General features: G+C 71.0%; 43 protein-coding genes and 1 pseudogene. 23 read left to right on the forward strand and 21 right to left on the reverse strand.

What is annotated here, in order from left to right:
- A pseudogene (locus MKK69_RS12630) lies at positions 1 to 233 on the forward strand (methyl-accepting chemotaxis protein); the annotation flags it as partial.
- Positions 234 to 259: 26 nt separating this feature from the next.
- On the opposite strand, the gene MKK69_RS12635 reads toward MKK69_RS12630, so the two are convergent.
- The 4 genes from MKK69_RS12635 to MKK69_RS12650 all read right to left on the reverse strand — a co-directional run bounded on the left by MKK69_RS12635 (position 260) and on the right by MKK69_RS12650 (position 4,069).
- Positions 260 to 589, reverse strand: a complete 330-nt coding sequence (locus MKK69_RS12635; protein ID WP_243968231.1) for a hypothetical protein — start codon at positions 587 to 589, stop codon at positions 260 to 262.
- Positions 590 to 780: 191 nt separating this feature from the next.
- Positions 781 to 1,677: a nucleoside triphosphate pyrophosphohydrolase gene (mazG, locus tag MKK69_RS12640; protein WP_243968232.1), complete on the reverse strand. Its 897-nt coding sequence runs from the start codon at positions 1,675 to 1,677 to the stop codon at positions 781 to 783.
- 112 nt (positions 1,678 to 1,789) lie between these two features.
- Positions 1,790 to 2,023 (reverse strand): hypothetical protein, encoded by a 234-nt coding sequence (locus MKK69_RS12645; protein ID WP_243968234.1) that lies wholly within the window; start codon positions 2,021 to 2,023, stop codon positions 1,790 to 1,792.
- 123 nt (positions 2,024 to 2,146) lie between these two features.
- Positions 2,147 to 4,069, reverse strand: a complete 1,923-nt coding sequence (locus MKK69_RS12650) for a glycosyltransferase family 2 protein (RefSeq protein WP_243968235.1) — start codon at positions 4,067 to 4,069, stop codon at positions 2,147 to 2,149.
- 143 nt (positions 4,070 to 4,212) lie between these two features.
- Here MKK69_RS12650 and MKK69_RS12655 point away from each other — a divergent pair, with 143 nt between their 5' ends.
- The 5 genes from MKK69_RS12655 to MKK69_RS12670 all read left to right on the forward strand — a co-directional run bounded on the left by MKK69_RS12655 (position 4,213) and on the right by MKK69_RS12670 (position 8,015).
- A complete protein-coding gene (locus MKK69_RS12655) occupies positions 4,213 to 5,064 on the forward strand; it encodes a transporter substrate-binding domain-containing protein (RefSeq protein ID WP_409564803.1) in 852 nt (283 codons plus the stop codon).
- A 63-nt stretch (positions 5,065 to 5,127) separates the two neighbouring features.
- Positions 5,128 to 5,355 carry a hypothetical protein gene (locus tag MKK69_RS12660; RefSeq protein WP_243968237.1) on the forward strand — a complete coding sequence of 76 codons (228 nt, stop codon included), beginning with the start codon at positions 5,128 to 5,130 and terminating at the stop codon, positions 5,353 to 5,355.
- Positions 5,352 to 5,483: a hypothetical protein gene (locus MKK69_RS30985; protein ID WP_279598349.1), complete on the forward strand. Its 132-nt coding sequence runs from the start codon at positions 5,352 to 5,354 to the stop codon at positions 5,481 to 5,483. Before MKK69_RS12660 ends, MKK69_RS30985 begins: the two co-directional genes overlap by 4 nt.
- Positions 5,484 to 5,697: 214 nt before the next feature.
- Positions 5,698 to 7,398 carry a lysine--tRNA ligase gene (locus MKK69_RS12665; RefSeq protein WP_243968238.1) on the forward strand — a complete coding sequence of 567 codons (1,701 nt, stop codon included), beginning with the start codon at positions 5,698 to 5,700 and terminating at the stop codon, positions 7,396 to 7,398.
- Between the two features lie 5 nt (positions 7,399 to 7,403).
- Entirely contained in the window at positions 7,404 to 8,015 is a 612-nt protein-coding gene (locus MKK69_RS12670; RefSeq protein WP_243968273.1) for a pyridoxamine 5'-phosphate oxidase family protein, read from the forward strand.
- 25 nt (positions 8,016 to 8,040) lie between these two features.
- Here MKK69_RS12670 and MKK69_RS12675 read toward each other — a convergent pair whose 3' ends face one another.
- From MKK69_RS12675 to MKK69_RS12695, 5 genes are all read right to left on the reverse strand, one after another.
- A complete protein-coding gene (locus MKK69_RS12675; protein ID WP_243968239.1) occupies positions 8,041 to 8,364 on the reverse strand; it encodes a type II toxin-antitoxin system PemK/MazF family toxin in 324 nt (107 codons plus the stop codon).
- Positions 8,361 to 8,585 carry an antitoxin MazE family protein gene (locus tag MKK69_RS12680; protein WP_243968240.1) on the reverse strand — a complete coding sequence of 75 codons (225 nt, stop codon included), beginning with the start codon at positions 8,583 to 8,585 and terminating at the stop codon, positions 8,361 to 8,363. The genes MKK69_RS12675 and MKK69_RS12680 overlap by 4 nt, the downstream gene beginning before the upstream one ends.
- Positions 8,586 to 8,694: 109 nt before the next feature.
- Positions 8,695 to 9,594, reverse strand: a complete 900-nt coding sequence (locus MKK69_RS12685; RefSeq protein ID WP_243968241.1) for a transglutaminase family protein — start codon at positions 9,592 to 9,594, stop codon at positions 8,695 to 8,697.
- Positions 9,595 to 9,664: 70 nt separating this feature from the next.
- Complete coding sequence (locus MKK69_RS12690) at positions 9,665 to 12,202, reverse strand: circularly permuted type 2 ATP-grasp protein (RefSeq protein WP_243968274.1); 2,538 nt, start codon at positions 12,200 to 12,202, stop codon at positions 9,665 to 9,667.
- A gap of 364 nt (positions 12,203 to 12,566) precedes the next feature.
- Positions 12,567 to 15,845, reverse strand: a complete 3,279-nt coding sequence (locus tag MKK69_RS12695) for a DUF2126 domain-containing protein (protein WP_243968242.1) — start codon at positions 15,843 to 15,845, stop codon at positions 12,567 to 12,569.
- 215 nt (positions 15,846 to 16,060) lie between these two features.
- Here MKK69_RS12695 and MKK69_RS12700 point away from each other — a divergent pair, with 215 nt between their 5' ends.
- Entirely contained in the window at positions 16,061 to 17,245 is a 1,185-nt protein-coding gene (locus MKK69_RS12700; RefSeq protein WP_243968243.1) for a putative zinc-binding metallopeptidase, read from the forward strand.
- 16 nt (positions 17,246 to 17,261) lie between these two features.
- Here MKK69_RS12700 and MKK69_RS12705 read toward each other — a convergent pair whose 3' ends face one another.
- Genes MKK69_RS12705 through mntR form a run of 3 tightly spaced genes read right to left on the reverse strand, consistent with a single transcriptional unit; the run spans position 17,262 to position 18,397 of the window.
- A complete protein-coding gene (locus MKK69_RS12705) occupies positions 17,262 to 17,624 on the reverse strand; it encodes a DUF6883 domain-containing protein (RefSeq protein ID WP_243968244.1) in 363 nt (120 codons plus the stop codon).
- Positions 17,621 to 17,911 (reverse strand): DUF4926 domain-containing protein, encoded by a 291-nt coding sequence (locus tag MKK69_RS12710; protein WP_243968245.1) that lies wholly within the window; start codon positions 17,909 to 17,911, stop codon positions 17,621 to 17,623. Before MKK69_RS12710 ends, MKK69_RS12705 begins: the two co-directional genes overlap by 4 nt.
- A 24-nt stretch (positions 17,912 to 17,935) precedes the next feature.
- On the reverse strand, positions 17,936 to 18,397 hold the full coding sequence (gene mntR, locus MKK69_RS12715; RefSeq protein ID WP_243968246.1) for a manganese-binding transcriptional regulator MntR: 462 nt from the start codon (positions 18,395 to 18,397) through the stop codon (positions 17,936 to 17,938).
- 155 nt (positions 18,398 to 18,552) lie between these two features.
- Between mntR and MKK69_RS12720 the strand changes: the two genes are divergently transcribed.
- Complete coding sequence (locus MKK69_RS12720; RefSeq protein ID WP_243968247.1) at positions 18,553 to 19,881, forward strand: Nramp family divalent metal transporter; 1,329 nt, start codon at positions 18,553 to 18,555, stop codon at positions 19,879 to 19,881.
- Positions 19,882 to 19,888: 7 nt separating this feature from the next.
- Here the strand turns inward: MKK69_RS12720 and MKK69_RS12725 are convergent, their stop codons facing one another.
- Positions 19,889 to 21,577 carry a thiamine pyrophosphate-binding protein gene (locus tag MKK69_RS12725; protein WP_243968249.1) on the reverse strand — a complete coding sequence of 563 codons (1,689 nt, stop codon included), beginning with the start codon at positions 21,575 to 21,577 and terminating at the stop codon, positions 19,889 to 19,891.
- Between the two features lie 345 nt (positions 21,578 to 21,922).
- On the opposite strand from MKK69_RS12725, the gene MKK69_RS12730 reads away from it, so the two are divergent.
- From MKK69_RS12730 to MKK69_RS12745, 4 genes are all read left to right on the forward strand, one after another.
- Complete coding sequence (locus MKK69_RS12730; protein ID WP_243968251.1) at positions 21,923 to 23,071, forward strand: acyl-CoA dehydrogenase family protein; 1,149 nt, start codon at positions 21,923 to 21,925, stop codon at positions 23,069 to 23,071.
- Entirely contained in the window at positions 23,068 to 23,643 is a 576-nt protein-coding gene (locus tag MKK69_RS12735) for a cytochrome b (RefSeq protein ID WP_243968252.1), read from the forward strand. The genes MKK69_RS12730 and MKK69_RS12735 overlap by 4 nt, the downstream gene beginning before the upstream one ends.
- Positions 23,644 to 23,660: 17 nt before the next feature.
- Positions 23,661 to 24,083 (forward strand): RNA polymerase sigma factor region1.1 domain-containing protein, encoded by a 423-nt coding sequence (locus MKK69_RS12740; protein ID WP_243968253.1) that lies wholly within the window; start codon positions 23,661 to 23,663, stop codon positions 24,081 to 24,083.
- Between the two features lie 133 nt (positions 24,084 to 24,216).
- On the forward strand, positions 24,217 to 24,606 hold the full coding sequence (locus MKK69_RS12745) for a phage holin family protein (protein ID WP_243968254.1): 390 nt from the start codon (positions 24,217 to 24,219) through the stop codon (positions 24,604 to 24,606).
- Between the two features lie 15 nt (positions 24,607 to 24,621).
- Here the strand turns inward: MKK69_RS12745 and MKK69_RS12750 are convergent, their stop codons facing one another.
- Positions 24,622 to 24,840 carry a hypothetical protein gene (locus MKK69_RS12750; RefSeq protein ID WP_243968255.1) on the reverse strand — a complete coding sequence of 73 codons (219 nt, stop codon included), beginning with the start codon at positions 24,838 to 24,840 and terminating at the stop codon, positions 24,622 to 24,624.
- 264 nt (positions 24,841 to 25,104) lie between these two features.
- Here MKK69_RS12750 and MKK69_RS12755 point away from each other — a divergent pair, with 264 nt between their 5' ends.
- Genes MKK69_RS12755 through MKK69_RS12765 form a run of 3 tightly spaced genes read left to right on the forward strand, consistent with a single transcriptional unit; the run spans position 25,105 to position 28,816 of the window.
- Positions 25,105 to 26,352 carry an MFS transporter gene (locus MKK69_RS12755; protein ID WP_243968256.1) on the forward strand — a complete coding sequence of 416 codons (1,248 nt, stop codon included), beginning with the start codon at positions 25,105 to 25,107 and terminating at the stop codon, positions 26,350 to 26,352.
- Positions 26,349 to 27,092, forward strand: a complete 744-nt coding sequence (fhuF, locus tag MKK69_RS12760) for a siderophore-iron reductase FhuF (RefSeq protein ID WP_243968257.1) — start codon at positions 26,349 to 26,351, stop codon at positions 27,090 to 27,092. The genes MKK69_RS12755 and fhuF overlap by 4 nt, the downstream gene beginning before the upstream one ends.
- Positions 27,086 to 28,816 carry an ABC transporter ATP-binding protein gene (locus tag MKK69_RS12765; RefSeq protein WP_243968259.1) on the forward strand — a complete coding sequence of 577 codons (1,731 nt, stop codon included), beginning with the start codon at positions 27,086 to 27,088 and terminating at the stop codon, positions 28,814 to 28,816. Before fhuF ends, MKK69_RS12765 begins: the two co-directional genes overlap by 7 nt.
- A gap of 192 nt (positions 28,817 to 29,008) precedes the next feature.
- Here MKK69_RS12765 and MKK69_RS12770 read toward each other — a convergent pair whose 3' ends face one another.
- Positions 29,009 to 29,872 (reverse strand): SMP-30/gluconolactonase/LRE family protein, encoded by an 864-nt coding sequence (locus MKK69_RS12770; RefSeq protein WP_243968260.1) that lies wholly within the window; start codon positions 29,870 to 29,872, stop codon positions 29,009 to 29,011.
- Between the two features lie 16 nt (positions 29,873 to 29,888).
- On the reverse strand, positions 29,889 to 31,193 hold the full coding sequence (locus MKK69_RS12775; protein ID WP_243968261.1) for a sugar MFS transporter: 1,305 nt from the start codon (positions 31,191 to 31,193) through the stop codon (positions 29,889 to 29,891).
- A gap of 724 nt (positions 31,194 to 31,917) precedes the next feature.
- Between MKK69_RS12775 and MKK69_RS12780 the strand changes: the two genes are divergently transcribed.
- On the forward strand, positions 31,918 to 33,069 hold the full coding sequence (locus tag MKK69_RS12780) for an aldose epimerase family protein (protein ID WP_243968262.1): 1,152 nt from the start codon (positions 31,918 to 31,920) through the stop codon (positions 33,067 to 33,069).
- Entirely contained in the window at positions 33,066 to 34,865 is a 1,800-nt protein-coding gene (locus tag MKK69_RS12785; protein ID WP_243968263.1) for an IlvD/Edd family dehydratase, read from the forward strand. The genes MKK69_RS12780 and MKK69_RS12785 overlap by 4 nt, the downstream gene beginning before the upstream one ends.
- A 141-nt stretch (positions 34,866 to 35,006) precedes the next feature.
- On the opposite strand, the gene MKK69_RS12790 is transcribed toward MKK69_RS12785, so the two are convergent.
- On the reverse strand, positions 35,007 to 35,747 hold the full coding sequence (locus MKK69_RS12790) for a FadR/GntR family transcriptional regulator (protein ID WP_243968264.1): 741 nt from the start codon (positions 35,745 to 35,747) through the stop codon (positions 35,007 to 35,009).
- Between the two features lie 143 nt (positions 35,748 to 35,890).
- Here MKK69_RS12790 and MKK69_RS12795 point away from each other — a divergent pair, with 143 nt between their 5' ends.
- Both MKK69_RS12795 and MKK69_RS12800 read left to right on the forward strand, forming a co-directional pair.
- Positions 35,891 to 37,498, forward strand: a complete 1,608-nt coding sequence (locus MKK69_RS12795) for an aldehyde dehydrogenase (NADP(+)) (protein WP_243968265.1) — start codon at positions 35,891 to 35,893, stop codon at positions 37,496 to 37,498.
- Between the two features lie 216 nt (positions 37,499 to 37,714).
- Positions 37,715 to 38,641 (forward strand): Gfo/Idh/MocA family protein, encoded by a 927-nt coding sequence (locus tag MKK69_RS12800; protein WP_243968266.1) that lies wholly within the window; start codon positions 37,715 to 37,717, stop codon positions 38,639 to 38,641.
- 153 nt (positions 38,642 to 38,794) lie between these two features.
- Here MKK69_RS12800 and MKK69_RS12805 read toward each other — a convergent pair whose 3' ends face one another.
- The gene (locus tag MKK69_RS12805) at positions 38,795 to 40,003 is read right to left on the reverse strand and encodes an integrase (protein ID WP_243968267.1); all 1,209 of its coding nucleotides are present in this window, start codon (positions 40,001 to 40,003) and stop codon (positions 38,795 to 38,797) included.
- Positions 40,004 to 40,624: 621 nt separating this feature from the next.
- On the opposite strand from MKK69_RS12805, the gene MKK69_RS12810 reads away from it, so the two are divergent.
- Both MKK69_RS12810 and MKK69_RS31335 read left to right on the forward strand, forming a co-directional pair.
- Complete coding sequence (locus tag MKK69_RS12810; protein WP_243968269.1) at positions 40,625 to 40,885, forward strand: hypothetical protein; 261 nt, start codon at positions 40,625 to 40,627, stop codon at positions 40,883 to 40,885.
- Between the two features lie 156 nt (positions 40,886 to 41,041).
- Entirely contained in the window at positions 41,042 to 41,239 is a 198-nt protein-coding gene (locus tag MKK69_RS31335) for a helix-turn-helix domain-containing protein (protein ID WP_409564804.1), read from the forward strand.
- Between the two features lie 475 nt (positions 41,240 to 41,714).
- On the opposite strand, the gene MKK69_RS12815 is transcribed toward MKK69_RS31335, so the two are convergent.
- The gene (locus tag MKK69_RS12815) at positions 41,715 to 44,315 is read right to left on the reverse strand and encodes a TonB-dependent receptor (RefSeq protein WP_243968270.1); all 2,601 of its coding nucleotides are present in this window, start codon (positions 44,313 to 44,315) and stop codon (positions 41,715 to 41,717) included.
- A gap of 304 nt (positions 44,316 to 44,619) precedes the next feature.
- Between MKK69_RS12815 and MKK69_RS12820 the strand changes: the two genes are divergently transcribed.
- Positions 44,620 to 44,922, forward strand: a complete 303-nt coding sequence (locus MKK69_RS12820) for a hypothetical protein (protein ID WP_243968271.1) — start codon at positions 44,620 to 44,622, stop codon at positions 44,920 to 44,922.
- Between the two features lie 64 nt (positions 44,923 to 44,986).
- On the opposite strand, the gene MKK69_RS12825 is transcribed toward MKK69_RS12820, so the two are convergent.
- The gene (locus MKK69_RS12825) at positions 44,987 to 45,277 is read right to left on the reverse strand and encodes a MucR family transcriptional regulator (RefSeq protein WP_313900850.1); all 291 of its coding nucleotides are present in this window, start codon (positions 45,275 to 45,277) and stop codon (positions 44,987 to 44,989) included.
- 611 nt (positions 45,278 to 45,888) lie between these two features.
- On the opposite strand from MKK69_RS12825, the gene MKK69_RS31340 reads away from it, so the two are divergent.
- Positions 45,889 to 46,083, forward strand: coding sequence for a NepR family anti-sigma factor (locus MKK69_RS31340; protein ID WP_409564805.1), 195 nt, complete (start codon positions 45,889 to 45,891; stop codon positions 46,081 to 46,083).
- Here MKK69_RS31340 and MKK69_RS12830 read toward each other — a convergent pair.
- Positions 46,080 to 48,476: a PAS domain S-box protein gene (locus MKK69_RS12830; protein WP_243968272.1), complete on the reverse strand. Its 2,397-nt coding sequence runs from the start codon at positions 48,474 to 48,476 to the stop codon at positions 46,080 to 46,082. The genes MKK69_RS31340 and MKK69_RS12830 overlap by 4 nt on opposite strands.
- Positions 48,477 to 48,534: the final 58 nt, after the last annotated feature.

A 48,534-nucleotide genomic window follows, 5' to 3' on the forward strand; every position in this document is an offset into this window, starting at 1 on the left:
CGGCGGCGGTGGAGCAGCAGGGCGCGGCCACCCAGGAGATCGTGCGCAATGTCGGCCAGGCGACGGCCGGAACGCAGCAGGTCACCGGCAACATCGCCGGCGTCGCCCAGGCCTCGGAGCAGACCGGCCGGGCGGCCGACCACGTTCTCACGGCGGCCACGGACCTGTCGCGCCACGCCGAGCAGCTCTCGGCCGAGGTCGAAAGGTTCCTCAGCACCGTGCGGGCGGCCTGAGGGACCGGGTTCCGGCCCCGGCGATCTCAGTTCGGCGTCGCGATCGCGCTCAGCGGCGTCCAGTAGCAGCGGTCCTGCGCGCCCTCCGGGGCGAGGCAGCCGTAGCTCATCGTCCGGGATTCCAGCCGGACCGCCTCTCCGGGCTTCCAGGACCGGCACTCGCCGCTGGCGAGACTGCCCCGCAGGAGTTGCCCGAAGCCCGACTCGTCGCCCGCCATGACCAGCTTGAACAGGCGGTCCGTGACCTCCTGGCTGTGGCAGCCGAACCGCCCCTGGACGATCGTCTCGGCTGCGGCGGGCCGGGACAGGGACGCGGCGAGCGCGAGGGCGGCGAAGGCGGGGAGGGCGAGACGCATGGGCGGAACATATCCGCCGGTCGGGGCCTGTCGAGCCCTCGGGGATCGCCGCGCCCCGCGCAGGATCGTCGCGCCGGCCCGGCCCATCGTCCCTTCCGGAAGCCGGCCACCACCTTTCGGGACGATGCGCTCGCTTTCCGATCCGCATCGTCTCGTTCCGAAAGCCGGTCTCCACCTTTCGGGACGATGCGCTACCCGGTCCGATGATCCCCCTCGTCGCGCTTCGCCGCCTGCCAGGCGGCCTCCATGGCGGGCAGGTCCGACCGGCCGAGGTCCCCGCCGGCCGCCCGCAGATGCGCGGCCATGGCGGCGAAGCGGCGCTCGAACTTGGCGGTGCCGTCGCGCAGGGCCGCCTCCGGATCGATCCCGGCATGGCGGGCGAGATTGGCCACCGCAAACAGGAGGTCGCCGATCTCTTCGGCGACGGCCGTCCGGTCGGCCGCCGCCAGGGCCTCGGCGACCTCGTCGGTCTCCTCCCGGACCTTGCCGACCACCTGGGCGGCGTCGTCCCAGTCGAAGCCGTAGGCGGCCGCCCGCCGGGAGATCTTTTCCGCCCGGGCCAGAGCCGGGAGCGCGCGGGCGACCCCGTCCAGCGGGTCCGGCGCGGAGTCCGCCGCCGCCCGGGCCGCCCGCTCCTGCGCCTTGATCGCCGCCCATTGCGCCTCGACCTGCGCCGGATCGCGCAGCGGCGACCCCGCCGGAAGCAGCGTCCCGTCCGGCGCGAACACGTGCGGATGGCGGCGCACCAGCTTGTCGCCGATCGCCCGGGCCACGTCGTCGAACGCGAAGGCGCCCTGCTCCTCGGCCATGCGGGCGTGGAACACCACCTGCAGGAGCAGGTCGCCGAGTTCGTCGCGCAGGTCGTCCCGGTCGCCGCGCGCCACCGCGTCGGCGACCTCGTAGGCCTCCTCGATCGTGTAGGGCACGATGCTGGCCGGGGTCTGCGCCACGTCCCAGGCGCAGCCGCGGACGGGGTCGCGCAGCACCGCCATCAGGCCCAGGAGCCTGCCCAGGGGGGGCTCCGCCGGCGCCCCCCCGGTGGGCGCCCCGGCGCCACCGGATCGGCCCGTCTCGCGTGTCTCGCTCATGCCGGTGGCGTTAGCGCATCGCCCCGGAAACCGGAACCGGAACGATGGGCGGATGTCGCGACGGGCATCGCGTCCGTCGAACGCCAACGACCGCCGGATACCCGCGCACGCGTCAGGTCCGGACGGCGCGCTCGCGCACCTGCTCGGCCTGCAGGGCGTTGAGATAGCCGGTGAGGCGTCCGCTGACCGCCGGGTCGGCGCATTGCACCCAGAGCGGGGCCGGCAGCGCCCGGACGGGCAGGCGCAGCAGGAACGCCTCGGCCGACAGGGCCGCCTCCCGCTCGGAGGCGGCGGCCAGCAGCCGGGCCCCTGCCTGCGTGCCGATCAGGATCGCGATCGTGGCCATTGGTGATCATCCGCTTTCGGACGACAACGGCACGAGAGCCGCAAGTGTTGCGCGGCAAGTGTTACGCGGCAAGTGTTGTGCTGGAAGTGTCGCGCCGGATTCAGCGCGCCGGGCGGATGCAGATCATGAGAACGCGCGATCCCGCGCCGGGGGCTGCCCGCGGGTGTGACCCGGGGCCTCGTCCCGAAGGGCGGTTGCCGGGACGGCGCGCACGGGTCGCAGCCGGCCGCTCCGGGACGTGCGCGCCAGGCCGTGCGGGGTCTTGTTCCAGCGTTCGGGGGCGCGGACCAGCTCGATCAGCGCCAGCCACGCCGCCACGCTGACCAGGAGGAAATAGGCGGGCATCAACGGGACCGATTGGGCGAGGTCGCCCCAGCCGCGCCGGGCGCAGCCGAGCAGGGCCGGGAGGATCAGGGCGACGAGCCCGGTCCCAAACAGGGTGATCGCGAGCCCCGTGGCGAGATTGTCGAGGAAGACGGGGGCGGCCGGGATCTCGCGGACCAGGAAGGCCCAGGCCGCCGCGGCGAGGCACACCGGATAGGCCAGCGCCGAGGCCACGGTGCCCGGAACCAGGGCCACGGCGCAGAGCATGTCCAACGCCCCGAGGCGGCGCGCATTGGCCAGCGGATGGCGCCCGTGGGTGAGGCTGGTCTGGACCAGGCCCTTCAGCCAGCGGGTGCGCTGGGCGAGCCACGGCCCGAACCGGGCGGGCGCCTCCTCGATGGTCGCGCTCGGCAGGTCGCCGACCGTGTAGCCCGCGAGCGCCAGCCGGATCCCGAGATCGGCGTCCTCGGTCACGTTCGCGGGGTCCCAGCCGCGCAGGGCCCGCAGCACCCGGGTGCGCAGGTGCATCGAGGTGCCGCCGAGGGGGACCGGCAGGCCGCACCGCGCGAGCGCCGGGTTCAGCACGTCGAACAGGCCGGCATATTCCAGGGCGAAGGCGCGGCTGAGCCAGGAATCGCCGGCATTGTCGATCACGAGCCGGCCCTGGAGGCAGGCGGTCCGCTCGGGCAGGCGCGCGAACAGCGCGGCGGCCAGCCGCAACTGCCCGGGATCGGGGGCGTCCTCGGCGTCGTAGACGGTGAGCAGGTCCCCGCGGGCGAGCGGCAGGGCGGCGTTGAGCGCCCGCGGCTTGGTGCGCGGGCCGCCCGGCGGCACCGTGATCACCTCGAACCGGGCGGGCAGGGGCACGCGGGCGAGCGCCGCCCGGGTCTCCCGGTCGCCGGCCTCCAGCAGCAGCTTGATGTCGAGCTTGGCCGGGGGATAGTCGAGGGCCGCCAGCGCCCGGAGCAGGGCCGGCACCACCGCCGCCTCCCGGTGGAGGGGGACGAGGATCGTGTAGACCGGGAGGTCGGCATCGGCGAGGGGCGGCACCTCGGCCGTCACCGGGGCCGCGATCACCAGGGCGGCGATGCGGAAGGTCGTCATGGCCAGGAACAGGCTCTGCCCGGCCAGCAGCACCGCGCGGGCGAGGGGCGCCGGGAGCGCCGCGCACAGGCAGAGCCCCGCGGCGAGGGCGAGGGCGAGGACCAGCAGCCCCCAGTAGGCCGGCTCCCGCGCGGTCGCGCGCTCGGGCGCGTGCCGCGCCAGGTCGTTGGCCGCGTGATTCGCCACCTGCGCGGGGATCGCGGCGAACACGGCCTCGCGCAGGTGGGTCGGGCTGGTCAGGGCCGGCAGGCCGGTCCGGCGCGGGCGGTCGAGCAGGTCGGCGATCACCCGGCCGCGGGGCGCCAGCACGCAGGGGACAACCGACGGGACAACCGACCCGAGCGCCAGGGGCGCGAGACCGGCGACCAGGCTCTCGGGGAAGCGCAGGCCCGGGCCGAACGGGATCGGCCCGTCGAGGTAGGGGGTGCCGAGCGCCCGGGCCAGGGCCCGGTAATACGCCGCCTCGTCCATCAGGCCGGCATTCAGGAGCGCGGTCGCCGCGTCGGTGCCGGCCGCGGCCGCGTCGGCGGCCGCCCGGTCCAGCAACCGCCCGTCCACGCCCTCGGCGCGCAGGAACGCGATCTCCGGCGGCAACGCGTGGGGAGACTGGAACGGCACGCCGGCGCTCCCCCGGTGGCTCCAGGTCGTGATAGAGGAGGGGGGTGAGCCAGTCCCCAGCCCCGCGCTCCGAGAGGAGCATCGCCCCCGCCCCGCCGTCAAGAGGCGGGCGGACAGGATTCCCATGGCGGGTCGCGGCGGTCGTGGTCGCCGCCGCCCTCTGCACCGGACCGCGCCCCGCCGCCGCCGCGCCGCCGGAGCCGCAGAGTGCCACCCCTGGCACCCCCGCCGTCACGGTCCCGGATTTCTGGAACCCGCGCAGCCGCGGCGAGCGGGTGGAGGCGCCCCAGACCGGCCGGGCGGTCCGCTTCCTCACCGACGACGAGTTCCCGCCGCTGCACTTCGCCGGCCCCGACGGCAACCCGACGGGTTTCGTGGTCGAGCTCGCCCGGGCCGTCTGCGAGAAGCTGACGATCCCCTGCACGGTGCAGGCGCGCCGCTTCGACACCCTGCTCGACGCGCTGGACGGCAAGCAGGGCGACGTGGTCGCGGCGGCGATCCCCCTGACGGCGAAGCTGCGGGAGAAATTCCTGACGACCCGGCCGTATTTCCGGTGGCCGGCCCGCTTCGCCGCCCGGGCCGACAGGGGCCTGCCGCTCCCCTCGGCGGCGGCGCTCGCCGGCCGGAGCGTCGGCGTGATCGACAACAGCGCCCACGCGGCCTACCTCAAGGCGTTCTTCCCGAAGGCCGTCCCGAAGGACTTCACCGATCTTGCGGCGGCCGAGGGCGCGCTCAAGCGCGGCGAGATCGACTACCTCTTCGCCGACGGCCTCAACCTCGCCCTCTATGTCGGCGGCCAGGAGGCGGACGCGTGCTGCGCGCTCACCGGCGGCGACTACCTGGAGAACCGCTATTTCGGCGAGGGGATCGGCCTGATCACCCGCCAGGAGGACGCGGCCCTGTCCCGGGCGCTGGACGACGCGCTGCAGCGGGTCTGGGACGACGGGAAGTACACCGAACTGTACCTGCGGTTCTTCCCGGTGAGCCCGTTCTGAGGGCTTTCATCGCGGCGGGGAATCGGGAACCCTGCCCGCCGGGCTTCGGCTGTCGGAGGCACCATGACGGATCTTCTCGAACAGGCCGTGGCGAAGGCGCGCGACCTGTCTCCGGACCTGGAGGACGCGATCGCGCGCCTGATGCTGGCCTTCGTGGGGGATGAGGACTCGGTCTACCAGTTCACCCCGGAGGAGGCGGCGGAGCAGGACGAAGCCGACGCCGAGGAGGCCCGCGGCGAATATGCCACCGATGCGGAAGTCCGCGCCATCTGGGCGAAGTATGGCCTGTGAGGCTGCGGCTGACCCGCACCGCCGCGCGCCAGCTCGATCACGTGCTGGCCGATATCACGCGCCATCATCCGGCGGGTGCCGACGCCGCCAGACGACTGACCGGCGTGGCATTCGGCGCATCGTCGTGACACCTTACCCCTACATCAGACCTATCGCGTCGGTTCCGATGAAGTCATCGTGCGCAGCATCCGGCACACGGCGCGGCGGCCGATAGCTTGAGCGACACGCCCGCAACAGGGCGCCTGCGGGTGAGCGGGTCTTCGCATTGCACCGCCGGGCGTTCCGCTCCGGTGCGAACCGCTCTAGGGTGCGCGCGTCCACATCGCGTTCATCCCAAAAGACATGCAAGCCGCGCCCCCAGCCCTGACCCTCGACCCCGACACCATCGAGGCCGCCGCCAACGCCGCCGCCTGGCCCTTCGAGGAGGCGCGCAAGCTCGTGGCGCGGCTGGAGAAATCGGGCAAGACCGAGGTGCTGTTCGAGACCGGCTACGGCCCCTCGGGGCTGCCGCATATCGGCACCTTCGGGGAGGTCGCCCGCACCTCCATGGTGCGGCACGCCTTCCGGGTTCTGACCCGCGACGCGGTGCCGACCCGGCTGCTCGCCTTCTCGGACGACATGGACGGGCTGCGTAAGGTCCCCGACAACGTCCCGAACCGGGCGATGCTCACCGCCCATCTCAACCAGCCGCTGACCCGGGTGCCGGACCCGTTTTCCACCCATGACAGCTTCGGGGCGCACAACAACGCCGAGCTGCGCCGCTTCCTCGACGCCTTCGGCTTCGCCTACGAATTCGCCTCGGCCACCGACTACTACAGGGCGGGCCGGTTCGACGCGGTGCTACTGCGGGTGCTGGAGCGCTACGATTCCGTGATGGAGATCATGCTGCCGTCCCTGCGCGCCGAGCGCTCGGCGAGCTACTCCCCGTTCCTGCCGCTCCACCCGGTCACCGGCCACGTGATGCAGGTGCCGATCGACGCGGTGAAGGCGCAGAGCGGCACCATCGTGTGGCGTGATCCCGCCACGGGCGAGCGCTACGAGACCCCGGTGACCGGCGGCCACGCCAAGCTGCAATGGAAGCCCGACTGGGCGATGCGCTGGGTGGCGCTGGGCGTCGATTACGAAATGGCCGGCAAGGACCTGATCGATTCGGTCAAGCTCTCCGGCAGGATCGCCCGGGCGCTCGGCGGCGAGCCCCCGGAGGGCTTCAACTACGAACTCTTCCTCGACGAGAAGGGCCAGAAGATCTCGAAGTCGAAGGGCAACGGCCTGACCATCGACGACTGGCTGAAATACGGCACGCCGGACTCGCTCGCCCTGTTCATGTACAACAAGCCCCGCGAGGCCAAGCGGCTGTTCTTCGACGTGATCCCGCGTCACGTGGACGAGTATATCGGCTTCCTCGACCGCTATGCCGGCCAGGACGCCAAGCTCCGGCTCGGCAACCCGGTCTGGCACCTGCACGCCGGCAAACCGCCCGAGCCCGAGCGGGTCGAGGGCGCGAGCCTGACCTTCGCGATGCTGCTCAACCTCGCCGCGGTGGCCAACACCGAGGATCCGGCCGTGCTGTGGGGCTTCATCCGCCGCTACGCGCCGCAGACCGGGCCGGAGACCCATCCGGGCCTCGACCGGCTGGTGGTCCACGCGCTGAAGTACTTTTCGGATTTCGTGCGGCCCGCCAAGACCTACCGGGAACCGACGCCCGAGGAGCGGGCGGCCCTGGCGGATCTCTCGGAGACGCTCGAGGGCCATGCCGGCTCCACCGATCCGGAGGCCCTGCAGGCGGCGGTCTACGAGGTCGGGCGGCGCCACTTCCCCGACACGTCCGGCAAGGCCAAGAGCCCGGACGGGCGGCCCGGCGTGTCGCAGGCGTGGTTCACGAGCCTGTACAACGTGCTGTTCGGCGAGGCCCGGGGCCCGCGCTTCGGCTCCTTCGTGGCGCTCTACGGGGTGGCGGAAACCCGCGCGCTGATCGACGCCGCCCTGTCCGGCGCCCTGGTGGCCGAGCACGAAGCCTTCGCGGCCGGCGGGACGGTCGCGTGAGCGGGGTGATCATCGACAGCCTCGCGGCGCTGGAGGCGATCTACCACACGCCCCCGGCGCCCGCCTCCACCGCCAAGGTGGCGGCCACGGTCACACCGGATTACGCGGCGCTGATCGCCGCCTCGCCCTTCGCGGTGCTGGCGACGAGCGGTCCCGAGGGACTTGATTGCAGCCCGCGCGGGGACGGCCCGGGCTTCGTGCGGGTCGCCGATCCGCGCACGCTGATCCTGCCCGACCGGCGCGGCAACAACCGGATCGATTCCCTGCGCAACATCGTGCGCGATCCCCGGGTGGCGCTGCTGTTCCTGATCCCCGGCTCGGGCACGACCCTGCGGGTGAACGGCACGGCCCTGATCTCGGCCGATCCGGATCTGCTGGCGTCCTTCAGCGTCGACGGCCACGCGCCGCGCACGGCCCTCGTGATCACGGTGAACGAGATCTACTTCCAGTGCGCAAGGGCAATCATCCGGGCGCGACTCTGGGATCCGGACGCCCACGTCGATCCGGCACGCCTGCCGAGCCCGGGGGCGATCCTTGCGGCGCTCACCGCCGGAGAGATCGGCGGCCAGCGCTACGACGCGGAATGGCCGGAGCGGGCGGCGAAGACGATGTGGTGAGGACTGGGTTCGGCAGCCGCCGACGCTATGCGACGCCGAGAAATAGCGCGAGTAACCGCGTCACGGCCAACAGGGTCACGTCATCGAGCCGCCCGATCGGCGGCCCGACTTTCGCCCGCCTGACCGTCATGACCTTGTCGATCTGGACCTGAGACGGCCTTTTCAAGCCGTTTTGGGGTGTTGGCTGCACGGACAGCCGGATCAGCGGGGCATCCACTTGCGTCGACGAGAGCAGCAGGACCGTCACCGAGTTGGTCTGCACGAAGGTGTCAGCCTGGATCACGAGTGCCGGACGCGGCTTTCCGAAATCCCCCGCCATGGCGACGGTGACGAGATCGCCGCGTTTCACGGCTCGGCCGGATCGTCGAGATCGGCGAGCGCGGCGTCGAGGAAGGCGTTCAGTTCGTCATCGGCCGCATCGGCCTCCGCCACCAGCAACGACTGGCGCCGGCATTCCTCGGCGAAACCTGGCTGGCTCGAGTCCGGAACCCAGATCTGCACCGGCCGAAGCCCGGCCGCGCGCAATGCCTCTCGACGCTTCCGAACTCTCTCGACGACCGGCGTGCCCATCCGAGTCTCGCATCCAGTTACATGTAACATGTAAGAACGCGGGTCGAACTCCGTCAAGGCGAGGAGGGCGAAGACGCGGCCCGTCGCGTTTTCGTAGCCGGACGCCGTCTCACCCCACCAGCGCGAGATCCTGCGTCTCGGTATCCGGGATCACGTCGACCTCGACCTTGAGGCGCTGCTTGCCCGAGCCGCTGACGATGCCGTCGACGGGGGCGACGTCGCCGTAATCGCGGCCCCGCGCCACCACGATGTGGTCGTCGCGCACGGCCACGCCGTTGGTCGGGTCGAGGCCGAGCCAGCCCGCGCCGCACCAGACCGCCACCCAGGCGTGGCTCGCATCCGCCCCGCGCAGGCGCGGGCGGCCCGGCGGCGGCACGGTGCGCAGGTAGCCGCTGACATAGGCGGCCGGCAGGCCCATGCCCCGCAGGGCGGCGATCATCACGTGGGCGAAGTCCTGGCAGACCCCGGCCCGTAGGGCGAAGGATTCGGCGAGCGGCGTGTAGACGGTGGTGGCCTTGGAATCGAAGCGGAAATCGGCGCCGATCCGCAGCATCAGGTCGTGGGCCGCCCCGTAGGCGCTGCGGCCGGGCGCGAAACTCGGCCTGGCATAGTCGGTCACCGCAGGCAGCAGCGGCACCCGGCCGGTCGGGAACAGGAAGTGCACCGGCGCCCGGCCGCCGAGCTCGCGCCCGGCCACCACGGCGTCGCGGACCCGCTCCCAGGCCATCCCGGATTCCGGCGGCGGCGGGGTCGGGCGCTCGACCCGCACGGTGGAGAGCGCCTCGACGCTGAAGGTGGTGTGGGGCACCTCCAGGGTGATCGCCATCGCGTCGATCCCGAAATAGTCCCGGCGCATCACCGCCGTGGTCGGGCTCGGGTCGATGGTGACGGCGCTCGCCAGCACGCTCTGCCCCTCGCCGTCCTGCGGCTTGAGCCGCAGGGCGCAGCGGGCGAAGCGCACCGCCCTGCCGTAGCGGTAGGTGGTGCGGTGGCGCAGCGTGTAGATCATCCCGGCGGCCGCGCGGCGCGGCAGGGGCTGCAGACCGTCCCCGAGGCGAGGGCGTTGCCGGCGCAGGTCATCAAGCCAGTCCCGTCAGCTTCTCGGGGCGCAGGGCATTCGGCCCGGTGGGGAAGTAGCGCGCCGCGATGCCGTCGGCGAGGCGCTCCAGGTCGGTCTCCAGGGCGGTGAGGCGCACGGCGTCGAAATCGGCGGCCTCGCCGCTGCGCAGCTCCGCCAGGATCCGGGAGGCGAGGCGGCGATGCGGCTCGGGGATGCCGTCGGCCGAGAGCGCCGGCAGGTCGTCGAGGTGCCGGGCGATCGCCTCCGCCTGGAAGGCGATCGAGCGCGGGTTGTAGGGGTCGAGCACCACCATGTCGCGCACCGGGTCGAGGGCCGCCCCCTGCAGGTAGCGCCGCCCGTAGCTGATCTGCGAATCGCAGAGCGACAGCATCACCCCGAGGCAGCCCGGGGTCGCCTCGTCGTTGGCGAAGGCCAGCGCGAAGGTGCAGGTGTTGATCGCCCGCTCGATCCGCCGGCCGAGTTCGACGAAGTGCCAGCCCTCCGCCCGGCTCATGTTCTCGTGGGTGAGGCCGGAGAGCGCCGCGAGGTGGCTCAGCGCCCGCTCGGCGCGGCCGGCGAGCTGCGATTCGGTCAGCGCCCGATCGGGATCGAGGGACAGGAGCTCGTTCAGGTCGGCGAGCACCCGCCAGGCCTCGCCGGAGAGCCGGGCGCGCAGGGCGGCGACGTTGCGGCGGGCCGAGACGATGTGGGCGCGGGCCGAGCCCGCGCGCTCGCGCCCGGCCAGGGCCTCCTGGGCGAGGCGGGCGGTGGGCAGGTCGGCCGCGCCGGTGGCGCCCCATTCGTGCAGGAGGGCGCGCAGCGCCAGGGCCGCCGGGGTGTCGAGGGCGCCGGAGATGTCGGCCCCGACCGCGTCGCCGACGCTGCGCAGATGGGCCAGCACCAGCCGCATCACCGCCTCGGCGCGCTCCAGGTAGCGGCCGAGCCAGAACAGGCCGTCGGCGGCCCGGGCGGGCAGGTGGCCGCCGACCCGCCGCACCCGCGGGGCCGCGTGCGATCCGATCAGGGGCGCGGCGACCGGCTTCTCCGACAGCACCCAGACATCGGCGGAGCGGATGCCGAGCCGCATCTCGATCGGGTCGACATCCGCCCCCTCCGAGACCCGGCAGAAGCCCCCCGGCATCACCTGCCAGCCGAGCGGCGTCCGGGTGGCGAAGACGCGGACCACGAAGGGGCGGGGCACGAGGGTGAGGCCGTCCGCCCCGCGCTCCCAGCCCGGCATGGTCGAGAGCGGCGCCGCCTCCTGGGCGACGTAGTCGAAGGGCCGGTCGCGCAGGGCCGCCACGACCTGCGCGCGCTCCGCCGCCAGGGCCGGGCCCGCCAGGATCGCGTCGCGCCCCGCCCCCCGCTGGGGCGTGGCGGCCGGGCGCAGGATCAGGCTGTCGAGATTGGCCTGCGCGTGGGCGAGGCCCTCCAGGTCGCCGCACCACCACGCCCGGGGGTGGCCGAGCCGCAGGGGCTCGCCCCGCAGCCGGCGGGCGATGCCGTCGAGATACGGGGCGAGCGCCGCCGACTCGACCAGCCCCGAGCCCGGCATGTTGGCCATCACCAGGGAGCCGTTGCGCAGGGCGTCAAGGATGCCCGGCACGCCGAGCCGCGAGGCCGGGTTCAGCTCCAGGGGATCGAGGAAGTCGGAGTCGATCCGCCGCCACAGGGCGTCGGCCCGCTTCAGGCCCGAGACGGTGCGCACGTGCAGGCGGCCGTCCTGCATGACGAGGTCGTCCCCCTCCACCAGCATCAGGCCGAGATAGCGGGCGAGCGCCGCCTGCTCGACATAGGTGCTGCTGTAGGGGCCCGAGGTCAGCAGGCAGATCCGCGGGTCCGCGCGCTCGGCCCCGAGCGCCAGCCCGTCGCGGAACGCCTGGAAGAAGGCCGGCAGGCGCTCGACATGGAGGTCCTGGAAGAAGTCCGGGAAGGTCCGGGCCAGGACCATGCGGTTCTCCAGCGCCCAGCCGAGGCCCGAGGGCGCCTGGGTCCGGTCGGCCAGCACCTGCCAGCGCCCGTCCGGACCCCGGCCGAGATCGGCGGCGTAGAGCTTCAGGTAATGGCCCCCGGGGGGGACGACGCCGTGGAGCGGGTGCAGGAACTCGGGGGTGCCGGCCACGATCGCGGCGGGCAGGAGCCCCTCCTCGACCAGCCGGCCCGGGCCGTAGACGTCGGCGAGGATCGCCTCCATCAGCTCCGCGCGCTGGACGATGCCGGCGCTCAGCGCCTCCCACTCCGCCCCCTCGATCACCAGGGGCAGGCAGCCGAGCGGCCAGGGGTGCTCGCGCTGGTCCCCGGCGATGCGGAAGGAGATGCCCGCGTCCCGGATGTGCCGCTCCGCCGCGACGAAGCGGGCCGTGATCTCCGGCTCCGTGAGGCCGCCGAGCTGGTCGAGCAGGCGCGGCCACGCCCCGCGGGGCTGGCCGTCCGGGCCCAAAAACTCGTCCGGCCGGCCCGGGGCGGGGCGGTAATCCGCCGTCCAGCGGGCGACGCGCGCCCGCGGGTCCTCCGCCGGCTCGGCCCGGGCGAGGCTTGCCGCGAGCGCCGCCTCCATCACGGCCCCCCGGTCATTGCGGCTTGCGGATCCACACACCGGGTTCGGGAGCGCAGTCCGCTCATCGTTGAGGCGGTCCGGAGCCCCCACGCGCCCTCCCTCCCCCCTGTGCGGGGGAGGGAGGCCCCCGAAGGGAGTCGGGTCGGGACGAAGTCCCGCAAGGGGGGAGCGACGCTGCAGAACGAGGCACCGGCCTGCATGAAGGTTGCGCCCTCTTCGGAAGCCGGGTTGCCCTCTCCCGACCCGGCCTGACGGCCGGGCCATCCTCCCCCGCACAGGGGGGAGGGAGGGCGCGTAGGAGGTCTGGTCTGCCCCCTCCATCGACCGGACCACGATCCCGACCCGGATGCCTGAACATCGGGGATCATTGCGGGACCGGTGTCCGCAGGTCGAGGGTCAGCGGGAACTCGGCGCTGGCCTCGGCACGCGGCATCTCGACCCGTCCCGGCGTGTGGCCGAGGGGCTCGAAGCGGGCGAGGCGCCTTCCCTCCGCCTCGTAGGCGTTGACCGGGTGGGTCTCGTAGTTGCGGCCGCCCGGATGGGCGACGTGGTAGCGGCAGCCGCCGAGGGACCGCCCGCTCCAGGCATCCAGGATGTCGAAGGTCAGGGGCGAATGGGCCGGGATCGTGGGGTGCAGGGAGGAGGCCGGCTGCCACGCCTTGAAGCGCAGGCCCGCCACGGCCTCGCCGCCGCGGCCGGTGCCGGCCATGGGCAGGCGGCGGCCGTTGCAGGCGATGACGTGCCGCCCGGGCACGAAGCCCTCGACCTTGACCTGCAGTCGCTCGACCGAGCTGTCGACGAAGCGCACGGTGCCCCCGCTGGTCCCTTCCTCGCCCATCACGTGCCAGGGCTCCAGCGCCTGGCGCAGCTCCATCCGGACCCCGCCCTGCTCGACCGTGCCGAAGACGGGGAAGCGGAACAGGGCCTGCGCCTCGAAGGCGACCGGATCGAAAGCGTAGCCCGCCACCCGCAGATCCTCCAGCACCGAGAGGAAGTCGGACCAGAGGAAATGCGGGAGCATGAAGCGATCGTGGAGGTTCGTGCCCCAGCGGACACAACCCCCGGTCTGCGGCTCGCGCCACAGCCACGCCACCAGCGCCCGCAGCAGCAGCTGCTGGGCGAGGCTCATGCGGGCGTCCGGGGGCATCTCGAAGGCCCGGAACTCCAGCAGGCCGAGGCGGCCGGTGGGCCCGTCCGGGGAGTAGAGCTTGTCGATGCAGATCTCGGACCGGTGGGTGTTGCCGGTGACGTCGACCAGGATGTTGCGAAACACCCGGTCGACCAGCCAGCGCGGGATGTTGGGCGTGTCGGGGGCCGGGATCTGGGCCAGCGCGATCTCGAGCTCGTAGAGCCCGTCGTGGCGGGCCTCGTCCATGCGCGGGGCCTGGCTGGTCGGGCCGATATAGAGGCCCGAGAACAGGTACGAGAGCGCCGGGTGGCGCTGCCAGTAGAGCACGAGGCTCTTCAGCAGGTCGGGCCGGCGCAGGAACGGCGAATCGTCCGGGGTGACGCCGCCCATGACCACGTGGTTGCCGCCGCCGGTGCCGGTATGGCGCCCGTCGACCATGAATTTTTCCGCGCCGAGCCGGGTCTGCCGGGCCTCGGCGTAGAGGTCGGTGGTGATCGCCACCGCTTCGCGCCAGGAGGCGGCCGGGTGGACGTTGACCTCGATCACGCCCGGATCGGGGGTGACCTTGATCAGGCCGATGCGCGGGTCGTAGGGCGGCTCGTAGCCCTCGATGTGGATCGGCAGCTTCAATCCGGCGGCAGCCGCCTCGAGATGGGCGGCGAGTTCGAGATACTCGTCGGCCCGCTGGGTCGGCGGCATGAACACCCGCACGATCCCGTCCCGGGGCTCGATCGCCAGCGCGGTGCGCACCGCGACGCCGGTGATGCCGGACCCGTTGACGACGGTCTTGGCCATCGGGTCGCCGGCGAGCGGCCCGCGGGGCTCCAGGGGGTCCTGTGGCTGGTAATAGGGATAGTGCTCGGGCGGCACGTAGGGCAGGGACGACAGGGGCAGCCGGAAGCCGAGGGGCGAATCGCCCGGCACCAGGAAGGCCTGGCCCCGGCGGAAGTCCCACATCTCCGAGATCCAGACCCGGTCGGCATCGCCGTCCTTGCCGGTGGGCAGGCTCGCCAGCGGCAGGACGTAGCCCGCCGGCTCCCCGAGGCCGCGGGCATAGACCCGCTGGATCCGCGCGTCGAACTCCACCGAGCCGGACCGGGCCGCGGCCGGCGTGACGTTGACCGGCAGTTCGGCGGTCTTCTTCTCCCAGAGGTCGCCGTCCTCGAAGGCCGGGATCACGTAGTCCGACAGGCCGAGGCGGCGGGCCAGCGCGTCGGCGAGCGCCCGGGCCTGCGCGATGGTGGCGGTGCCCGCCTCCCCCGCGGCCATCTCGGGGGCGATCAGGGCCGGGTCCGTCCAGATCGGCTTGCCGTCCTTGCGCCAGTACAGGGCGAAGGCCCAGCGGGGCAGGCTCTCGCCGGGATACCACTTGCCCTGGCCGTAATGGAGCAGGCCGCCCGGGCCGAACCGGTCGCGCAGGCGCCGGATCAGCTGGTCGGCGCGGCCGCGCTTGGTCGGGCCGACGGCGGCGATGGTCCATTCGGGCGATTCGAAATCGTCCACCGACACGAAGGTCGGCTCGCCGCCCATGGTCAGGCGCACGTCCTGCGCCGCGAGGTCGGCATCGACCCGTTCGCCGAGCGCGTCCATGGACGCCCAGACCGCCTCCGAGAACGGCTTGGTGATCCGCGGCGTCTCGGCGACCCGGGTGATGCGCATCGCGAAATCGAAGGTGGTCTCGGCCGGCTCCATCGCCCCCGAGATCGGCGCCGCCGAGCGGTAATGCGGCGTGGCGGCCAGCGGGATGTGGCCCTCGCCGGTGAGCAGCCCCGAGGTGGCGTCCAGGCCGACCCAGCCGGCGCCCGGCAGGTAGACCTCCGCCCAGGCGTGCAGGTCGGTGAAGTCCGCCGACGCGCCGGTCGGGCCGTCGACCGCGGTGGTGTCGGGGACGAGCTGGAGCAGGTAGCCGGAGACGAACCGGGCGGCGAGGCCGATCCGGCGCAGCACCTGCACGAGCAGCCAGGCCGAGTCCCGGCAGGAGCCGCTCTTGAGGCGCAGGGTCTCGGCCGGCGTCTGGACGCCCGGCTCCATGCGGACGCCGTAGGCGATCTCGCCGGCGATCAGGCCGTTGAGCGCCACCAGGAACAGGACGGTGTTGGGCTCCTCCGGGAGCCGGGCGAGGAGCGCCTCCATCTCGGGGCCGTCCGCGTCGACCAGGGCGCGGTAGGGCGCCAGTTCCTCCGCGAGGTCGGGATCGTAGGCGAAGGGGTGGGTCTGGGCGTAATCCTCGACGAAGAAGTCGAACGGGTTGATCACCGCCATGTCGGCGGTGAGATCGACCTCGATCTTGAGCTCGTCGGCCTTCTCCGGGAAGACGAGGCGGGCGAGCCAGTTGCCGCTCGGGTCCTGCTGCCAGTTCAGGAAGTGGTTGGCGGGGGTCACCTTGAGCGCGTAGGCCGGGACCTTGGTGCGCGCGTGCGGGGCCGGGCGCAGGCGGATCACCTGGGGACCGAGGCTGATCGGCCGGTCGTAGCGGTAATGGGTGACGTGGTGCAGGGCAGCTTTGATCGACACGATGGCTCCATCGGAAGGATCGAACGCGGTCTCGTCGCCGGTCCCGGGCGCCGCGGCGGGCCGAACGCCGGCCCCCGCCGGGCGGTTATGCGACACAGACCGCGTGACAAGCAATTTCCATGCGGCGCCCTTCCGCCGCCGCGCCCCGGCCGGAACTTTGCCGCCCGGCCCCGCTTGACCGCCCAGTGGGCCCGCTGCCGGCCCGGGACCGCACGATGAAGATCTTCCAGTGCCAGGCTTGCGACCAGCCGGTCACCTTCGAGGCGACCGCCTGCGAGAGCTGCGCCCGGCGTCTGGGCTATGTCTGCGCGGTCCACGAAGTCTCGGCCCTGGAGCCGCAGGGCCACTCGGCCCATCCGCTCATGGGCGGCGCCCCGGTGTTCCACGCCTACGCGGATCCCGGCCGGCGCTACCGGTTGTGCAACAACGCCCTCTCGGGGGCCTGCAACTGGCTGGTGCCGGAGGACGACCCCGACATCTACTGCACCGCCTGCCGCCACAACCGGGTGGTGCCGGACCTGGCGCAGCCCTGGAACCTCGCCCGCTGGCGCCCGGTCGAGGCCGCCAAGCACCGGCTGTTCTACTCGCTGCTGCGCCTAAACCTGCCGCTGGCCACCCGCGCCCAGTACACGGACGGGCTGGCCTTCGATTTCCTGGTCGACCCGTCCGAGAGCTTTTCCGGCGGGCCGCCGGTGCTGACGGGCCACATCAACGGCCTGATCACCATGAACATCGCCGAGGCCGACGACGTCGAGCGGGAGCGCCGCCGGATCCTGTTCGGCGAGCATTACCGCACCCTGCTCGGCCATTTCCGCCACGAGATCGGGCATTATTTTTGGTATTTGCTGGTCATGAACGGCCCCACGATGGGGGCCTTCCGGGCTTTGTTCGGCGACGAGAGCCGGAACTACGTCCTGGCCCTGCAGGACCACTACGCGAAGGGTGCGCCGGCCGACTGGGACGAATCCTACGTCTCGGCCTACGCCACCGCCCATCCCTGGGAGGATTTCGCCGAGACCTTCGCGCATTACCTGCACATCGTCGACACGGTGGAGACCGCTTCGACCTTCGAGCTGCACGTGCGCCCGCGTCTGCGCCACGGGCGGCAGGCGCCGACCGTGATCGACTTCGACCCCTACAACAACGCCGATCTCGACCGGCTGATCGCCGCGTGGCTGCCGCTGACCTACGCGATCAACTCGCTCTCCCACAGCATGGGCCAGCCGGCGCTCTACCCGTTCAAGCTGACTCCGACGGTGATCGCCAAGCTCGCCTTCGTGCACGAGCGGATCTACGCCTCCCGCACCGGGATCCTGCCGGATGACGGCGAGTCCGGGGCCGAGATGCTGCGCGCGGTGATTTTGGGTTTGCGCCAGAAGGTGGCGGCGGCGACGGGGTGAAGCTCGCGGAGCACCGTTACGGGCGGGGACGCGGAAGGGGCTTCAGCGTGATGAACCGGGCCGTTCTGGACGGGTCGCCATCGTCGATCTGCCAGACGGTCCTGACCTGCGGGCTCACGCCGATCAACGCTGCGAGCGGCCCCTCGAAATAGAGCTTGATCGCCTGATAGCCCGGGAGGATGCCCCGGAAATACGCCCGGCGGCAATGCCCGAGCAGCGCCTGCCTGAGGTCGTCCGGGTTGTGTGCCGTGAACCCGAACGCGGCGAGGAAGCGGCATTTTGCAGCGCCGTCCTTGTGATTCGCGTTGAGTAAATAAGCCGTGATCTTGGCGGGGGCGACGTGAAAGCGGTTCGGCCAATTCTCTTGGTCCGCGGTCACCTGAGTGCGCGCTCGACGAGGCACACTGTGGCGGCATCGACCGTCGCCAGCGTGTCGACGGGTTCCGTGAACTCGACCTCGAACGCCGCACCGTCAGCATAGATCCCCACGACGGTGCCGGTCGCGCCCGCTGGAACCGTCAGATCATCGTCGCCGATCACGGACCGCAGAACCCGGACACGATCGAGTTCACGGACCGGCTCATCCGCGTCAGCCCCGGTCGGCGACGGCACGCCCGATTTCGGAAGTTGGGCTCGCATGGCACACACGATAATCTCCTCTTCCACGATCACAACGCGGCCCGTCGCCCGTCACGCCCCCCCGTGCCCCTCCACGAAGGCGCGGAAGGCCGCGAGCGTCTCGGCGCTGACATGGTGCTCGATGCCCTCCGCGTCCCGCCGGGCCGTCTCGGGGCTCACCCCCAGCGCCCGCAGGAAGCGCTCGACGATGCGGTGGCGCTCCCGCGCCTGGGCGGCGAGCCGGCGGCCGGCCTCGGTCAGGAACACGCCGCGATAGGGCCGCTGCTGGACGAACCCGTCCTCGCACAGGCGCTTGAGCATCTTGGCGACGGTCGGCTGCGCCACGCCGAGGCGGGCCGCGATGTCCACCTGCCGCGCCTCGCCGCCATCGCCGATCAGGTCGTCGATCAGCTCGACGTAATCCTCGACGAGTTCCGAGCGCCGCGCCTCGCGGGCCTGGCGAAAACTCTCCACGTGCTGCTCGGGATCGACCAGAACGGTCTCGGGCGCGCCCTGCTCGGACGGTTCCTGCATCGGCTCTCCCCCCTCGGCACGCGCGCCGCCCCGCCCCTGTCTAGCAAGAACCGGCCATGGGAGGGGAGTCCCACGGGCTCGGCAAATGCCCCCTTGAATCCAGCCCAGCCAACCCTGATTATAGCTCGGGCTATATCTTTGACGAGAGGGTGAGCATGGAGGCGCCGAACGCCGCGACGGTCCCGGGGGGCGCCGCCCCGGGGACGATGAGCGGGCGGGCGGAGGGCGCGATCCGCGACGTCCTCGACGGACGGCCGGGGGGAAGGGGCCGGTTCCTGCTGTTCGCGGGCCCCGCCGTGACGGCCTCGATCGCCTACATGGACCCCGGCAACTTCGCCACCAACATCCAGGCCGGCGCGCGCTACGGCTACGGCCTGCTCTGGGTGGTGCTGCTCGCCAATCTCACGGCGATGCTGTTCCAGGCGCTCTCGGCCAAGCTCGGGATCGTCACCGGAAAAAACCTCGCGGAGCATTGCCGGGACGCGACGACCCGCCCGGTGCGCCTCGGCCTGTGGGCCATCAGCGAGGTCGCCGCCATGGCCACCGACCTCGCGGAGTTCCTAGGCGGCGCCATCGGCCTGTCGCTGCTCACCGGCCTGCCGCTGATGGCCGGGATGGCGGTCACCGCGGTGATCACCTACGCGATCCTGCTCCTGGAGACCGGCGGCTTCCGGCCCCTCGAGATCGCCATCGGCGCGATGGTCGGCACGATCGGCCTTTGCTACGCGGTCGAGCTGCTGGTGGCGCCGGTGGCCTGGGGCGAGGCCGCCCGGGGCCTCGTCACCCCAAGGATTCCGGACGCGGAGGCGCTGACCATCGCGGTCGGGATCATCGGCGCCACCGTGATGCCGCACGCTCTGTTCCTGCATTCGGGCCTGACCCAGGGGCGGGGCAGCCCCCGCAACGATTCCGACCGGCGCCTGCTGGTGCGCTACTCGAACCGCGAGGTGGTGGTGGCGCTGCTGCTGGCCGGCCTCGTCAACATCGCCATGGTGATCATGGCGGCGGCGGCGTTCCATCTCGGCCACAGCGCGGTCGCCGAGATCGGCGAGGCCTACCGGACCCTGACGCCGCTGCTCGGCCCCGCCGCCGGGGCGGCCTTTCTGGTGTCGCTCCTGGCCTCGGGGATCTCGTCCTCGGTGGTGGGCACGCTCGCCGGCCAGATGGTGATGCAGGGTTTCACCGGCTGGCACATACCGCTCCTCGTCCGCCGGCTCGCGACCATGCTGCCGGCCTTCGTGGTGGTGGCGATCGGGGTCGATCCGACCCGGGCGCTGGTCCTGTCGCAGGTGGTGCTGTCGCTGGCCCTGCCGGTGCCGATGGTGGCCCTGGTGGTGTTCACCCGCCGCCGCAGCGTGATGGGGGCCTTCGCCAACGGTCCGCTCACCCAGGCGGCCGCCGTGGCGGGGGCGGTTCTGGTGCTCGGGCTCAACGCGGTGCTGCTGGCGGCGGCGTTCGGGGTGCCGGTGCCGGGGTTGGACTAGCCGCCCCTCACGTCGCCCGCACCACCACCTCCACCAGATTGGCGCCCCCCGACCGGATCCCGGCCTCGATCGCCGGGGCGATGTCGGCGGCCCGGGTCACCCGGCGCGCCGGCACCCCCATCGAGGCCGCCAGCGCCGGAAAGTCGATCCGCGGGTCGGTGAGGTCCATGGCGATGAAGCGGTTGGCGCGCACCGAGGCGTAGTGCGCCTGGCCCTTCATGAAGGTCTTGAGGATGTTGTACTCGGCGTTGTTGATCACCACGAAGGTGACCGGCAGTTTTTCGTGCGCGGCGGTCCAGAGGGCCTGGGGCGAGTACAGCGCGGCCCCGTCGCCGACCACGCAGACGACCGGTGCGCGGTCGAGGCCTAAGGAAAATCCCACCGCGGCCGGCATGCCCCAGCCGAGCACGCCGCCGCGCATCGCCGCGTATTGATGCGCCGAGGGGCTGTCGAGGAAGGTGCGCAGGTGGGTCAGCGTCGCGGGCGCCTCGTCCACGATGGTGGTCTGCGCCCCCACCGCCCGGGCGACCTCCCGGGCGGCGACCAGCGGCGCGATCACCGGATCCGCGAAGGCCGCGTCCGCGGCGGCGGCGAGCGTCGCCCGGCGCTCGGCCCGGGCGGTCACGGCTTTGGCCCGCAGGTCCGCGAACGTCGCGGCCCGGTCGGCGAGGCGGGGGCCGAGCAGCGGCAGCAGGGCGTCGAGCGAGGCGCGGATGTCGCCCACCGTCGACAGGCCGGTGGCGTAGGTCCGCCCGAGGTCGCGCACATCCGCGGAGAGCTGGAACACCCGCACCCCCGGCGGCACCGCCGAGACCTCCGAGTAGAGCACGGTGATCAGCGACTTGCCGCCCAGCGCGAACACCGCGTCGTAGCGCCCGAGGATCTCGGCGATGGAATCGGCCCGGGTCGGCAGGTTGCCGGCCCAGAGCGGGTGCGCGGTCGGGAAGGGGATGTGGGCCGGCCAGGACGAGCCGTAGACCGGCGCCGCCAATAGGTCGGCCAGCGCCACCATCTGGGCCGAGGCGTCCGAGGCGTCGATCTCGTCGCCGGCGATCAGGGCGAGGCGGCCCGGCGCGATCGCGGCGAGTTTTTCGGCCAGCCGGTCGAGGGAGCCCGCCACCGCCCGCTGGTCGATGGTCGAGGTCTCCCCCGCCGGCACCGCGGTCAGGGCGTCCATCACGTCCATGGGCAGCGACAGGAAGACCGGGCCGGAGGGGGCGGCGGCGCAATCGTGGAAGGCCCGGCGCAGCAGGATCGGGATCTGGTCCGGGCTCGTCACCTCCCGGGCCCATTTCATCACCGGGTCGGCGATGGCCACGAGGTCGCCCATCAGCAGCGGGTCGGTGAGCGCGTGGCGCAGGTCCTGCTGCCCGGCGGTGACCACCAGCGGCGTGCCCGAGACCTGCGAGTTCACCAGCCCGCCCATGGCGTGGCCGAGGCCGCCCGCCGTGTGCAGGTTGAGGAAGGCGGGCCGGCGCGCGCCCTGCGCGTAGCCGTCCGCCATGGCCACCGCGGTCGCCTCCTGCAGGGCGAGGATGTAGGCGATGTCCGGCGCCTCGGTGAGGGCGTCGATGAGCGGCAATTCGGTGGTGCCGGGATTGCCAAAAATGTAGCGCACGCCCTCCGAGCGCAGCACCTCCACCAGGAGGTCGGCGCCCCGGCGTCGGCCGGCGGCCTCCACGGTCTCGATCGCCATGCCCGGCCCCCGATGGAATCGGCCCGCAGGCTAGCCCATGGGCGCCCCGGGGCAAGGCCCGGCGACCCGCGCGTCGGGCGGCTGCGGGAGCGGGGCCCCGTCTTGGCTTTCGTCCCCCGGACCGCGCCGATCCCGACCCCGGGACGGGATCGGTCAGACTTGGTATAAGTCCTTGATGTGATGCGCGCGTTCACGCCGGACCGGTCTCCCCGTCGGCGGCGTGCGCTCTGGCCGCAGAGCACGAGGGACCCGACCCCCTGGGATGCGCGTATACCCCGAGCAGCAGGCGCTGGTGGTCGACCGCACGGTCGGGATGCACCCTGCCGCGGCCGTCGGAAGGACACCATGGACCAGCGGACGCCGCCCGATCTGATCCGCGACGCCGAGGCCGCGGCGCGCGCGGTCTCCCTGTCGGCGGCGTTGCGCGCCGGCGCCGAGGATTGCGACGACGGGTTCCCGCGCGCGGACGTCGCCGACCTCGCCCGCCTGGGCCTGCTCGCCGCGCCGGTCCCGGCCGCGATGGGCGGGGCGGGCCTCGGCGCGGAGCCGGGCGCCGGGACGCTGTCCGAGGTGCTGCGCCTGATCGGCTACGGCAGCCTCGCCCTCGGACGGCTCTACGAGGGTCACGTCAACGCGCTCCAGCTCATCGCCCAGCACGGCGCGGCCGGCCAGCGCGCGCGCCTGTTCGCCGACGCCCGGGCGGGCCACCTGTTCGGCGTCTGGAACACCGAACCGGCCGGGGCCGGCCTCGCCCTCGAGGCGGACGCGGAGAGCCTGCACCTGAGCGGCGCGAAGTCCTTCGCCTCGGGCGCGGGCTTCGTGACCCGCGCCCTTGTCACGGCGCGGTGTCCGCAGGGAAGCGGCACGCTCATGCTGGTGGTGCCGCTGGAGCCGGGCACCCGGGCCGACCTCTCGGCGTGGCGGGCCCACGGCATGCGGGCCTCGGCCACCGGGACCCTCAATTTCGGCGGGATCACCCTCGGGCCCGAGGCCGTCCTCGGCGATCCGGACGCGTATTTCGGCCAGCCGGCCTTCTCGGGGGGCGCGTGGCGGTTCACGGCGGTGCAGCTCGGCGGTATCGAGGCCGTGTTCGACGTGTGGCGGGCGCATCTCGTCCGGACCGGGCGCGGGACCGACCCGCATCAGCTCGCGCGTCTCGGCGAGGGCGCCATCGCGGTCGAAGGCGCCAGGCACTGGGTGACGCGGGCGGCCGCAGTGGCCGCGGGGGGAACAGTGCCGCCCGCGCGCGTCGTCGCCTTCGTCAACCTCGCCCGGCTCGCCGTGGAGAAGGCCGGGCTCGACGTGCTGCAGCTCGCCCAGCGCTCCGTCGGCCTGCAGGGCTTCCTGCGCGGGCATCCCCTGGAGCAGCGCGCCCGCGACCTCGCCACCTACCTGCGGCAGCCCGGGCCGGATCGGGCGCTCACCAGCGCGGCGGAGGAAATCCTGGCGGCCGGGGACCGGGTCTCCGACCTCTGGGACGGAGGCGCCCCGTGAGCCGGAGCCCGGCCGACCGCGCCGGACCGGTCCGGGCCGTCTGGCGCGACACGCCGCAGGGCTACGGCCGCGTCAGCCGCGGATTCCACTGGCTGATGGCGGCGCTGTTCGCCTGGCAGTTCGCGGGGGCGCTGCTCTATGTCGGCCTTGGCGACACGGCGCTCACGCGCTTTGTCGGCGGCAGCCACTTCACCCTGGGCTTCACGCTGTTCGCCCTCGTGCTGCTGCGCGGGGCCTGGGGCCTCGCCAACCTTACCCGGCGCCCGCCGCATGCGGGGCGCCTGGGCCGTGCCGCGGTGGCAGGCCATGCCGTGATCTACGCCCTGATGATCGTCGTGCCCGGCCTCGCCCTGCTGCGCCAATACGGGTCGGGGAAGCCGTTTTCGCCCTACGGCCTCCCGGTCATGGCGGCGCGGGACGGCAAGATCGACTGGATGGTGGCGCCCGGCGACCTGCTCCACCATTGGCTGGCCTTCCTCCTGCTGGCGGTGCTGCTCGGCCACATCGCCATGGCCGTGCTGCACCGCGTACTCTGGAACGACGCGGTCCTGACGCGGATGGTCCGGGGCTGAGCGGGGCGGATCAGGGCATGTCCCAGACCATCGATCGCGGCACCCTCGACCGGCTCGTCGCCCTCGGCCGGGCCCGGGGGGAACTCTCGGCGGACGACCTGCGGGCCGCGCTGCCGGTGGCGCACATGGAGGTCGACGCCCTCGTCCTAGTGATGCTGGAACTCGAGGCCGCGGGAATCAGCGTCGAGCCGGACGCCTTCGGCCCCCCCGCCGACCGGCCGATCCCGGCCCCGGCGATCCCCCCGGCGCGGGATCCCGGGCTCGCCCCGCCGGTCCGGCCGGCCGAGCGCGCGGACGCGGCGGTCTCCGGGGCGGAATCCGGATCGCGGCCGGCGGCGCCGGGGGCGGAGCCGGACGACCGGGCGGGGGTCAACCGGGCCGTCGCCCTGGCGGGCCTCGCGACGCTGCTCGTGCTCGCGGCCGTGCTGCTGCTGTGGTGAGGGCCGGGGGCGGGGAACGCTTCCCCCGGCGGCTCCGTTGGCCCGGCGCCGCGTCGGGACCCAGCCCTCCGACAGGCCCGGTCCGACCCGATCCGCCGCCTCGCGGACGCGCCCCAGAGGAAGATCCCGCCCCATGCGCCAAAGCCCCGACGGAACCCTGGCCCTGCTGGTCGCGGCCCTGCGCGAAGGCGCGGCCCATGTCGAGGCGGTGCTGACGCTCGCGCGGATCGAGGTCGACGGCAACATCCGGACCCTGGCGTCGCTGATCGCGATCGTGGGAACGATCCCGGTGCTCCTGATCGTGACCTTCTTCCTCGGCCTCGACGGCGTGGTGAAGCTGCTGGCGCTGCCGCTGGGCTCCGAGGCGCCGGCGGCGCTGATCGTCGCCGCGCCCTTCCTGGCCATGGCGCTGTGGCTCGGCTGGCTCGGGGCGCGCCGGATGGCGCTCTCGAACCTGGAACCCTGGCGGACCTGGCGGCAGGTGAAGCGGGACGCCCGGGCCGTGGCGCGGACCGAAGCCTGACGCCGGAGCCGGTCCTCAGCGTCCCCGGGCGGCCCGCGCCTCCGGGCGCAGGTGCAGGAAGCTGCGCTCGCCCGTGGCCGCCTCGGCGACGTGCTGGATCGTATCGAGCAGCTCGGCCACCGCCTGCGGCGCGACCGGCCGGAATTCGGCCTTCGGCGCGACCCAGCGCTTCCGCGTGCGTCCCGTGGCGATCTGCGCCTCGCTCAGCGCGTCGAAATCCCGGCGTCGGGTCATGGATCTTCCCTCCAAGCTGGGCCTGCGATGGGAAAATCTGCCCGGAACATGGTTGATGGATGGTTAACAGTTGGCCCGGTTCCCCCGTTCGGTCCCCGATCCGATACGGCGCGCGCACCGTCGCGGCGCCGTCCGGAAGGCGACTCGATGCTGTCGGCTTGATCCCCGGACGGGATCCCTCTAAGCAGTAAAAACCTTGGTATATCAATATATTGGTGTGATTATAAACTGCAGCCTCCGGGCCGCCGCCGGATCCCCGCCGCGGTGACCGGACCCGCCGGACTCGCGCTCGGCACCCGGGTCGCCGGCTCCCTGGCCGGCCTGCGGCCGCTGGCGCCGTTCGTCTGCCTGTACGTGACCTTCGGGGCCACGCTCGGCTTCCTGTCGGGCGGGGCGCCCCTGATCCTGCGGGCGCGGGGGGTGGAACTGGCCGAGGTCGGCCTGCTCCAGCTGATCAACCTTCCGGTCGGGCTCACATTCCTGTGGGCTCCCCTCCTCGACCGCCTGCGCCTGCCGGTCCTGACGCACCGCATCGGCTGGATCGCGGCCGCGCAGGGGGCGACGATCCTCCTGCTCGCCGTCCTCAGCCTCGGCGAGCACTGGCCGCTCCCGCTGCTCCTCGCCCTGGCGGTGGCGGCCTGCACCGGCGTGGCCACCATGGACATCGCCCTCGAAGCCCTGGTGGTCGAGACCGTGCCGGCGGACCGGCGCGCCGCGGTGGCCTCCGCCAAGCTGGCCGGGGCCTCCCTGGGCGGCATCCTGGGGGTCGGCGTGCTGGTCGGCTCCTACGACCGGATCGGCTGGCACGGGGCGGTCCTGGCCTGCGCGGCCCTCGACGCCCTCTGCCTCCTGCCGATCCTGGGCTACCCGGAGGCGCGCCTCCGCGGGATCGGGAACCGGCCGGAGCGATGGTCGGGCTCCCTGTCCCGCCTGCGCGTCCTCGGGGGGCGGGTGCTGGTGCTCGGGGCCTACTTCGCCGCCGCCTACCTGCTCTCCGGGCCCAACGCCCTGGCCCTGCTCGATCTCGGCGTCCCGCTCGGGCCGGTGGGCTTCCTGACCGGCACCGTCCTGCCGGCGGTCAATCTGGTCATGGCGCTGGCGGCGGGCGGCCTCGCCGCCCGGTTCGGCACGGTCCGGCTGATCGCCCTGGGCGCCGCCGGAATCCTCGCCTCCGGGGGGCTGATGGCCGTCGCCTGCGCGGGCGGGATGGCGGACCTCGCGGTCGCCGCCACGGTCCTGAACTTCGTCGCCGGCGGGTTCCTCGGCGTCCCGGTGTTCAACATGATCTACCGCTGGGCCCAGGGGCCGAAGCCCGCCACCGACTACGCGCTGCTGTTCGGGGCGGCCTTCTTCGCCGCGATGCCCCTGCGGGTCGCCGCCCCGGCGCTGGCCGGCTGGATCGGCTGGCCGGGCTACTTCGCCGCCGCCCTGGCGCCCTACGCGGTCGCGGTGGCCTGGCTCGCCGTCGCGGTGAACCGGACCCTGCGGGCCGACCGGGCGGGGCTGCGATGACCGCCCGACTGATCGCCGAACTGGCCGCCCGGGTCCCCGACGCCCTCGCGGCCTACCGGGACGGCGTCGCGGCCGGCCCCGGCGGCCCGGCGGCGACGCCGCTCCGCGCCCTGCGCGATCCCGGCGTGTTCGACGCGACCCTCGCGGCCTTCGCGGCGGGGCTCGGCCCGGATGCGGGCCGCGACCGGCGCGTCCTGGTCTCGTACTGGAGCCAGTTCTACCTCGCGGCCCTCGCGACCCCGGCGCTGACCGCCCTGGTGCGCCTCGGCCGGCCGCTACCGCTCGCCTTCGACGCCGTGAGCCTCGAATGCGACGGGGCCGGCCGGCCCTGCCGCTTCCGCCTCCCCGCGGACGCGCCCGGCCGCACAGCCTGCCCGGCCCCCGGCCTCGCCGGGCTGGTGGAGGCGCACCTGCGCCCCTTCGTGGACCTGTGCCACACCCGGTGCGGGATCGCCCCGCGGATCCTGTGGGGCAACGCCGCAGTGATCCTCGACCACGTCGCCCGGGAACTCGGCGCCCCGGAGGCCTCGTCCTGTGACGACGTCGCGTCCGGCCTCGGATGGCGCGGCGGGCCGGGCTGCTCTATGAGCCCCCTGGCCCAGGCGCTCTGCCCGGGGGATTCGGGCTGCCGGCGCCGGCGTGTCTGCTGCCTGCGCCACCGCCTGCCGGGGGTGCCGTCCTGCGGCGCGCTCTGCCCCGTCGACTGCGCCGCGAAACGCCGATCCGAGCCGCGATGCTGAAGGCCTTCCTCGCCTATTACCGGCCGCACCGGACCCTGTTCCTGGTCGATTTCGGCTGCGCCGTGCTGTCCGGCCTGCTGGAGCTCGGCTTCCCCATCGCCGTGAAGGGCTTCATCGATTCCCTGCTGCCCCGGCAGGATTGGGGGCTGATCGTGCTCGCGGCCGCCGGGCTCGCGCTGATCTACGTGGCCAATGCCGGGCTGATGGTGGTGGTCACCTACTGGGGCCACGTGCTCGGCATCAACATCGAGACGACGATGCGGGAACGGGCCTTCGACCACCTGCAGAAGCTGTCCTTCCGCTTCTATGACGCCCAGAAGACCGGCCACCTCGTCGCCCGGGTGACCAAGGACCTGGAGGAGATCGGCGAGGTCGCCCATCACGGGCCCGAGGACCTGTTCATCGCGGTGATGACCCTGGCCGGCGCCTTCGCGCTGATGCTCATGGTCCACGCCCCGCTGGCCCTGATCACCGGGGCGATCCTGCCGGTGATCGCCTTCGTGTCGATCCGCTACGGCGGCCGCATGACCCGCAACTGGCAGGCGCAGTACGGCCGGGTCGGCGCCTTCAACGCCCGGATCGAGGAGAATGTCGGCGGGATGCGGGTCGTCCAGGCCTTCGCCAACGAGGCCCACGAGCGCGCCCTGTTCGCCCGCGACAACGCCCGCTACCGGGACACCAAGCTCGAGGCCTACCGGCTCATGGCGGCGGGCCTGTCGATCAACTATCTCGGCCTGCGCCTCGTGCAGATCGCGGTGCTGCTCGGCGGCGCCGCCTTCGTGGTCCGGGGCGACCTGACGCCCGGCGGCTTCGTCGGCTTCCTGCTGCTCGTCGGGGTGTTCTACCGGCCGCTGGAGAAGATCGGCGCGGTGGTCGAGACTTATCCGAAGGGCGTCGCGGGCTTCCGCCGCTACCAGGCGCTGCTGGCCACCGAACCCGACATCACCGACCGGCCGGGCGCCCGCGCGGTGGAGGCCTTGCGCGGCGACATCCGCTTCGCGGGGGTCGGCTTCGGCTACGGCCCCGGCCGGCCGGTCTTCACCGGCCTCGACCTCGCGGTGGCGGCCGGGGAGACGGTGGCGTTCGTCGGGCCCTCGGGCGTCGGCAAGACCACGCTCTGCGCCCTGCTGCCGCGCTTCTACGAGGTCGAGTCCGGCCGGATCACGATCGACGGGATCGACATCCGCGATCTGACGCTGGCTTCCCTGCGCCGCCAGATCGGCATCGTGCAGCAGGACGTGTTCCTGTTCGCCGGGACGATCCGGGAGAACATCGCCTACGGCCGCCTCGACGCCACGGAGGCGGAGATCGACGCCGCCGCCCGGCGCGCCCGGCTCGGATCGATGATCGACGCCCTGCCCGAGGGGCTCGGCACGGTGGTGGGCGAGCGCGGGGTGCGGCTGTCGGGCGGCCAGAAGCAGCGCATCGCCATCGCCCGGGTGTTCCTGAAGAACCCGCCGATCCTGATCCTCGACGAGGCGACCTCGGCGCTGGACACGCAGACCGAGCGGGAGATCCAGCGGGCGCTGGCCGATCTGGCCAGCGGGCGCACGACCCTGGTGATCGCCCACCGCCTCGCCACGATCCGGGACGCCGACCGGATCGTGGTGCTGGGGGCGGGGGGCGTCGTCGAACAGGGCCGGCACGCGGCGCTGCTGGCCGCGGACGGCCCCTATGGCCGCCTGCATGCGGCCCAGTTCGGGGGCGTCCGCGCGGCGGAGTGAGGCCGCCGGCCGCCGCGGCGGCCCACCCGCCCCGACAAAAAAGCCCGCCGCGGCACGGGCCGGGCGGGCTTTGAGGTGATCTCGTCTCGGAGACCTTCTTCGTAGAGACCGAACCGGGGCGATGCATCCTCTATCCGGGTGAGGCCGGCACACGATCCTGCGACCGCACGCGCGATCCGGGCCGCGGCGCTCTCAGCCCCCGAAGGCGCGGGGCGGCAGGCCCCGGACGCCGACGTCGAGTTCGAACAGGGCCCCGGCCTCCGGCACGGACTCGGCGCCCCGGGACGCCGAGGTGACGAACAGGCGGTCGAGCCCGTCGCCCGCGAAGGCGCAGCTTGTGATGTTGGGGGCGGGGAGGGGGATCGCACGGATCAGGCGCCCGTCCGGATCCACCCGGCTCAGCCGGCCGCCGCCCCAATGGGCGATCCAGAGGCAGCCCTCCTCATCCGTGGTCATCCCGTCGGGCCAGCCCCAATCCTCCGGGAAGCGCAGGAAGGCCCGCTTGCCCGAGAGCGTCCCGTCCGCGGCGAGGTCGAAGGCGTAGACCGTCCGGGCGGCGCTGTCGCTGTGGAAGATGATCCGGCCGTCGAGGCTGAAGGTCGGCCCGTTGGCGACGCCGTAATCGCCGTCCATCCGCTGCCAGGTCAGGTCGGGGTCGAGCCGGTGCAGGGACCCCGAGACCGCGGTCTCGGCCTGGTGCATGCTCCCGGCCCAGATCCGGCCGGCGAAATCGACCTTGGCGTCGTTCAGGCGGTTGTCCGGATGGTCCGGCTCGGGGTCGCCGATCGACGTGAGCCGGCCGGATTCCAGGTCGAAGGTCGCGAAGCCGCTCTTCAACCCGACGATGAAGTCCCGCCGTCCGGCCTGGGGGATGATCCAGCCCAGCGGCTCCGGGAACGGGCGCGTGCCGGTCCCGCCGCCGGCGAGGTCGAGCCAGTTCAGGGCCGGCGCCTCGATGTCGACCCAGAACAGCCGCGCCCGCTCCGGCACCCAGATGGGCCCCTCGCCCAGCCGGTCGCGCCCGGCGCGGGGGACGATGCGGATGTTCGGATCCATGGATTCCCCCTTCCGGTCAGGCCGACGGGGCGGGGCCGGGCCGGCAGCCCCACAGGGCGTAGGCCAGGACGTAGAGTTCGCAGGCGGCCGTGATCAGGAAGGAGCGCTGCAGCCCGAACCGGTCCGCCGCCCAGCCCTGCACCACCACCAGGGCTCCGCCCGCGATCGCCATGATCAGCAGCCCGGCCCCCGCCTCGGTGAGCGGCGCTAGGCCGCGGATGCCCAGGGTGAAGATCGTCGGGAACATGATCGCGTGGAACAGCCCGACCGAGATCAGCGCCCACAGCGCCACCGGGCCGGTGGCGAAGGCCGCCACCAGCATCACCGCGCAGGCGCCGACCGCCGCCGCGGCCAGCACGGTCTCGGCCGGCCGGCTCTGCATCAGGTAGCTGCCGGCGAAGCGGCCGACCATCATCCCGCCCCAGAGCAGGAACAGGTAGCGCGACGCCTGGGCGTGGGTCAGGTCGCCGATCTCCGGCTGCGACGCGAAGCTGATGAACAGGTTCGACACCCCGATCTCGGCGATCAGGTAGATGAAGATCGCCGGCACGCCGAGCACGAGGTTGCGGTGGCGCCAGAGCGATCGGCCGGCGCGCGCGGCCCCGGCGGCCCGGCGGGCGGTGCCGCCGTCCCCCATGGCGGGGAGCGGGAAGCGGGCGATCACCACGGCGAGCCCGATCAGGATCGCCGCCACGATCAGGTAGGGGAGCTGCACCGACTGCGCGTCCGCCAGGCGCTCGGCGGGGGTCAGGACGGTGCCCGCCGCGGCGTTGCCCGAGGTCGAGCGGCCGAGGATCAGGTAGCCGCCGAACAGCGGCGCCAGGGTGGTGCCGAGGGAATTGAAGGCCTGGACGAGGTTCAGCCGCGCCGGGGCGCTCTCCGGAGGGCCGACCACCGCCACGTAGGGGTTGGCGGCGACCTGGAGCAGGGTGATGCCGCTCGCGATCACGAACAGAGCCGTGAGCGTGATCGCGAAGGAGACCCGGTGGGACGCCAGCACCATGCCGAGGGTGCCGGCCGCCATGATGCCGAGGCCGATCACCAGGGCGCGCTGATAGCCGACGCGGGCGATCAGCGCCGCCGCGGGCATCGAGGCGACGAAATAGGCGATGAACCAGACCGACTCGATCAGCGTGGTCTGGGTGTAGTCGAGGTCGAACACGCTGCGCAGGTGTGGCAGCAGGGTGTTGTTGATGACCGTGATGAAGCCCCACATGAAGAACAGGCTGGCCAGCAGCGACAGGGCCGGGCGGGCGCTCACCTGCTCCTGCGCGCCGGTCCCGGCTGCAGCCGGCCCGGCGCTCGCGATGGGTGCTGCCATCGAGCGGTTCCTCTCTCGGCGGGCCGCCTTACCCCGGGCCCGCTTGCCCAGAGCCAGCTTGGCTCCGCTCATTTGTCCGAGTATCGCTCGGTGTCGCGGGCGTCAACCGGGACAGCGCCGACGCGCCCGACCATCGCAGCGGCGGGCGAGACCTGGACGGGGCGATGCGGCATCCTCAGCCTGCCCCGGCAGCGACACCCCGCAAGTCTCGGGCTGGATTGCCCCGCATCGTATCGGTCGCAGGCCCATCGAGGCTCGTCACCGGAGGCCTCGGCATGCGCGGCCCCACCACCCGTGCGGTCACCGATGGTCCTCTCGTCGGCGCGGCCGGCTACGATACCTCCGGCCTCAGGGTTGTACGATGGCCGGTACGAGGCCCGAGATCCGGATGCCATGAAGCAGATCTCTTCCGCGGTCTTGCAGGAACCGGGCAATCGCTCCAGCGACGCCCGCACCGATCGGATCCTGGCCTTCAGCAAGACCGACTGAGAGAGGGCCCGGCGGCTCGGGACGCGCAGCGGGGCGCGACCGCCATATTGAGAAAAGCCCTGACCGGCCCGTCGCGGCGGAGAGCGCCAACGGCGACGTTGCGGTCAGTCGGGCGCCGTGTTGTCCATTTGATTTGTAGTAGTATATGATCGGATTCGCGGAGATCAACCGCGGCCCCCGTCGCGAACCGGCGCATGATCGCCGGGACGGGGGATCCACAACAGGGGAGGAAGCGATGCGTGGAGTCGGACTCGTGGCCGTGTGCGCCGGTGTAGCCATCCCGGCCCTGGCTCAGGCCGGGGCGCCGTCCAGGACCGTGTTCGGCACGCTCCCGGACGGGCGGACGGTGGAGGAAGTGACGCTGACCAACGGGAAGGGGGTCACCGCCCGGATCCTCTCCTGGGGGGCGCTCCTGCGGTGTCTCGACGTGCCGGATCGCGCGGGCAAACCGGCGGACGTGGTGCTCGGCTACAACGACCTCGCCGGCTACCTGGCCAAGCCCAACTATTTCGGCGTGAGCGTCGGGCGCTACGCCAACCGCATCCGGGCGGGCCGCTTCACCCTGGACGGGCAGGCCTACACGCTGGCCACCAACGACGGCCCGAACGCCCTGCACGGCGGCGCGGCCGGCTTCGACAAGCGGCTCTGGACCATCACCGGCGTGACCGGCGGCGCGGCCCCGTCGGTCACCCTGCGCTACGTCAGCCCGGACGGCGAGGAGGGCTATCCCGGCACGCTGACGGCGACCGCCACCTACAGGCTGGACGACACGAACACCCTCACGGTCACCTACGAGGCCACCACCGACAAGCCGACGATCGTCAACCTGACCAACCACAGCTTCTTCAACCTCGCGGGGGAGGGCTCGGGCCGGTCGATCCTGGACCAGACGCTGACCATCCCGGCGGAGCGCTACACGCCGGTCGACGCCACCCTGATCCCCACCGGGGAGCACCTGCCGGTGGCGGGCACGCCCTTCGACTTCCGCACCCCCACGGTGATCGGCGCGCGCATCCGCGACGGCCGGGACGTCCAGATCGCCCGCGGGCGCGGCTACGACCACAACTGGGTGGTGACCGGCGCCCCCACCGCCGAGCCGCACCTCGTGGCGCGGGTGGAGGAACCGGGATCCGGCCGGGTGCTGGAGATTGCCAGCACCCAGCCGGGGGTGCAGTTTTACGCCGGAAACTTCCTCGATGCGACCGCGGTGGGCAAATCCGGCCTCGCCTACCGGCAGTCGGACGCCCTCGCCCTTGAGCCGGAACTCTTCCCCGACACGCCGAACCAGCCGGCCTTCGGGTCCGCCCGGCTCGACCCCGGCCAGACCTACCGGAACGTGATCACCTACCGCTTCTCGACCAGCCCCGCTCACCGGACCCGCCAATGACCGACCGACCGATTGCACGCCCCCTGCGCTCGCGCGCCTGGTTCGACAACCCCGACAACATCGACATGACGGCGCTCTACCTGGAGCGCTACCTGAACTTCGGCCTCAGCCTGGAGGAGCTGCGCTCGGGCAAGCCGATCATCGGCATCGCCCAGACCGGGTCCGACCTGTCGCCGTGCAATCGGCACCACCTCGTCCTCGCGGAGCGGATCCGCGAGGGCATCCGCGAGGCCGGCGGCATCGTGCTGGAATTCCCGGTCCACCCGATCCAGGAGACCGGCAAGCGGCCGACCGCGGGCCTCGACCGCAACCTCGCCTATCTCGGCCTCGTGGAGCTGCTCTACGGCTATCCGCTGGACGGGGTGGTGCTGACCACGGGCTGCGACAAGACCACCCCGGCCTGCCTGATGGCGGCCGCCACCGTGAACATCCCGGCCATCGCGCTCTCGGTGGGGCCGATGCTGAACGGCTGGTTCAAGGGCCAGCGCACCGGCTCCGGCACCATCGTGTGGCGGGCGCGCGAGATGCTGGCGGCGGGCGAGATCGACCACGAGGGCTTCATCAAGCTGGTCACCTCGTCGGCGCCCTCCACCGGCTTCTGCAACACGATGGGCACGGCCACGACCATGAACACCCTCGCCGAGGCCCTGGGCATGATGCTGCCCGGCTCGGCGGCGATCCCCGCCCCCTACCGCGACCGGCAGGAGGTCGCCTACCTGACCGGCAAGCGCATCGTCGCGATGGTGGCCGAGGACCTGAAGCCCTCCGAGATCCTGACCCGCGACGCCTTCCTCAACGCCATCGTGGTCAATTCGGCGATCGGCGGCTCGACCAACGCGCCGATCCACCTGGCGGCGATCGCCCGGCACATGGGGGTCGAACTCGACATCGCCGACTGGCAGACCTACGGGCTCGACGTGCCGCTGCTCGTGAACCTGCAGCCGGCCGGCGCCTATCTCGGCGAGGATTACTACCGCGCCGGCAGCCTTCCGGCGGTGGTGGCGCAGCTCATGAGCCGCGGCCTGATCCGCGAGGGCGCCCTGACGGTGAACGGGCGCACCCTCGGCGAGAATTGCCGCGGCGCGACGATCGAGGACGCGGACGTGATCCGGCCGATCGACACCCCCCTGATGGAATCGGCCGGCTTCCTGGTGCTGCGCGGCAACCTGTTCGAGGCCGCGGTGATGAAGACCAGCGTGATCGGGGAGGAGTTCCGCAACCGCTACCTGTCGAACCCGGAGGATCCGGACGCCTTCGAGGGTCCGGTCGTGGTGTTCGACGGGCCCGAGGATTACCACCACCGGATCGACGATCCGAGCCTCGGCATCACCGCGGAGACCCTGCTGGTGATGCGGGGCGCCGGGCCGGTGGGCTATCCCGGGGCCGCCGAGGTGGTGAACATGCGCCCGCCCGCGGATCTGATCCGGGCCGGAATCCACGCGCTGCCCTGCCTCGGCGACGGGCGCCAGTCCGGCACCTCGGCCTCGCCGTCGATCCTCAACGCCTCCCCGGAGGCGGCGGCCGGCGGCGGCCTCGCGCTGCTGCGGACCGGCGACCGGGTGCGGGTGGACCTGCGCCGCGGCACCGCCGACATGCTGGTCGACGCGGACGAACTCGCCCGCCGCCGCCGCGCCCTGGAGGAGGCCGGCGGCTACGCCTACCCGGCCTCGCAGACCCCCTGGCAGGCGATGCAGCGCGCCGCGGTGGGGCAGATGCATACGGGCGCGATCCTGGAGGGTGCCGAGCGCTTCCAGCGGATCGCGCAGACCAGCGGCCTGCCGCGCGACAACCACTGATCGGATTCGAAAGGTCCGGGACCTTTCGCGGGTGCAGGGCGGAGCCCGCTGAGTTCGGGCGAAGCTCGATATCGGGGCCAAAGGACTCGGGTTTCTGCCCGATGCCCCGCCCAAGGGCTCGCCCTTTGGGATCCCGGACTCTTAAGGCCGCAGCGCCGTCTCGGTGTCGGCGAGGGCGAGGCGGACCAGATCGGTCATCGTCCCGCGGGCGGCCTCCGGGTCGCCCGCCACGATCGCCTCGTAGAGGACCCGGTGGTCGGGCATCGGATCCCGGGGCAGGCCCTGGCGGCGATGCTTGAAGATCGTCGTCCACGTCACGGCCGCCGCGATGGAACTCGACAGGGCGATCAGCGGGCCGTTGCGGGCGGCCTCCAGGATCGCGGTGTGGAAGGCCTGGTCGGCGGCCCGGCCGGCCTCCGTCGTGAGGCCGTGGCGGCCCATCTCCTCGAGGGCATGGCCCATCCGGGCGATGTCGAGGCCCGAACGCCGGGCCGCGGCGAGCGCCGCCGCGGCCGGCTCGACGATCATCCGCAGCTCGAACAGGTCGCGGATGAAGGTCTCGCTCGGTTCCGACTCGAAGGCCCAGGCCAGGATATCGGGATCGAGCAGGTTCCAGCGGCTGCGCTGGCTCACCCGCGTCCCGGTGCGCGGGCGGCTCTCCACCAGCCCCTTGGCGCTCAGGATCCGGATCGCCTCGCGATAGGCGGTGCGCGAAACCTTGAGCTGCTCCGAGAACTCGATCTCCCCGGGCAGCACGTCGCCCGGCGCGTAGCGCCCCGCCAGGATCGCCGCACCGAGGTCGCGCGCCACCGAGCCGTGGATGCGCCGCGAATCCGACGCGAGCGGGAGCCTGACATCCTCGTATCCGCGATCCTGTCTCACCCACGGCCTCCGGTCCGAGCCACCGGGACGGGCCAGGAACGCCGGGATCGTATCTGGAAGTTGTACGAGTGCAAGCGTCGACACCTATAAGCAAAGGGACTGGAACTCTTGCGGCCCAGAGGAATCTGATCTAGCCTATTTGTATGAGTAAAGAACCCGCCAGCGACGCGACGATCCGGGGCAGCGTCCTGGTCGGCGCAACGGATGTGACGACGGCCGAGACGTTCCGGGCCGCCGATCCCGCGACCGGCGCGGCCCTGGAACCGGCCTTCGCGTCGGCGGGCGCCGAGGAGGTCGCGGCGGCCTGCGCCCTGGCGGAGGCCGCGTTCCCGAGTTTCTCGGAGACCGATCCCGAGGCGCGGGCCGGCTTCCTCGAAGCGGTGGCCGCTCGCATCGCCGACCTCGGCGAAACCCTGATCGCGCGGGCGACGGCGGAGACCGGGCTGCCCCGCGCACGGCTGGAGGGCGAGCGGGCCCGTACGGTCGGGCAGCTCCGGATGTTCGCCGCGCTGGTCCGGTCGGGCAGCTGGGTCCAGGCCACGATCGATCCGGCGCAGCACAAGCGCCAGCCGCTGCCCCGGCCGGACCTGCGCCGCCGCCACGTCGCCCTGGGTCCGGTGGCGGTGTTCGGGGCGAGCAACTTCCCGCTGGCCTTCTCGGTGGCTGGCGGCGACACCGCCTCGGCCCTGGCGGCGGGCTGCCCGGTGGTGGTCAAGGGCCACCCGGCCCATCCCGGGACCGGGGAACTGGTCGCCCGGGCCGTGCGCGGCGCGGCGGCGGACTGCGCCCTGCACCCGGGCGTGTTCTCCTATCTGCCGGGGCCGTCGAACGCCCTCGGCGCGGCCCTGGTGGCGGATCCCCGGATCAAGGCCGTGGGCTTCACCGGGTCCCGCGGGGGCGGGCTGGCGCTGATGCGGGTGGCGGCCGGCCGAGCGGAGCCGATCCCGGTCTATGCCGAGATGAGCGCGGTCAATCCCGTCCTGCTCCTCCCCGCCGCCCTGCGGGACCGGGGCGCGGCCCTGGCGGCGGGCTTCGTCCAGTCCCTGACCCTGGGGGCGGGGCAGTTCTGCACCAATCCGGGCCTGCTGATCGGGATCGCGGGGCCGGAGCTCGACGCCTTCGCGGCGGCCGCCGGGGCGGCGATCCGGGCGAGCGCGCCGCACACCATGCTCACGGCCGACATCCGGGCGCGGTTCGAGGACGCCGTCGCCGCGATGGCGGAGCGCCCGGGGGTGACGGTGGCGGCCCGCGGGGCGGCGGCCGGACCGGGGGGCGCCCCCGCCGCCCTGCTGCGCACGCAGGCCAGCCGGGTCCTGGCGGATCCGACCCTGGCCGAGGAGATGTTCGGACCCGCGGCGATCCTGGTGGCGGCCGCCGACATCGCGGAGGTCGCCCGGGTGGTCGAATCCCTCGGGGGGCAGCTCACCGCGACCCTGCAGCTCGACCCCGCGGACGAGCCCCTCGCGGCCGGGCTCGTGCCGCTGCTGGCCCGCAAGGCCGGCCGGATCCTCGCCAACGGCTGGCCGACCGGCGTGGAGGTGGCCCCCGCGATGGTGCATGGCGGTCCCTTCCCGGCCACGTCGGACGGGCGCAGCACCTCGGTCGGCACCCTGGCGATCGAGCGGTTCCTGCGCCCGGTCTGCTACCAGGACCTGCCCGCGGCGCTCCTGCCGCCGCCCCTGCGCCCGGACAATCCCTGGCATCTCGTGCGCCGGATCGACGGCGCCCTCGAACCACAGCCCGGCGGCTGAAGGACAGGCGCAGGTCACGCACAGGCGCGCGGCCGGCCTCGGCCGCGCATCGGGGCGGCCCGCAGAGGCCGCCCTCGGAGGACATCGGGATGGGTCGATCACGCCTTCAGGTTCGGAAGCCGGACGGGCCGCAAAGCGGCGCTCCGGGCGCCGAAGGCTTGGCGCGGCGGGTGCGCGGCGTCCCGGCGACCGCACCCTGCGTGCGGGAGCTCTGAGATGGCGCAGCCGATCCGCATCGGGCTGGTGGGCGTCGGCAAGATCGCCCGCGACCAGCATCTTCCGGTCATCGCCGCCTCCCCGGACTACGCCCTGGCGGCGGTGGCGAGCCGCCAGGGCGGCCTCGACGGGGTGCCGAGCTACCGGACGCTGGACGCGATGCTGGCCGCGCGGCACGACCTCGACGCCCTCGTCCTGTGCCAGCCGACCCAGGCGCGGTTCGAGGCCGCCCGGGCGGGGATCGCGGCGGGGCTTCACGTCTTTCTGGAGAAGCCCCCCGGAGCGACCCTGGCGGAGGTCGGGATCCTGGTCGCGGCCGCGCGGGCGCAGGGCGTCAGCCTGTTCGCGAGCTGGCACTCCCGCTACGCCCCCGGGGTCGAGCCCGCCCGCCAGTGGCTGTCGGGCCGCCGGATCCGGTCGGTGTCGATCGCCTGGCTGGAGGATGTCCGGCACTGGCATCCGAACCAGGACTGGATCTGGGAGGCGGGCGGCATGGGCGTGTTCGATCCGGGGATCAACGCCCTGTCGATCGCCACCCACATCCTGCCGCCCTTCGTCCTCACCGGCGCGACCCTGTCGGTCCCGGAGAACCGGCAGGCGCCGATCGCCGCCGATCTGCGCTTCACGGATTCCGACGGCACCCCGATCCAGGCCGCGTTCGACTGGCGCCAGACCGGCCCCCAGACCTGGGACATCCGGGTCGAGACCGAGGACGGGGAACTCGTGCTGTCGAAGGGCGGCGCGGTTCTGGCCGTAAACGGCCGCGACCAGCCCCTGCCGCCCGAGGCCGAGTATCGCGGCCTCTACGACCGGTTCGCCGCCCTGGTCCGCTCCGGCGCCAGCGACGTCGACCTCAATCCACTGATCCACGCCGCCGACGCCTTCCTGCGTGGCGAGCGCCGCAACGTGGAGGCCTTCACGGACTGACCGGGAGGGCCCCCCCTGCGGGACACGAACGCGACAGAGCCCAGAAGGCCGCGCGGTTAAGGGGGAGTTAGCTGCGAGCCAATAGTATTGCTGCGAAATCAACGACTTGCGCCATCCATTCCCGGGACGTTCCTCGTGACGTTCCTGGAGCGTTCAACTCTCGGCTTTCGGGGTCCTACGATCGAGGCGGGCGGCGGCGAACCGCCGGTGCGCCTCCAGGCGCTCTCGGTCGTAGACGTCGGCCGTGGTGCGCGGCTTCGAGTGTCCCGCCACCTTGGCGGCATCGTCCGTCATGGCGCCGCCGCCGCGTCCCTCCGTTATCGCCGAGGCGCGCAGATCGCGGCTCCAGAGCTCACGCGGGAGCTTGGCTGCCGAACGCACCCGCCTCCAGCCCGCGGCGAACTGTGGATCCGTGAAGGGCAGCCCGGTCGCGCCATTGATGATCAGAGGCCCGTAGCGCTCCTCGACCGGCACACGCGCGATCTCCTCCAGGACTATGGGGCAGAGGCGGAGGTCGATCACCACCTCGGCGCCGCTGCTCGTGCGCGTCTTCGACGGCGTGTAGCGCAGCACCAGGTCCTCGCCGATGTGGCGCCATTCGAGCCCGGCCCACTTGTGCTGGCCGTGGACCACCGCGCAGATCGTCGGATCCTTGAGCGGGTACCACTGGCCGGTCACGTCCCACTGGCGGAGCGCCGTCTCGAACTGGACGGCGTAGGCGAGGGCCAGCGATGGGCGTTTAAGCGCGTGGGCCGCCGCGATCGCGCGCAGCACCTGGTCGGCCGTGGCGTACAAGCTGCGTGGGCGCGGGCCCGGCAGGCGCAGCTCGCGGATGTCGTCGCGCAGCGTCCGGCAGGAGCGGTGTCCGGCGACGATGCAGAAGGTAAGGGCGGCCTTCAGGACCGCGATGCGCATCTGCCCGGCCGCGGGCTTGGCGCCCGCCTCGGACCATTCCGCGTGCCAGCGCTTCACGTGCAGGCCGATCACCCCATCGACCCGCACGTCGCCGATCTCCCGCTCCAGGCGCCGTAGGTAAGTCACATACGGGCGGAGCGACCCGGGCTTGAGCCGATGGAACGGCGACTCCTCGTGCGTCTGGTAGATGCGCAGGACGCTTCCGATGGAACCGTCGAACGCGAGCGGATTGCGTCGCAGGCCATCGAGCCAGACGAGCATATCGTTCTGCAGGCGCTGGCACTGATCGGCCAGCAGCTCGGGCGTGCCGATGTAACGCGTGAGCGGCACCGTGCTGCTCGGGTAGCCCCGGCTCACAGCCTCGGGGGAGGGGATCCAGTACGCCGCCCAGCCTCCGCTGCGCGGCCGGAACTTCAGGCCCGGCGCCTTGATCTTGGGCTTGTCCATCCCGATGGCTCTTGCTGCGCAGGTGAGTCGGCCGGCGCGCGGCCTACGGGACCATACTCGCGATCGTAAAATGCCCGAACGGCCGGGACATAGCGCTTACCGTAGAGACGGGCTTGGCGCGGGAACCCGCATACCTCCAAGCTCGCTACGCTGGCGCACCAAGCACGCTTGTCGGCTTCATCCGACCCGACAACGGCCTCAGCAATTTCTCGGTCTGACGCGAACAACGGGAGCTTGTCGAGGGTAATGACATCGCGACGCGGCATCAGTCCCTCCACTCAACTCTGACCGGCTTGGCTGCAGAATGCAGCTGCTCTGTCAGCATCTTGGTCAATCACCATCAGAGCCTCCGCTTGGCGCGCGATATCGTTCATGAGCGGTGACGCGATCGCTATTCTCTTCCGAAATTGCAGACCCGCGAACTGAGCGCCGGGCGCCGAACGGCATCTGTGCTTGCTTTGGTGATGCGGGGGTAAGAGCTGACTCATACAGGAGGCGAGCGACCCCGCCCCATATGTGAGGATGCAGATCGGCTCCTGATTTGCAGGTGTCACAGTCTCGAGCACAGCTTCGCTTCGCTACCTGCGGCCCAACACCGTATCATCGGCGCCGAGCATCTAGATGGCGAATTTGCACAAGCAAGCAAAGTCATCAAGTAAAATCGATACCAATTACCCGATAAGAAGCGCACTCTCAGGTCAAATCAAGATGTTTATCCAAGCAACTTGGATAAAATCATCGCTCGGAGATACACCTAGATCAGAAGAAATTGCGATGGTTATCCAACTCACTTGGATAAGATTATTTTCACGCATTCGCCTACGCCGCCAGGGGCTTGGCCCAGAGCGTTTGTTAGATCGAATGCTGGGAAACAGGCGGTGAAGCGTGACGGCGGCAATCTGCGCAGTATCAAGGTATTCGGGAAGGCAACAAGGGAGCTGAGAGATGACTACAATCCCATTTCAAGTCATGCATCAGCAGGCGATGGACGAAGATCCAGGTTATCGCGCTGCTTGGGAGGCGAGTGAACCACCTATGATGATCGCCTTCGCGCTCTGTGACGCCCGGCGCCGGGCAAACCTGAGGCGTGCAGAAGTAACGAGTCAAATTGGGGTATCCGAGACGATGGTCGGGCGTTGGGAGCGGGGTGTGAGCGTGCCTAGCCTCGTATCCCTACGCCGGTATGCGGAGGTGACTGGCTCGCGGCTGCAGATCGATCTGGTGACCAAGGCCTGACCGATCGCTCCTTCCGCTTCCGACCCTTCTCTGAAGTTCGGAAGGTCCGCTTTCGGGCAACCTGATCCAATCTGGGTTCGATCCCGATCAAAGGCACTTCACGGCAGCGTTCCACACGGATCTTTAATGTCGGCCCTCTTGGCGTTCCAAACTTCGCAGACACCTTTTGGAACGGCTCGGCTGGAATTTTAGACCGTTCCACTAGAGCAGGCTGTATTGGACCGAGCCTACCATCGCATCCACTGCATGAGCTGCCGGCAACCGAGCCGAAGGTGTGTGCGACGGCCGCTATGAGTGGATTTCTGCCTGTCTGCTTTGGAGAGAAACTTGGCGAAAGCAGAAATTACCGCCGTGCTTGCCTAATAGTAAATACAGCGTCAATCTTTAATATCGGTTATCAACTGAACAAATTGACAAGGCAACGTGTAGGGCCGCGACGAGTGCGGCCCTACAAGCAATTCGGGATAGTCTAGTCTCAATATTTTCTGATAATCGGTTCCGGCGACATCGGCACTGGATCTGCGCCGAAGCGGTAGGTCAGGCCCGCGTAGACCGAGAGTGGTTGAGCCAAAGTCGTGGTCCGCGGATCGTTGATCGACAGGTTGCCGGCCACCGCACCCGTCTCGGCAAAAGTGCCGAAGGTGGCGTAGCGTTGGTTTGTCAGGTTGGTAATCAACCCGAAGATCTCCAGGTTCTTGGTGACCTGATACTTCGTCGTCAGGTTCATCACGTAGTAGGCTGGTAGCTTCCGGTTCAGGTTCGACTCATCGCCGCGATAGTATGACGACGAGAACGCAGCCACGTTCAGGCCGAACCGCCAGTTCGGGGTGATGTTGTATTCGAACCCGGCCTTGATCTGGTGATCCGGGATGAGCGGGATCTTGTCGCCCCGCCGCACGTTGATGCCGCCGTTCGGGACCACATCACCACCGGTCGCGCCGCCAGCCGCGCCGGTACCAGCGAGCGGGTTGTTGGGTGACGAGAGCGTCTGATTGAACTGGAAGGTCGCGTCGATCAGGGCGTAGTTGGCGTAGACGAGCAGGTCGGGGGTGATGACGTACTCGGCGCTGACCTCGATGCCCTGCCGCTGAGTCGCCGGCACGTTGATGTAGTAGGCGCGCGCCGCGTTGCCGGCGACCGCGACCTGATAGAGGTCGTTCTGTAGGTCGGTGCGGAACACGCCGGCCTTGTAAGTCAGATTGCCGCCCGACAGGAAGCTCGGGATCACGCCGCGGAAGCCGGCCTCGTAGGTCCGCCCGGTGACCTGCTTGAGCGGCGGATCGGCCACCAGCGAGTTCGGCAGGAGGCAGGGCTGGGTCGGGCTGGAGCAGGACAGCTCCAGCGGCGTCGGCGCCCGGTTCGACTCCGAGTAGCTGCCATAGAGATTGAATGCCGGATCGAACTGGTAGGTCAGGCCTGCCAGTGGGTTGACCTTGAAGTACTCGTTCGTGCCCGTCACGTCCGGCGAGAAGCCGGTCTGGTCGCGGGTCTGAATGCGAGCGTAGTTGAGGCGGAAGCCGGCGGTGAGCGAGAGCCGGTCGGTCACGTCGAGCGTGTCGGTGGCGTAGAGGCCGAGATACAGCGTCGACCCGCTGACGTTGCTCGGCGCGATGCCGAGGGCGCCGAGGGTCCGTATATCTGGCGTGCCAAGGCCAGGGATATTGCCGTAATACGGGCTATTGGGGTCGATCGAAACGGAGAGGTTTGGGTTGATCACACCCAGCGTGCTCGACGACTTGAACGAGAAGTTCGAGGCGTCGACGCTGCCGCCAACCACGAAGGTGTTAGGCAGGCCGAAGATCCGGTCGCGGTTGGCCGCCTGCAGCGAGCCGCCATAAGCCTCGGACTGGGTCAGGGTCGTGTCGATCGTTCCGTAGGGGGCATTCTTGTTGAACGGGATCGGCTGGCCGTTCAGGCCGATGATCGTGAACTGATCAGCGTAGGCCCGGCGCGCCGCCACCTGGCTGGTCGGAGGCGCGTTTACGTTGAATGCATCGTCCTGATAGCAGAGAAAACCCTTGAAGTCGCCGCGCTTGCTGCAGTTCTCGAAGTTGCCCTGGTTGCCATCGACGTAGTTCTCGCCGAAGCGCCGGTAATAGGCGTTTCCGGCTAGATCCCAGGTCGGCGAGATATCGACCCGGCCGGTGAGCTGGATCGTGCCGACCTGCGTCGTCTGGGTCTGCGGGTAAGTGAAGATCGCCCGCGGATCGATATGGGTGAAATCGACCGGGGTCGCGGCGGCCGCGCCGTAGAAACTGCGTGCGGCCAACCCGATCAGGTGGAACTCCGAGTCCTGCGAGCGATAGCCGAGATCGGCGTAGAGCCGGCCGATCGTGCTCGGGTTCTCGTAGCGCCAGCCCCGGTCGTTCAGCCCATCGCCGGTGAAGTAGAAGCTCCAATTGTCGACGATCTTACCGTACTGGAGATTGCCGGCCACCCGCCCATCAGAGCCGCCGAATGCGGTGATCTCGGTGCCCTGCCAGGTGAAGCCGTTCTTCATCTGGATGTTGACCGCACCGCCGATGGCGTTGAGGCCGAAGACTGGGTTGCCGGTGACCACGTCGATCCGCTGAACGGCTTGCGGCGGGATCAGGTCGAAGTTGACGACGTCGCCGAAGGCCTCGTTGATGCGGATGCCGTTCTGGTAGACGGCCAGCCCCTGCGGTACGCCCTGTACGGAGGAGGCGGTGAAGCCGCGGTAGTTCAGGTCGACGCGGTTGCCGTTGCCCTGCGAGTCGTTGAGGTTCACTCCCGGGGTCGATCGGGCGAAGGTGGCGATGATGTTGTCGGTGCCGCGATCGACGTCAATTTGGCGCGCCGTGACGGTCTCGACCGTGCTGGGGATCTTGTTCAACGGCTGCTCAGAGCCGCGCAGGCGGACCGGACCGGCGGGCGCGGTCGGCACGATCTGGCCGAGCGTGTTGAGGTTTTGAGCGCCGCTCGAATTGCCGCCGCCGGCACCGACCGGCGAGGTCGAGACGACGCTGATCTCGCCCAGCGTTACTGCTTCTTGTGCCTGTGCCAGCCCGGGCAGCATTGCCACGGACGCGATCAGGCTGCCTCGTAAGGCGCGCATGTGTTCCCCCAGCCAATTTTACGTCGCGCCCCGCTTTTTCGGGTGCGCAGCCAGACTGATGCGCAACGGCCAGATTAGGACAAATCACGGGCTCGTGTTGGGCGTCTTTACGCTGGATAGAGTCTCATCAATCCTTCGTTCGTGACTTTAATGTAACATCAAATGGAAAACAGTCTGGAGACTGGACGGGTACTAGAGGAAAAATTGGTCGGGGAGATCCGGCAAGGCGACTGCTTGACGACGATGTGATTTCGCCTCCCCTGGCATCGACGATACGTGTGCCGGACCGACATCGAGGTCCGTCATGGCCGTGCAGGCTGGTTATCTTCGGAACCCCACGTCCTTCAGATCACCCGGCGGCCTCGCGGGGAGCGGCATGATCATCGCGGTTGGTCGCAAGCCGGTCGCAGTCGCGTATCAGTTCTGGACGGGAGCCAATTCCGGATCGATCGCGACTACTGCGTCACAGGCGAAGCGCGACGCGCTGCGGGCGATGTGGCTTGAACCCACCGTGATCCTGCGCCTGGAGGACGGCCGGCACGTGGATATCTCGCTCACTCAGTGCGAGGACGGCAAGGCGACGTTCGAGATCGCGGCCGATGAGTGATCTGTGCCCGCATTCATCTTGCGCCGATCCGTGACAGGCACCGGCCGCGCACTGCAAGGAATTTCTACCGCCGGTCCGCGGTCGCACCCGATACGCATGTCGGCGACGGTTCTTTCGGTTTAAGGCCGAGCTTGTGGCGCCTCGCCGTACTGGAGCACCGGTCTGAGTAGGATTGCGCGACCATCGGGTAGTCGCGCGGCAAGCCCCATTTCTCTCGGTATGCTTGCGGTGTCAGCCCCAGCCTCGTCAGATGCCGCTTGAGCGACGCATAGGATTTCCCATCCTCAAAGCTCATCAGGGTATCCAGACTAATCGATCGTTGGATTTGCGCTGGTGTCAGCGTTGCGGAGGGCATCGAATTTGCAGCGCCTGCGAAGGATATCTTGGGACGTTCGCTCAGATGCTCTTCAGAAATAAAATGTGCAAATCACGATTTTGTAAAAGGATAAAAGGTTTTCGGGGTGTTGACACAATGCCTCCTTACAAGAGTTGTTTATGTCCCGACTATGATACGAGACGATCCGACTCTGTCGATCATCTCATTGTGCCAGAAACGTTGCGAGACAGGCGCCGCATTATAGGCGTCAACTTCACCAATCATGGCTGCACCTTCGATGTCCGCTTTCAGGATGCTTCTGGATGTGCCCGAATGGCCGGTCGGGGTCGGAAGCGGCCTGTATTTCGAAACCATTCTTTGTCCGTTCGATCCTTGGCTATCCGCCTAAGCTGACTCTATCGAACTGATGAAAACTATGAGGATGTTTTTCCGCGCTCATCCGACCCGCTTCGACGCAGTTGTGCTCATCATGTCACACGCTTCGGCTTTCGCCGGTTAGTGGGAACGTAACGGCGTCGGTCCATTTTAACGCAGATCCTCGCAACCTGCGGTCGTAGGAGCCACTTGGTGTGACAGAGCGAACGCCCCCGATTGGGCCGGCGATGATCGACCTTGAAAGCCCCCTCCCCATGCCAGGACCCCAGACGCACTGGGTTCACTCCAGCTCCCCCCATGCGATCCAGCGTCACCTCGGCCGCAATCTGCGGCAGGTCTACGCCGCGCTCCCGTCCGAGCCGGTGCCAGAGGCTATGGCCGCACTGCTACGTCGGTTGGATACCACCCAGAGCCAACGTGTCTCTGATCCGGACGCTACCGAAGATTAGCCGAGCGATCTCGGATCGTGGGCCTGCAATCCGCTGAGCGGCGCCGTGATCGTACAGACCACCCCCGTCGGCGGGTAGGCGAGGTCGACCACCCCGCCAAAGCTGCCGGCAAGCCCGCGACTGATCAACCGCGTGCCGAAGCCCGTCCGTGTCGGTGCGACCACAACCGGGCCGCCGACCTCCCGCCAGCTCAGCACCATCTCCGGCTCGTGCATTTCGGATTTGATCTGCCAATCGATCATGACCTGCCCTGCATCGGTCGACAGCGCCCCATACTTGGCTGCGTTGGTCGCCAGTTCGTGCAGGATCAGCGATAGCGACAGTGCTGCCCTCGCGCCGACCTCGACAGGGGGACCCGCGATCACGAAGCGATCGGGCCGATCCCGGTGCAGCTCCAGGGCATTCGTGATCAGGGTGTCGAGCGCGGTGCTGCCGATCTCACCGCCGAGTAGGAGGTCATGCGACTTGCCCAGGGCGACGAGCCGCCCGGCGAGCACCTCTTTAGCGGTGTCCATGTCGGTGGCTGTACGCATGGTCTGCGTGGCGATGGCTTGCACCATCGCCAGCACGTTCTTCATGCGGTGGCTCAGCTCCTGGTTAAGCAGCCGCTGCCGGTCCTCGGCCTCGACCCGGGCGATGGCCGCGCGGGCGCGATCGGCGACGCTGTGCAGGAAGGCCAACTCATCGGCGCTCCACGCGTGCGGCGTCGCCTTCAGCGCGAAGAACAAAGCCACGAAGCGGCCGCGCTCCATAACCGGCAGATTGACTAGCGCGCGCGCCTTCATGGCGGCGAACGTGTCGGCCGCAGCCGCCGTGCGCGCGTCGCGGGCGAGATCGGCGATCAGCACGGTCGCGCCGGCCTGCAGATCGTCGATGTACGAGCCATAGTCGCGGAACCTGTGCAGCCCGGCGATGGCTGGGACGCCGGGCGTGCTCCAGCCGCGCGTGATCACGATGGTCTCGCGGCTCTGATCGACGGCGCCGTACCCGGCGTGAGACAGATCGAGCGTCTGGCCCATGATCTCGGCCGCGGCTCCGATGATCTCCGATCGCTCGCTCAAGTCCTTGAGGCGGTCGCCCAGGGCGGCCAACGCCGCCTGACGTAGGGCATCGAGCTTGCGCGCGGTGATGTCGATCGACACCCCCGGATACCGCAGCGGACGGCCAGCCGCGTCGTGATAGCAGCGCCCGCGGGCATAGACCCAGCGCACGCTACCGTCCGCCCTGAGCAGGCGGTACTCCTCGGCGAACTCACCGGCAGTGGCTAGTGCCAGCTCGATCTTCGCACCCACCCACGCCCGGTCGTCGGGATGGATGCCGTCGATGTAGCCGGCGATCGGAGTGCCGACCGCCGCCGCCGCGGGATCGACCGAGTACAGCTCGGCGAACCGCGCGTTGGCTACGATGCGGTCGTGGGGCACATCCCAGTCCCACCAGCCCACGGCACCGGCCGCCTCGAACGCCAGGCTCAGGCGCTCCTGACTGATGCGCAGCTCCTCCTGCGCCGCCCGCTGAGCAGTGATGTCACGGGCGACGCCAGAGAAGCGCGCCGGCCGTCCGGCCTCGTCGTGCTCGATCTCGCCCTTGCGCGCGATCCAGCGGACCTCGCCGGTGTCCGGCCGGCGGATGCGGTACTCGACGTCCCGCGGTGCCGCGCCGCTGCTGCGCGAGCGGGCGGTGGAGATCAGGTGCTGATCCTCCGGGACGATCAGTTCCTCGAACGCCGTCGACGGGTACGCCTCGCGCTCCGGCAGGCCGTACAGGCGGCAGAACTCCGGGCTCGGCCGCAGGATGGCGTCGGCGATGCCGATCGAGAACACCCCGACCCCGCCCGCCTCCTGCGCCCTCTGCAGACGCAACGCGCTGTCCCGCAGCGCATCGGCATTGCGGCGCTGCTCGGTGCGGTCGCGCAGGATCTTGACGAAGCCGATGGCCGCGCCGGCCTCGTTGCGCAACGCCATCATCTCGCTGTTGGCCCAGAACCGCTCGCCGCTCTTCCTCAGGTGCCAGCGCTCGTCGATGCCGCGGCCCACGGTCAGGGCGCTGTGTATCTCCTGGTCGGGGATCCCGGCCTCACGGTCTTCGGGGGTGAAGAACACGTCGGCAGGCTTCCCGCAGACGTCGCTCGGGGTCCAGCCCAGGATCCGGGTGGCACCGGCATTCCAGTCGATGACGTTGCCCTTCATGTCGAGCACGATGATCGCGTAGTCGATCGCGCTCCCGAACACGGCGCGGTACCGAGCCGCGCTCGCCCGCACCGCCCGCTGCGTCGCGATCCCCCTCGCCCCAGTCAGCCCGACTGTGGCCAGGCCGGCGAAACTTCGGACCAGTTCGATATCGGTCTCGGTCAACGCGTTCGGTTTTGCCCACTGCAGCTTGATCACGACGAGCACCTTCCCGCCTCTGTGCAACGGCGCGTGCACTGCCGGACGAAGGACGATTGACGGCACC

This window comes from Methylobacterium sp. J-026, from assembly GCF_022829585.1.
In the GTDB taxonomy this organism is placed as follows: Bacteria; Pseudomonadota; Alphaproteobacteria; order Rhizobiales; family Beijerinckiaceae; genus Methylobacterium.

Bases quoted from the DNA above. Each gene is read 5' to 3' on its own strand.
- MKK69_RS12635 (WP_243968231.1), bottom strand. From the start codon at position 589: ATGCGTCTCGCCCTCCCCGCCTTCGCCGCCCTCGCGCTCGCCGCGTCC.
- mazG (WP_243968232.1), bottom strand. From the start codon at position 1,677: ATGAGCGAGACACGCGAGACGGGCCGATCCGGTGGCGCCGGGGCGCCC.
- MKK69_RS12645 (WP_243968234.1), bottom strand. From the start codon at position 2,023: ATGGCCACGATCGCGATCCTGATCGGCACGCAGGCAGGGGCCCGGCTG.
- MKK69_RS12660 (WP_243968237.1), top strand. From the start codon at position 5,128: ATGACGGATCTTCTCGAACAGGCCGTGGCGAAGGCGCGCGACCTGTCT.
- MKK69_RS12665 (WP_243968238.1), top strand. From the start codon at position 5,698: ATGCAAGCCGCGCCCCCAGCCCTGACCCTCGACCCCGACACCATCGAG.
- MKK69_RS12680 (WP_243968240.1), bottom strand. From the start codon at position 8,585: ATGGGCACGCCGGTCGTCGAGAGAGTTCGGAAGCGTCGAGAGGCATTG.
- MKK69_RS12685 (WP_243968241.1), bottom strand. From the start codon at position 9,594: ATGATCTACACGCTGCGCCACCGCACCACCTACCGCTACGGCAGGGCG.
- MKK69_RS12690 (WP_243968274.1), bottom strand. From the start codon at position 12,202: ATGGAGGCGGCGCTCGCGGCAAGCCTCGCCCGGGCCGAGCCGGCGGAG.
- MKK69_RS12700 (WP_243968243.1), top strand. From the start codon at position 16,061: ATGAAGATCTTCCAGTGCCAGGCTTGCGACCAGCCGGTCACCTTCGAG.
- mntR (WP_243968246.1), bottom strand. From the start codon at position 18,397: ATGCAGGAACCGTCCGAGCAGGGCGCGCCCGAGACCGTTCTGGTCGAT.
- MKK69_RS12720 (WP_243968247.1), top strand. From the start codon at position 18,553: ATGGAGGCGCCGAACGCCGCGACGGTCCCGGGGGGCGCCGCCCCGGGG.
- MKK69_RS12725 (WP_243968249.1), bottom strand. From the start codon at position 21,577: ATGGCGATCGAGACCGTGGAGGCCGCCGGCCGACGCCGGGGCGCCGAC.
- MKK69_RS12730 (WP_243968251.1), top strand. From the start codon at position 21,923: ATGGACCAGCGGACGCCGCCCGATCTGATCCGCGACGCCGAGGCCGCG.
- MKK69_RS12740 (WP_243968253.1), top strand. From the start codon at position 23,661: ATGTCCCAGACCATCGATCGCGGCACCCTCGACCGGCTCGTCGCCCTC.
- MKK69_RS12745 (WP_243968254.1), top strand. From the start codon at position 24,217: ATGCGCCAAAGCCCCGACGGAACCCTGGCCCTGCTGGTCGCGGCCCTG.
- MKK69_RS12750 (WP_243968255.1), bottom strand. From the start codon at position 24,840: ATGACCCGACGCCGGGATTTCGACGCGCTGAGCGAGGCGCAGATCGCC.
- fhuF (WP_243968257.1), top strand. From the start codon at position 26,349: ATGACCGCCCGACTGATCGCCGAACTGGCCGCCCGGGTCCCCGACGCC.
- MKK69_RS12765 (WP_243968259.1), top strand. From the start codon at position 27,086: ATGCTGAAGGCCTTCCTCGCCTATTACCGGCCGCACCGGACCCTGTTC.
- MKK69_RS12770 (WP_243968260.1), bottom strand. From the start codon at position 29,872: ATGGATCCGAACATCCGCATCGTCCCCCGCGCCGGGCGCGACCGGCTG.
- MKK69_RS12775 (WP_243968261.1), bottom strand. From the start codon at position 31,193: ATGGCAGCACCCATCGCGAGCGCCGGGCCGGCTGCAGCCGGGACCGGC.
- MKK69_RS12780 (WP_243968262.1), top strand. From the start codon at position 31,918: ATGCGTGGAGTCGGACTCGTGGCCGTGTGCGCCGGTGTAGCCATCCCG.
- MKK69_RS12785 (WP_243968263.1), top strand. From the start codon at position 33,066: ATGACCGACCGACCGATTGCACGCCCCCTGCGCTCGCGCGCCTGGTTC.
- MKK69_RS12795 (WP_243968265.1), top strand. From the start codon at position 35,891: ATGAGTAAAGAACCCGCCAGCGACGCGACGATCCGGGGCAGCGTCCTG.
- MKK69_RS12800 (WP_243968266.1), top strand. From the start codon at position 37,715: ATGGCGCAGCCGATCCGCATCGGGCTGGTGGGCGTCGGCAAGATCGCC.
- MKK69_RS12805 (WP_243968267.1), bottom strand. From the start codon at position 40,003: ATGGACAAGCCCAAGATCAAGGCGCCGGGCCTGAAGTTCCGGCCGCGC.
- MKK69_RS12810 (WP_243968269.1), top strand. From the start codon at position 40,625: ATGGCGAATTTGCACAAGCAAGCAAAGTCATCAAGTAAAATCGATACC.
- MKK69_RS31335 (WP_409564804.1), top strand. From the start codon at position 41,042: ATGATCGCCTTCGCGCTCTGTGACGCCCGGCGCCGGGCAAACCTGAGG.
- MKK69_RS12815 (WP_243968270.1), bottom strand. From the start codon at position 44,315: ATGCGCGCCTTACGAGGCAGCCTGATCGCGTCCGTGGCAATGCTGCCC.
- MKK69_RS12820 (WP_243968271.1), top strand. From the start codon at position 44,620: ATGGCCGTGCAGGCTGGTTATCTTCGGAACCCCACGTCCTTCAGATCA.
- MKK69_RS12825 (WP_313900850.1), bottom strand. From the start codon at position 45,277: ATGCCCTCCGCAACGCTGACACCAGCGCAAATCCAACGATCGATTAGT.
- MKK69_RS31340 (WP_409564805.1), top strand. From the start codon at position 45,889: ATGCCAGGACCCCAGACGCACTGGGTTCACTCCAGCTCCCCCCATGCG.